The organism is Nocardia sp. CA-107356, assembly GCF_050946365.1.
Taxonomy (GTDB): Bacteria; Actinomycetota; Actinomycetes; order Mycobacteriales; family Mycobacteriaceae; genus Nocardia.
Genome location: NZ_CP191992.1, coordinates 9,689,866 through 9,747,378, shown reverse-complemented (window position 1 = coordinate 9,747,378; position 57,513 = coordinate 9,689,866). Strand labels below are relative to the sequence as shown.

General features: G+C 66.0%; 52 protein-coding genes and 1 tRNA gene (2 of these 53 cut by a window edge). 37 read left to right on the top strand and 16 right to left on the bottom strand.

From position 1 onward, the window contains the following. The 7 genes from ACQP1G_RS43785 to ACQP1G_RS43755 all read left to right on the top strand — a co-directional run. Positions 1-563: the 3' portion of an MCE family protein gene (locus tag ACQP1G_RS43785; protein ID WP_433196265.1), read on the top strand. It extends 472 nt beyond the left edge of the window; the window shows 563 of its 1,035 coding nt (coding positions 473-1,035); its start codon lies beyond the left edge, outside the window; its stop codon occupies positions 561-563. Continuing rightward, on the top strand, positions 560-1,627 hold the full coding sequence (locus ACQP1G_RS43780) for an MCE family protein (protein WP_433196263.1): 1,068 nt from the start codon (positions 560-562) through the stop codon (positions 1,625-1,627). The genes ACQP1G_RS43785 and ACQP1G_RS43780 overlap by 4 nt, the downstream gene beginning before the upstream one ends. Continuing rightward, positions 1,624-2,901, top strand: a complete 1,278-nt coding sequence (locus ACQP1G_RS43775) for an MCE family protein (RefSeq protein ID WP_433196261.1) — start codon at positions 1,624-1,626, stop codon at positions 2,899-2,901. Before ACQP1G_RS43780 ends, ACQP1G_RS43775 begins: the two co-directional genes overlap by 4 nt. Further along, a complete protein-coding gene (locus tag ACQP1G_RS43770) occupies positions 2,898-4,130 on the top strand; it encodes an MCE family protein (protein WP_433196259.1) in 1,233 nt (410 codons plus the stop codon). Before ACQP1G_RS43775 ends, ACQP1G_RS43770 begins: the two co-directional genes overlap by 4 nt. Beyond that, entirely contained in the window at positions 4,127-5,536 is a 1,410-nt protein-coding gene (locus tag ACQP1G_RS43765; protein WP_433196257.1) for an MCE family protein, read from the top strand. Before ACQP1G_RS43770 ends, ACQP1G_RS43765 begins: the two co-directional genes overlap by 4 nt. Before the next feature lie 72 nt (positions 5,537-5,608). Next, positions 5,609-6,373, top strand: a complete 765-nt coding sequence (locus ACQP1G_RS43760) for a hypothetical protein (RefSeq protein ID WP_433196255.1) — start codon at positions 5,609-5,611, stop codon at positions 6,371-6,373. Beyond that, positions 6,370-6,855 (top strand): h domain protein, encoded by a 486-nt coding sequence (locus tag ACQP1G_RS43755; protein ID WP_433196253.1) that lies wholly within the window; start codon positions 6,370-6,372, stop codon positions 6,853-6,855. Before ACQP1G_RS43760 ends, ACQP1G_RS43755 begins: the two co-directional genes overlap by 4 nt. 21 nt (positions 6,856-6,876) lie before the next feature. On the opposite strand, the gene ACQP1G_RS43750 is transcribed toward ACQP1G_RS43755, so the two are convergent. Together ACQP1G_RS43750 and ACQP1G_RS43745 are read right to left on the bottom strand one after the other, a co-directional pair. Further along, complete coding sequence (locus ACQP1G_RS43750; RefSeq protein ID WP_433196251.1) at positions 6,877-8,364, bottom strand: sensor histidine kinase; 1,488 nt, start codon at positions 8,362-8,364, stop codon at positions 6,877-6,879. 8 nt (positions 8,365-8,372) lie between these two features. Continuing rightward, positions 8,373-9,095 carry a response regulator transcription factor gene (locus ACQP1G_RS43745; protein WP_433196249.1) on the bottom strand — a complete coding sequence of 241 codons (723 nt, stop codon included), beginning with the start codon at positions 9,093-9,095 and terminating at the stop codon, positions 8,373-8,375. 599 nt (positions 9,096-9,694) lie between these two features. On the opposite strand from ACQP1G_RS43745, the gene ACQP1G_RS43740 reads away from it, so the two are divergent. Next, positions 9,695-10,663: a LysR family transcriptional regulator gene (locus tag ACQP1G_RS43740; RefSeq protein ID WP_433196247.1), complete on the top strand. Its 969-nt coding sequence runs from the start codon at positions 9,695-9,697 to the stop codon at positions 10,661-10,663. A gap of 115 nt (positions 10,664-10,778) precedes the next feature. Here ACQP1G_RS43740 and ACQP1G_RS43735 read toward each other — a convergent pair whose 3' ends face one another. Next, the gene (locus ACQP1G_RS43735) at positions 10,779-11,237 is read right to left on the bottom strand and encodes a VOC family protein (protein WP_433196245.1); all 459 of its coding nucleotides are present in this window, start codon (positions 11,235-11,237) and stop codon (positions 10,779-10,781) included. An 11-nt stretch (positions 11,238-11,248) separates the two neighbouring features. Then, positions 11,249-11,632 carry a TIGR03618 family F420-dependent PPOX class oxidoreductase gene (locus ACQP1G_RS43730; protein WP_433196243.1) on the bottom strand — a complete coding sequence of 128 codons (384 nt, stop codon included), beginning with the start codon at positions 11,630-11,632 and terminating at the stop codon, positions 11,249-11,251. A gap of 91 nt (positions 11,633-11,723) precedes the next feature. Between ACQP1G_RS43730 and ACQP1G_RS43725 the strand changes: the two genes are divergently transcribed. Then, entirely contained in the window at positions 11,724-12,170 is a 447-nt protein-coding gene (locus ACQP1G_RS43725) for a winged helix-turn-helix transcriptional regulator (protein ID WP_433196241.1), read from the top strand. Positions 12,171-12,311: 141 nt separating this feature from the next. Here ACQP1G_RS43725 and ACQP1G_RS43720 read toward each other — a convergent pair whose 3' ends face one another. Together ACQP1G_RS43720 and ACQP1G_RS43715 are read right to left on the bottom strand one after the other, a co-directional pair. Next, the gene (locus tag ACQP1G_RS43720; RefSeq protein ID WP_433209356.1) at positions 12,312-13,871 is read right to left on the bottom strand and encodes an alpha,alpha-trehalose-phosphate synthase (UDP-forming); all 1,560 of its coding nucleotides are present in this window, start codon (positions 13,869-13,871) and stop codon (positions 12,312-12,314) included. Between the two features lie 87 nt (positions 13,872-13,958). After that, positions 13,959-14,129, bottom strand: coding sequence for a hypothetical protein (locus ACQP1G_RS43715; RefSeq protein WP_169338030.1), 171 nt, complete (start codon positions 14,127-14,129; stop codon positions 13,959-13,961). 187 nt (positions 14,130-14,316) lie between these two features. On the opposite strand from ACQP1G_RS43715, the gene ACQP1G_RS43710 reads away from it, so the two are divergent. The 3 genes from ACQP1G_RS43710 (at position 14,317) to ACQP1G_RS43700 (ending at position 15,722) form a co-directional block, all read left to right on the top strand. After that, positions 14,317-15,150: an alpha/beta fold hydrolase gene (locus tag ACQP1G_RS43710; protein WP_433209353.1), complete on the top strand. Its 834-nt coding sequence runs from the start codon at positions 14,317-14,319 to the stop codon at positions 15,148-15,150. A gap of 129 nt (positions 15,151-15,279) precedes the next feature. Beyond that, entirely contained in the window at positions 15,280-15,522 is a 243-nt protein-coding gene (locus ACQP1G_RS43705) for an MbtH family protein (protein ID WP_011207082.1), read from the top strand. Positions 15,523-15,650: 128 nt separating this feature from the next. Continuing rightward, positions 15,651-15,722, top strand: a tRNA-Thr gene (locus ACQP1G_RS43700). 136 nt (positions 15,723-15,858) lie between these two features. Here ACQP1G_RS43700 and ACQP1G_RS43695 read toward each other — a convergent pair. After that, the gene (locus tag ACQP1G_RS43695; protein WP_433196239.1) at positions 15,859-16,284 is read right to left on the bottom strand and encodes an HIT family protein; all 426 of its coding nucleotides are present in this window, start codon (positions 16,282-16,284) and stop codon (positions 15,859-15,861) included. 107 nt (positions 16,285-16,391) lie between these two features. On the opposite strand from ACQP1G_RS43695, the gene ACQP1G_RS43690 reads away from it, so the two are divergent. Beyond that, on the top strand, positions 16,392-17,453 hold the full coding sequence (locus ACQP1G_RS43690) for an alpha/beta fold hydrolase (protein ID WP_433196237.1): 1,062 nt from the start codon (positions 16,392-16,394) through the stop codon (positions 17,451-17,453). Between the two features lie 39 nt (positions 17,454-17,492). Here ACQP1G_RS43690 and ACQP1G_RS43685 read toward each other — a convergent pair whose 3' ends face one another. Next, positions 17,493-17,867, bottom strand: coding sequence for a PH domain-containing protein (locus tag ACQP1G_RS43685; RefSeq protein WP_433196235.1), 375 nt, complete (start codon positions 17,865-17,867; stop codon positions 17,493-17,495). 249 nt (positions 17,868-18,116) lie between these two features. On the opposite strand from ACQP1G_RS43685, the gene purD reads away from it, so the two are divergent. Next, positions 18,117-19,391, top strand: coding sequence for a phosphoribosylamine--glycine ligase (gene purD / locus ACQP1G_RS43680; RefSeq protein ID WP_433196233.1), 1,275 nt, complete (start codon positions 18,117-18,119; stop codon positions 19,389-19,391). A 483-nt stretch (positions 19,392-19,874) separates the two neighbouring features. Here purD and ACQP1G_RS43675 read toward each other — a convergent pair whose 3' ends face one another. Beyond that, a complete protein-coding gene (locus ACQP1G_RS43675) occupies positions 19,875-20,858 on the bottom strand; it encodes a M23 family metallopeptidase (protein ID WP_433196231.1) in 984 nt (327 codons plus the stop codon). A gap of 138 nt (positions 20,859-20,996) precedes the next feature. On the opposite strand from ACQP1G_RS43675, the gene ACQP1G_RS43670 reads away from it, so the two are divergent. The 5 genes from ACQP1G_RS43670 (at position 20,997) to ACQP1G_RS43650 (ending at position 26,037) form a co-directional block, all read left to right on the top strand. Then, positions 20,997-22,163, top strand: a complete 1,167-nt coding sequence (locus ACQP1G_RS43670; RefSeq protein ID WP_433196229.1) for a pyridoxal phosphate-dependent aminotransferase — start codon at positions 20,997-20,999, stop codon at positions 22,161-22,163. A 144-nt stretch (positions 22,164-22,307) separates the two neighbouring features. Next, the gene (locus ACQP1G_RS43665; RefSeq protein ID WP_433196227.1) at positions 22,308-22,946 is read left to right on the top strand and encodes a TetR/AcrR family transcriptional regulator; all 639 of its coding nucleotides are present in this window, start codon (positions 22,308-22,310) and stop codon (positions 22,944-22,946) included. Positions 22,947-23,029: 83 nt separating this feature from the next. Further along, the gene (gene purB, locus ACQP1G_RS43660; protein ID WP_433196225.1) at positions 23,030-24,451 is read left to right on the top strand and encodes an adenylosuccinate lyase; all 1,422 of its coding nucleotides are present in this window, start codon (positions 23,030-23,032) and stop codon (positions 24,449-24,451) included. 50 nt (positions 24,452-24,501) lie between these two features. Further along, on the top strand, positions 24,502-24,924 hold the full coding sequence (locus tag ACQP1G_RS43655; protein ID WP_433196223.1) for an HIT family protein: 423 nt from the start codon (positions 24,502-24,504) through the stop codon (positions 24,922-24,924). A gap of 156 nt (positions 24,925-25,080) precedes the next feature. Beyond that, positions 25,081-26,037: an alpha/beta hydrolase gene (locus ACQP1G_RS43650; RefSeq protein WP_433196221.1), complete on the top strand. Its 957-nt coding sequence runs from the start codon at positions 25,081-25,083 to the stop codon at positions 26,035-26,037. A 7-nt stretch (positions 26,038-26,044) separates the two neighbouring features. Here the strand turns inward: ACQP1G_RS43650 and ACQP1G_RS43645 are convergent, their stop codons facing one another. After that, entirely contained in the window at positions 26,045-27,502 is a 1,458-nt protein-coding gene (locus ACQP1G_RS43645) for a DUF2330 domain-containing protein (RefSeq protein ID WP_433196219.1), read from the bottom strand. Here ACQP1G_RS43645 and ACQP1G_RS43640 point away from each other — a divergent pair. Beyond that, positions 27,501-29,756, top strand: coding sequence for a S9 family peptidase (locus tag ACQP1G_RS43640; RefSeq protein WP_433196217.1), 2,256 nt, complete (start codon positions 27,501-27,503; stop codon positions 29,754-29,756). The two genes, ACQP1G_RS43645 and ACQP1G_RS43640, sit on opposite strands and share 2 nt — an antisense overlap. A 132-nt stretch (positions 29,757-29,888) precedes the next feature. Continuing rightward, complete coding sequence (locus ACQP1G_RS43635; protein ID WP_433196215.1) at positions 29,889-30,590, top strand: DUF2334 domain-containing protein; 702 nt, start codon at positions 29,889-29,891, stop codon at positions 30,588-30,590. Between the two features lie 123 nt (positions 30,591-30,713). On the opposite strand, the gene ACQP1G_RS43630 is transcribed toward ACQP1G_RS43635, so the two are convergent. Continuing rightward, complete coding sequence (locus tag ACQP1G_RS43630) at positions 30,714-32,132, bottom strand: glutamate decarboxylase (RefSeq protein ID WP_433196213.1); 1,419 nt, start codon at positions 32,130-32,132, stop codon at positions 30,714-30,716. 225 nt (positions 32,133-32,357) lie between these two features. On the opposite strand from ACQP1G_RS43630, the gene ACQP1G_RS43625 reads away from it, so the two are divergent. Together ACQP1G_RS43625 and ACQP1G_RS43620 are read left to right on the top strand one after the other, a co-directional pair. Continuing rightward, a complete protein-coding gene (locus tag ACQP1G_RS43625; RefSeq protein ID WP_433196211.1) occupies positions 32,358-32,540 on the top strand; it encodes a glutaminase in 183 nt (60 codons plus the stop codon). 149 nt (positions 32,541-32,689) lie between these two features. Beyond that, the gene (locus ACQP1G_RS43620; protein ID WP_433196209.1) at positions 32,690-34,060 is read left to right on the top strand and encodes a dipeptidase; all 1,371 of its coding nucleotides are present in this window, start codon (positions 32,690-32,692) and stop codon (positions 34,058-34,060) included. On the opposite strand, the gene ACQP1G_RS43615 is transcribed toward ACQP1G_RS43620, so the two are convergent. Beyond that, complete coding sequence (locus tag ACQP1G_RS43615; RefSeq protein WP_433196207.1) at positions 34,057-34,701, bottom strand: MBL fold metallo-hydrolase; 645 nt, start codon at positions 34,699-34,701, stop codon at positions 34,057-34,059. The two genes, ACQP1G_RS43620 and ACQP1G_RS43615, sit on opposite strands and share 4 nt — an antisense overlap. 95 nt (positions 34,702-34,796) lie before the next feature. Between ACQP1G_RS43615 and purS the strand changes: the two genes are divergently transcribed. Then, the gene (gene purS, locus ACQP1G_RS43610; protein WP_062988386.1) at positions 34,797-35,033 is read left to right on the top strand and encodes a phosphoribosylformylglycinamidine synthase subunit PurS; all 237 of its coding nucleotides are present in this window, start codon (positions 34,797-34,799) and stop codon (positions 35,031-35,033) included. Continuing rightward, entirely contained in the window at positions 35,030-35,707 is a 678-nt protein-coding gene (gene purQ / locus ACQP1G_RS43605) for a phosphoribosylformylglycinamidine synthase subunit PurQ (RefSeq protein ID WP_433196205.1), read from the top strand. The genes purS and purQ overlap by 4 nt, the downstream gene beginning before the upstream one ends. Positions 35,708-35,769: 62 nt before the next feature. Here purQ and ACQP1G_RS43600 read toward each other — a convergent pair whose 3' ends face one another. Further along, on the bottom strand, positions 35,770-36,846 hold the full coding sequence (locus tag ACQP1G_RS43600) for a substrate-binding domain-containing protein (RefSeq protein WP_433196203.1): 1,077 nt from the start codon (positions 36,844-36,846) through the stop codon (positions 35,770-35,772). A 56-nt stretch (positions 36,847-36,902) separates the two neighbouring features. Here ACQP1G_RS43600 and ACQP1G_RS43595 point away from each other — a divergent pair, with 56 nt between their 5' ends. From ACQP1G_RS43595 to ACQP1G_RS43585, 3 genes are all read left to right on the top strand, one after another. Further along, a complete protein-coding gene (locus ACQP1G_RS43595; protein ID WP_433196201.1) occupies positions 36,903-37,328 on the top strand; it encodes a MarR family winged helix-turn-helix transcriptional regulator in 426 nt (141 codons plus the stop codon). A 581-nt stretch (positions 37,329-37,909) separates the two neighbouring features. Next, positions 37,910-39,205 carry a M18 family aminopeptidase gene (locus tag ACQP1G_RS43590; RefSeq protein WP_433196199.1) on the top strand — a complete coding sequence of 432 codons (1,296 nt, stop codon included), beginning with the start codon at positions 37,910-37,912 and terminating at the stop codon, positions 39,203-39,205. Between the two features lie 125 nt (positions 39,206-39,330). Beyond that, positions 39,331-40,266 carry an LLM class F420-dependent oxidoreductase gene (locus ACQP1G_RS43585; RefSeq protein ID WP_433196197.1) on the top strand — a complete coding sequence of 312 codons (936 nt, stop codon included), beginning with the start codon at positions 39,331-39,333 and terminating at the stop codon, positions 40,264-40,266. Between the two features lie 22 nt (positions 40,267-40,288). On the opposite strand, the gene ACQP1G_RS43580 is transcribed toward ACQP1G_RS43585, so the two are convergent. Beyond that, positions 40,289-41,584, bottom strand: coding sequence for a glycosyltransferase 87 family protein (locus ACQP1G_RS43580; protein ID WP_433196195.1), 1,296 nt, complete (start codon positions 41,582-41,584; stop codon positions 40,289-40,291). Between the two features lie 235 nt (positions 41,585-41,819). On the opposite strand from ACQP1G_RS43580, the gene purL reads away from it, so the two are divergent. The 6 genes from purL to ACQP1G_RS43550 all read left to right on the top strand — a co-directional run bounded on the left by purL (position 41,820) and on the right by ACQP1G_RS43550 (position 50,738). After that, positions 41,820-44,114, top strand: coding sequence for a phosphoribosylformylglycinamidine synthase subunit PurL (gene purL, locus ACQP1G_RS43575; protein WP_433196193.1), 2,295 nt, complete (start codon positions 41,820-41,822; stop codon positions 44,112-44,114). Next, complete coding sequence (locus tag ACQP1G_RS43570; RefSeq protein ID WP_433196191.1) at positions 44,111-45,889, top strand: alpha/beta hydrolase; 1,779 nt, start codon at positions 44,111-44,113, stop codon at positions 45,887-45,889. Before purL ends, ACQP1G_RS43570 begins: the two co-directional genes overlap by 4 nt. Positions 45,890-46,062: 173 nt before the next feature. Continuing rightward, positions 46,063-47,814: an alpha/beta hydrolase gene (locus ACQP1G_RS43565; RefSeq protein WP_433196189.1), complete on the top strand. Its 1,752-nt coding sequence runs from the start codon at positions 46,063-46,065 to the stop codon at positions 47,812-47,814. 65 nt (positions 47,815-47,879) lie between these two features. Then, the gene (locus tag ACQP1G_RS43560) at positions 47,880-48,464 is read left to right on the top strand and encodes a lysostaphin resistance A-like protein (protein ID WP_433196187.1); all 585 of its coding nucleotides are present in this window, start codon (positions 47,880-47,882) and stop codon (positions 48,462-48,464) included. A 349-nt stretch (positions 48,465-48,813) separates the two neighbouring features. Beyond that, a complete protein-coding gene (locus ACQP1G_RS43555; RefSeq protein ID WP_433196185.1) occupies positions 48,814-50,292 on the top strand; it encodes a serine hydrolase domain-containing protein in 1,479 nt (492 codons plus the stop codon). Between the two features lie 50 nt (positions 50,293-50,342). Further along, entirely contained in the window at positions 50,343-50,738 is a 396-nt protein-coding gene (locus ACQP1G_RS43550; protein WP_433196183.1) for a sterol carrier family protein, read from the top strand. Positions 50,739-50,818: 80 nt separating this feature from the next. On the opposite strand, the gene ACQP1G_RS43545 is transcribed toward ACQP1G_RS43550, so the two are convergent. Further along, positions 50,819-51,847, bottom strand: coding sequence for an acyl-CoA dehydrogenase family protein (locus ACQP1G_RS43545; RefSeq protein WP_433196181.1), 1,029 nt, complete (start codon positions 51,845-51,847; stop codon positions 50,819-50,821). Positions 51,848-51,914: 67 nt separating this feature from the next. Then, positions 51,915-53,183, bottom strand: coding sequence for an ABC transporter permease (locus ACQP1G_RS43540; RefSeq protein ID WP_433209350.1), 1,269 nt, complete (start codon positions 53,181-53,183; stop codon positions 51,915-51,917). 198 nt (positions 53,184-53,381) lie between these two features. On the opposite strand from ACQP1G_RS43540, the gene purF reads away from it, so the two are divergent. From purF to ACQP1G_RS43525, 3 genes are all read left to right on the top strand, one after another. After that, on the top strand, positions 53,382-54,956 hold the full coding sequence (purF, locus tag ACQP1G_RS43535) for an amidophosphoribosyltransferase (protein ID WP_433209347.1): 1,575 nt from the start codon (positions 53,382-53,384) through the stop codon (positions 54,954-54,956). Between the two features lie 394 nt (positions 54,957-55,350). Beyond that, the gene (locus ACQP1G_RS43530) at positions 55,351-56,907 is read left to right on the top strand and encodes an ABC transporter substrate-binding protein (protein ID WP_433209344.1); all 1,557 of its coding nucleotides are present in this window, start codon (positions 55,351-55,353) and stop codon (positions 56,905-56,907) included. Between the two features lie 119 nt (positions 56,908-57,026). Further along, positions 57,027-57,513: the start of an ABC transporter permease gene (locus tag ACQP1G_RS43525; protein WP_433209341.1), read on the top strand. It continues 524 nt past the right edge of the window; only the first 487 of its 1,011 coding nucleotides appear in the window; its start codon is at positions 57,027-57,029; its stop codon lies off the right edge, out of view.

Here is a 57,513-nt window from a genome sequence, read left to right as displayed (position 1 = left end):
ACGATCTGACCGAGGCGCTGCTCCAGGTTTTCCAAGGGCAGGGCGGCACGCTGGTCGCGTTGCTGAACAGCTCCGGATCGTTCGCGAAGACCCTGGCCGACCGAGATGCGTTGATCGGCAGTGTGATCGAGAATCTGAAGACCGTGCTCACCACGATCGATGAGCGCGATCAGCAGTTCGCCACCACGCTCGACGAATTGCAGCGCCTGGTCAGCGGTTTGGCCGCCGATAAGGATCCGATCGGTGCTGCGCTGCCGCGGATCGCGGGCGCGACCGGGGATCTGACCGATCTACTGCAGCAGGCCCGACCGGACCTCAAGACCACCTTCGAGCAGACCGGTACTCTCGCCGCCACCCTCGACGACGGATCCGACACCATCCAGTGGGTGCTGGATCGGCTGCCCGAGACCTATAAGAAGCTGGTCCGGATCGGTGCGTACGGCTCGTTCCTGAATATGTACATATGCGGTACGAACTTCCTGGTCGACGGTCCGGACGGTAAGCCGATGCACATCACCCTGCCCGGTATGCAGACAACGGGAAGGTGTGCGAAGAACCGATGAACGAAACCCGCTCACGCACTGTCTCTCTCGGCATCATCGGCATTGTCGTCGCGATCGCGATCTCGCTGTCGGCCCTACAGGTCGACCGGTTGCCGTTCATCCGCTCCGGCGCGACCTACACCGCGTATTTCGCCGATGCGGGCGGACTGGTGCCCGGTGACCACGTACAGGTCGCCGGGGTGCGCTCCGGGCGGGTCGAGCAGGTGCGCTTGGACGGTGCCAAGGTCTACGTCCGGTTCACCCTGGACGAATCGATCGTGCTGGGAAATAAGACGAGCGCCGCCATCAAGACGAATACGGTGCTCGGCCGCAAGTCGCTCGAGGTGACACCGTCGGGCAGCGGTTCGACCCGACCCGACGACACGATCCCGCTGGACCGCACCACCTCGCCCTATTCGCTCACCGACGCGCTCGGCGATCTGTCGAATACCGTCAAGGGCCTGGATATGGATCAGGTCAACAAAACCCTCGACGCGCTGTCGACGACCTTCGCCGATACCCCGGCCCCGCTGCGGTCGGCACTCGATGGCGTCACCCAACTCTCGCGCAGCCTGAACGCCCGTGACAAGGCGCTGACCGATCTGCTCGGCCGGGCGCAGAATGTCACCAAAGTGCTGGCCGATCGCAGCAATCAGATCAACGCGCTGTTGGTCGACGGCAATGATCTGCTCGGTGAATTGGATCGGCGGCGCAGTGCGCTCAGCCAGTTGATCGTGTACGTGAACGGGTTGGCCCAACAGCTGAGCGGATTCGTCAACGATAACGAGGCACAGCTGAAACCCACACTGGACAGGCTGAATTCGGTGCTGTCACTGCTGCAGTCGAATAAGGACAACCTCTCCAAGGCGCTCGACGGGCTCGGTCCGTTCGCCGCCGCGCTCGGCGAACAGGTCGGCAGCGGTCCGTACTTCCAGGCGTATGTCTCGAACGCGAGCACGCGGAGTCTGCAAATGCTGGTCGACGCGCTGGTGTGGCCGGAGCATCTGCCGGACTCCTTCCGCGCCTACCTCACCGATCCCGCGCCGCCATCGATCGAGCCGGCGATTCAGGAGCCGCCGCGATGAACGCCCTACGCACTGTCCGTTCCGCGCCGGGCTGGGCGCGGGCGCTCGCCGTCGTCGTCATCGCCGCGCTGGTTGTCGCCGGGGGATGGTCCCTGCTGTCGAGGATCGGAAAGACCTCGGTCACCGCGTATTTCCCGTCCACGAACGGTTTGTACGCCGGTGACGAGGTGCGGGTGCTCGGGGTCAAGGTCGGCCGGATCGACTCGATTGATCCGGGCAAGGACAAGGTTCGGGTCGAGATGACACTGGACCGCGGTATCAAGATTCCCGCGGATGCCAGGGCGGTCATTATTTCGCCGTCGCTGGTGTCGGCGCGATTCATCCAGTTGGCGCCCGCATACACCGGCGGGCCGAAGTTGGGTGACGGCAGCGTGATTCCGATCGAGCACACCGCCGTCCCGGTCGAATGGGATGACATCAAGGCCGAATTGTCCAAGTTGGCGACGACTCTCGGGCCGGTCGGGGATGACAAGCAGGGATCGTTCGGGCGGTTCGTCAACACCGCCGCCGACAATCTCGGCAATGGCAACGGTCAGGCGCTGCGCGATACCTTGCGCGAGCTGTCGCACACCCTGAGTACGTTGTCGGACGGCCGCACCGATCTGTTCGGCACCATCCGCAATCTGCAGCAGTTCGTGGATGTGCTGTCCAAGAGCAACGATCAGATCGTGCAATTCGGCGGGCGGCTGGCCTCGGTATCGTCGGTGCTGGCCAACGTTTCCGATGATCTCGGCGCCGGGCTGGACAATCTGGATGTCGCCGTAGGTGACGTCAAACGGTTCATCGACGAACGCGGCGGTGCGCTGACCGAGGGTGTGCAGCGGCTGGCCGATGTCACCCAGCTCCTCGCGGATAAGCGGCCCCAGCTCGAGCAGGTATTGCATGCCGGGCCATCGGCTCTGGTGAACTTCTATCAGATCTACGACCCGGCGCAGGGCAGTCTCACCGGCGCCGTCGTCGCGCCGAACTTCGCCAATCCGTTCGCCTTCCTCTGCGGCGCAGTCGAGGCGAATGACGCCAATGGATCCGACCAGAGCGCCGCTCTGTGCCGGCAGTACCTGGCGCCGGTGATCCAGCAGCTCATGATGAATTACCCACCGCTGCTGGCCAATCCGGTCTCGAACCAGACTGCATTCCCGCACCAGCTCGTTTACAGTCCGCCGAGTCTGGCCGCGCGCGGGCCGGATGCCTCGAGCGCCCCGGTGGCGGAGTCGAATCCGGTCACCGTGCCGAACGGTATTGCCGGGCTGGCCATTCCGGGAGGAGGGCGATGATGCGACGCCGAGAAATGCGGCTGGCCGGTGCGGTGATCAGCGTGGCCGTCGCACTGGGAGTCAGTGGCTGTCAGTGGGACGGGCTCAACTCGCTGCCCATGCCGGGTGCGGCCGGAAACGATCCGAACGCCTACGAGGTCGAGATCCAGATGCCCAATGTCACCACGCTGACCCGGAATTCGCCGGTCCGCGTCAATGACGTGACGGTGGGGACGGTGTCGAAGATCGAGGTGGAGGGCTGGCACGCGCTGGTCACCGTCTCGCTGAAACACGATGTGAAGCTGCCGGCCAATTCGACCGCCCGGATCGGGCAGACCAGCCTGCTCGGCAGCAACCATGTCGAACTCGCCGCGCCGAAAGATGTTCCGGCGCAAGGTGAGCTGAAGGCTGGCGATGTGATCCCGCTGGACCGGGCCGGTGTCTATCCGACCACCGAGCAGACCCTGTCGTCGCTGTCGGTGGTGCTCAACGGCGGCGGTATCAGCCAGCTCGAAACCATCACCCACGAACTCAACGCCGTGTTCACCGGCCGCCAGGATGCGATCCGGGACCTGTTGCCGCAGCTGACCCAGCTGACCACCACGCTGGACACCCAGACCAAGGACATCATCGACGCGATGGGCGGACTCGACCGGTTCGCCGGCACGCTGGCCCAGCAGAAGGATCGGGTGGCCGCGGCCATCGAGCAGATCCATCCGGCGCTGACCGTGCTCGCCGACCGCCGCGAGAACATCACGCATACCATTACCGCCCTCGGTGATCTGAGTGATGTCGTGCAGCGGATTCTGGCCGAGGGCGGAGACAACCTGAAGGCGAATCTGGCCAATCTGGCCCCGGTACTCGAGACCCTGGCGCGCACCGGGAACAGCCTCGTCGAGGTCACGAAGCTGCTGTTCACCTTCCCGTTCCCGATGAAGAATCTCGACAACGCGGTCAAGGGCGACTACATGAACCTGATCATGACCGTCGATGTCACGGGTAAGCGACTGGATTCGAACTTCCTCACCGGCACCCCGCTCGGCGGTCGGTTCGGTGGGGTCGAGGGCGCACTCGGCGGGCTGGCCGGTACCGCGGAGGGCAATGGCAATCCGGCGACGGCGCCGCTGCAGCCGCCGGCCGCGACCCCGGCACCGACGCCGAGTATCCCTGGGCTGCCGCCGATTCCGGGTCTGCCCGCGATTCCGGGTCTCACCGTTCCGCCCGCCGGGCAGGCAGGTGCGGGCCGATGAAACTGACGCGCTTCGTCCGGATCCAGTTGACCATCTTCTCGGTGCTGACGGTGATCGGACTGCTGGTGATGGGCGGCACCTATGTGGGACTGCCCGCCATGTTCGGCATCGGCCGCTATGAGGTGACGGTCCAGCTGAAGGCCACCGGCGGGCTGTACCCGACGGCCAATGTCGCCTACCGCGGCACGAATGTCGGAAAGGTGCAAGAGGTTCGGCTCACCCCGGCGGGTGTGGACGCGAAGCTGTCCATCGATAGCGATTACAAGATTCCCTCCGACGTCGACGCGTGGGTGCGCAGCGTATCGGCCATCGGCGAACAGTACGTCGATCTGGTTCCGGTCTCGAATCCCAAGGGCGGCAACCTGTCCGACGGCTCCGTTGTCCCGGTGGATCGCACCAGGCTGCCCGAGGACATCGGTACGGTGCTCGATCGCTCCGACCGCCTGCTGGCCAGCATCGCCGATACCAAGCTGCGGCAGGTCATCGACGATGCGTTCAAGGCATTCAACGGTGCCGGGCCGGATCTGCAGAAATTCATCGACTCCGCATCGCTGCTGGTGCAAGAGGCGCAGGCCAGCGCGGAGCCGACCAAGGATCTGCTGGAGAAGATCGGCCCGCTGCTCGACACCCAGAACCAGTCCGATGCCGCCATCCGGTCCTGGACCCATGACCTGGCAACGGTCACCGACCAACTGCGCGCCCATGATCCGGCGCTGCGGAATCTGATCGAGAAGACCCCCGGTGCAGCGCAGCAGGTCAGTTCGCTGTTCCAGGATCTGCGGCCGACGCTGCCGATCCTGCTGTCGAACCTGGTCAGCGTCGGTCAGGTCGCGGTGACCTACCATGCCGGTCTGGAACAGGTCCTGGTGGTCTATCCACCGCTGGCCGCCGCCTTCTTGACCGTCATCCGCGGACCGGTCGAATACGGCGCCGTCGTCGACTTCCACCTGGAACTCAACGATCCGCCCGGCTGCACCACCGGCTTCCTGACGCCGGAGCAGCGTCGGTCACCGGCCCTGCTCGACACCCCGGATACGCCGCCCGGCCTGTACTGCAAGGTGGCGCAGAACGCCAGGGAAGCGGTACGCGGCATCCGCAATACGCCGTGTATGGAGGTGCCCGGCAAGCGCGCGCCGACACCGGAACTCTGCCGTGATCCCAACGGCTATGTACCCGAAGGCAATAACCCGCCGTTCGGCCCGCCGCAGCCGGTGACGCCGTCCGGCGAGCCCACCGGTGACCAGGGCTCGACCCACCCGGCGGCGCACAGTACGACACTCGATCCCGGCAGCGGGACGTTCATGGGACCGGACGGACGCACGTACCGTCAGGGGGATATCGGAAAGGACGGATCTGGCACGATACCGTCGAGTTGGCAGGCGATGCTTCAGGAGCAGCAACTATGAGTGAGCGCAGCGAGCGAATCATGGACACAGCGTGCTTCGCCATGGCGCAGCCGAGCGGAGCGAGGTGGAGCCATGAGTGAATCCAGTGTGGTCAAGGGCCGGATCCGGCGACGTGCGGTGCGTTCGGCGGGTCCGCCGCCGGACACCCTCGAGCTCGAGGCGGAGGACGCCGCGGACTCCACCGAGCGGGTCGAACTGTCCAAGGCGGTCGCGGTCGATGTCACGGTCGAGGCCGCGAAGGCTCAGCCGGTCGCCGACAGCGCGAGCGAGGCCGCGGATTCCGAACCCGTGAACACGCTGGAGATACCCAGCGTGGTCGATACCGTCGATGCCGACCCGAAGCCCGGCACGCCGCGATGGTTGCTGATCGCCGGCGCCGCCGCGGCCGCACTCGTGGCGATCGCGCTGGTCGTGACCACCGGATTCTTCACCTACCAGCTGCACAGCACCGCCGACCGCGATGCGCGGCGCGCGGACTATACGCAAACCGCCAAGCAGGCGATCCTCAACCTCACCACCATCAAGGACGACACCGCCAAGGCCGATATCGATCGCGTCCTCTCGGTGGCCTCCGGTGAACTCAAGGCCGAATACTCCCAGCGCAAGGACGCCTACGCGAGTGTGGTCGAGCAGGCCAAGGTGAAGGCCACCGGTGAGATCATCGAATCCGCCATCGAGAGCGAGGACGGGGATTCGGCGCGCGTGCTGGTCGCCGCCAAACAGACCCTGACCAATGCGGGCATGGCCGATCCGCAGACGCGGTACTACCGATTCCGGGTCACCGTCACCCGCGGCGATAACGGGATCACCGCCTCACAAGTGGAGTTTGTCGCATGAATCGGCGGATGGTTGTGGTGGCCTCGGCAGTCGCCCTCGTCGTAGTGGCGCTGGCGGCGATCTGCGGGGTCACCGGATACAAGTACTGGAACGATCGCAAGAGTGAACAGGCGCGCACCCAGGTCGTGCCCGCCGCCCAGCGCACCGTCGAGGCGATGTTCACCTACAACTTCAAGACGGTGGACGCTGAATTGCCCAAGGCGGCGGACAATCTCACCGGCAACTTCCGCGACGACTACCTGAAGTTGATCAAGGAAGCCATCGCGCCCGGCGCCAAGGAGAAGGAACTCAACGTCCAGGCCACCACCCAGGCCGGCGGCGTCGTCTCCGCCGAATCCGCGCGCGCGGTGGTGCTGCTCTACCTGAATCAGGTGAGTACGGGCAAGGATTCGCCGCAGGCCAATATCAGCACCAGCCGGGTGAAGGTGAGCCTGGACAAGGACGGCGGGCGTTGGCTCGTCTCGGCGGTCACGCCTATCTGATCTGATCGGCGCTCGGCGACTTCAACGGGGCAGATGGACGGTGAAGGTGGTGCCTTCGCCTTCGGCGCTCGCCACGCTCACCGATCCATCGTGCGCGGCGACGAGCGCTTGCACGATGGACAGGCCGAGGCCGGTGCCGCCGCTGGCGCGGGCGCGAGAGGTGTCGGTGCGGTAGAAGCGTTCGAAGACGCGCTCGGCTTCGTCGGGCGGTAGGCCGGGGCCGGTATCGGCGACTTCCAGCAGGACCTCGTCGTCAGCGGGAGTCAGCCGGACCTTGATGGCGGTGCCGGGCGGGGTGTGGGTCAGGGCGTTGTTGAGCAGATTGGTCAGCACCTGGCTGAGTCGCTCCTCATCGCCGACTATCTCCAATGTGCCGGTGCCGGTACAGATTTCCAGCTCGACGCTGCGGCGCGGGCCGTCATCGCCATTGGCGGCGGCGACCGCTCGGGCATTGTGCACGGCATCGCTGGTGACGGCGAGCAGGTCGACCGGACCCAGTTCCAGCGGGCGCTGCGCATCCAGGCGGGCCAGCATCAGCAGATCCTCGACCAGCAGTCCCATGCGCTGGGCCTCGCGTTCGATGCGATCCATGAACAGCGCCGGATCCGTGGTCGCGCCTTGGCGATACAGTTCGGCGAAGCCGCGGATGGTGGTGAGCGGAGTACGTAGTTCGTGGCTGGCGTCGGCGACGAAGCGGCGCATCTTCGATTCGGAGTGCCGCGCTGCCGCCTCGGAGGCTTCCGTCGCGGCAAAGGCCCGTTGGATCTGTGCCAGCATGCCGTTGAGTGATTGCGAGAGCCGGTCCACCTCGGTATTGGTGCCGCGCACCGGAACTCGGCGATGCAGATCACCGGCGGCAATGGCGGCGGCGGTCTTCTCGACCGCGCGCAGCGGACGCAGGCTGCGGCGGATCACGAAATACGCGAGCACCGCAAGCGCGGCGAGTACCGCGGCGCCGACGACCAACTGCAGCATGATCAATCGATTGACGGTGTCGATATTCTCGGTCAGCGGCACCGCGACCGTCGTCGTGGTATCGGATGTCACCGCCGTCATGGTCCGCCATTTGACCGCCGCCTCGTTCTTGGAGCCGACGGTAATCGGTTTGGTGAGAACTTTGCTCCCCGGCGGGTCTGTGGTCGGCCGTGTATCGGGCAGGCGCGGTAGCTCCGGATCGGCTTCCACATTGAACGGTCTGGTCTCGAGGTAGACGCTGCCGTTTCCGCCCGGGGTCGGTTCGATGCGAACGTAGAAGGTGCTGGACGGATGCGACGGATTCGCCGGGGTCGGCGGTCGCGGTCGCGACCAGGCCATGACCGCATCGCGAAGCTGCTGATCGGTGCGATGCAGTAGCGAGTTCTCCAATGCGGAGGTGACCACCATGCCGGAGGCCAACAGCCCGAGCGCGGACAGCAGCACGAGTGCGAGCACCAGGCCCACCCGCAGTGGTATCGCCGACCATGTGCGTGACAGTTTGCGACGGGTTCTATTGATCGAGGACGTGGTCATGTATCGGACTAGCGGCGATTGGGCGCGCGCATCACGTAGCCCACGCCACGCAGGGTGTGGATCAATCGCTGATCGCCGGTATCGACCTTCTTGCGCAGATACGACACGTATGTCTCGACCACACCCACCTCACCGCCGAAGTCGTAGCGCCACACATGATCCAGGATGCGCGGCTTGCTCAGCACCGTGCCGGCATTGACCATGAAATACCGCAGCAGGGTGAATTCGGTCGGGGACAGCGCAACCGGCTCACCCGCCTTCCACACCTCGTGGGTATCGTCGTCGAGTTCGATGTCCTCGAACCGAATTCGCGAACTCTCGCGCTGCGGGGCGGTATGACCGAAGCGGCGCAACACAACCCGCAGTCGGGCCACCACTTCCTCGAGGCTGAACGGTTTGGTGATGTAGTCGTCGGCGCCGAGGGTGAGACCGGCGACCTTGTCCTGTACGTCATCGCGGGCGGTGAGGAAGAGCACCGGTGCGTCGATGCCGTCGGCGCGCAGTCGGCGCAGCAGCCCGAAGCCGTCCATCCCCGGCATCATCACATCGACGATCAACGCCTGCGGTCGGAAACTGCGCGCCTTGTCCAATGCCTGCGCGCCGTCGATGGCCGTATCCACCGCGAACCCCTGATAGCGCAGACTCACCGACAGGAGTTCCACGATCATCGGTTCGTCGTCGACCACCAGCACCCGAGCCTCGGGCGTGTTCTCCGCAGCCGCACCACTCATTGCTTCATAGTCCGGCAATCGACTGGGAACTGTCTGGACCTTTGCTGGGTGATTCCTGTGAGTGGGGGTAGCGCAGCGAGCGGGTCGCCGGTCCGTCTTCGCCAATTGCCCGAGATCGACGTCTACTACAGCGCCTTATCGTAGGGACGTTGCGATATCCCATCTCCGCGGCACCATGCGCGACCTGGCGGGCGCGACAGCGCTCGAGGAGCCTGCGGCGCCCTTCCGGGGTGAGCGGGGCAGTGCGGTGAGTCAGCCAGCCCACCGGACGCTTGGTCCGGTGCTCGACCGACGGCCCGAGCGCGAACGCGACAATCGCCGCGACGGCAAGCCCGGCCGCTTCCAGAAGCGAAACGGCGAATGCAGCACTTGAACCGCGATCAGCGGGAATGCTCCGAAGGCAATCCACATGCCGTATGTACTGACGGCGTAGGCCGATCACAGCCAACCGAAACTGCGCCCCAACTGAACGCGTATGCGACTCACTTGCGACAACCGATGTTTGGGTCTCTGAATCACTACAGCCGCACTATCGAGGGGGTCAACAACCGACTCCCGGCGAGCCACAACGATCAGTTGGGCGCACGTAAGCTGGATCAATGGATACCGAGGCGGTGCGATCGTTCGTCCGCGCGGCCGAGCTCGGACAGCTGCAACACGCGGCCGACGAACTCGGCGTGACGCAACAGGCCGTGTCGAAGCGGATCGCAACCCTCGAGCGCGCACTCGACGTCCGGTTGTTCACCCGTACCGCCCGAGGCGTCGAGCTGACACTCGACGGCCAAGCGTTCCTCCCGCACGCCCGGAACATCATCACGGGTGTCGATCGCGCCATCACCGCGATCAGGCCGGGCTCGCGGGCCCTTCGAATCGACGTTCTCGGCCTGCGATCCGCGCAGGCCGTCATCCTGCACGACTATTGGCGGTCGCATCCCGAAACCGACCTCGACGTGGTGACCCTCAAGGTCAACGACCCGCGCGTGGTGGTCGCCGCCGTCCGAGCAGGTGATATCGACGCCTCGTTCCGCACGGTCACCGACCCGGCCACGCTGCCGCGCGACCTGAAGATGATCCACGCGTTCGACTCCCCGCTGGAACTCATCGTCGGTCCGAGACATCCGCTGGCCTCCGCACGGACACTGACACCACCCCAGCTGCGCAAGTATCGGATCTGGGTGCCGGGTATCGCACCGCTGAGCGAATGGGCAGAGTTCTACGATCAGCTCGCCACCGACTTCGACCTGCGCATCGACGCCGCGGGCCCGAACTTCGGCAACGAGGTACTCCTCGACATCCTTGCGGACTCCGCGGACGTGGCCACCCTCGTAGGCGCGCGCGACCGGTACATCTGGCCGACGAACTACGACCTACGCCGCATCCCGATCGTGAATCCGACGCTCGCGTACCCGCTTTCGCTCATCTTCCCCAGAGCGAATCCACACCCGGGACTGCGGGCAATCATCAACCACTTCGCAAGCCTGACACCGCTCCCTGAAACAGTCTGGCTCCCATCCTGGGCAACGACACCGCGCCGCGGCGACGGCGATATCGAACACACCCGACGCTAACGGTCGCTTCCAGCAGCACGCTGCCGCCATAACTCGCACCCGTAGCCGAATCGACTCGACCGGACGCTGCCGACAACGTCATGGCCAGCAACACCGAACCCCTCATCGCATGTGGTCAGGGTGCTTGATCACTGCCGCCCCCGATCTGCTCGGCAAGCTCCACGATGAGGCCTTCGGGTCCACCGATGTAGCAGAGGCGGTAGATGTCTTCGTAGTCGACGATGTCGCCGACGGTGTCCAGGCCCTTGCCCCGCAGTCGCTCGACAACGCCGTCGAGATCGTCGACGACGTAGGCAATGTGCCGGAACCCCAGTCGGTTCGCCAACGGACCTTGTGTGGCGGCCGGATCGGTCGGCCGGTGGAATTTCGTCAGCTCGAGCCGGCCGCTGCCGTCCGGCGCGTTCACGCTGACCATATCCAGCTGTACGCCATCGAGCCCGATGACCCGGTCCACCCATTCGCCCTCGATCCGCATCGGATTGCTCCGTTCGAAGCCGAGGTCGACGAAGAACGCCGTCACGAGCTCGAGATCGTCGACGACGACGCCGACATGATCGAATCGCACACCCCCCATGCCGAGGCCGCTCATGCCACGCCTACCGTCTGCCGCTCGGGTTCGATGACCGCAACGATGCGCTCTTTGTCTCGCGAGTACGGCTGACCGATGTACTTGGCGGCCAGCTGGTCGATGATCGTCCAGGCCGCATCGCCTTCGAGCCACTCGATCACGCGGCCGCGCACGATGACCGGTTCGAAGGGGTTTTCCGCCGACGTCAAGGACAGTGCCAGCCGGGGGTCGCGGCGGAGGTTGTGCGCTTTGCGCGAGTGCGGGCCGGTGAGGAAGACGATTCGATCGTCGTGGGTGCCGATCCAGAGCGGAACGGTGTGGGGTGATCCGTCGGGCAGGACGGTCGCCAGGTGTGCCAGCGAGGTGCCGTCGAGAGCGCGACGTACGGCGGGGTCGAGCATCGGATGTTCTCCTTCTGGAGTTTCTTCGAGAGACTCCAACACCATAGCGTTCGAGGTTTCTTAAGGGAACCCCAATTGCTAGAGTGGTGTCATGCAGCGCACGGATTTCAGTGAGATGGCCTGCTCGATCGCGCGCACACTCGACGTGATCGGGGAGCCGTGGTCGCCCTTGATCCTGCGCGATATCTGGGTCGGCATTTCTCGGTTCGAGCAGATCCAGGCCGACCTCGGCATATCGCGCAAGGTGTTGACGGAGCGGCTGAACCATCTCCTCGACCGCGGAATCCTCGACCGCCGCCCCTACGACCGGCGACCGCGGTACGAGTACATCCTCACCGACAAGGGAACCGAACTCGTCGATGTGCTGATGGTGATGGTCCGCTGGGGCGATAAATGGCTCGCCGGTCCGGCCGGCCCGCCGGTCCTCTACCGCCATCACGCCTGCGGTCGGATCAGCAGCGTCGACCTGCGATGCGCAGATTGCGGCCAGCCGATGCACGCCGGGGACGTCGATTTGATACCGGGCCCGGGCGCCTGAGGTAGGCCGCGATCACGTCGCTATGACCGTTCGCCGCAGGGGTCGAAGGTGGAGCCGAGTCGGTTGACTTATGCGAGAGGGTGGTCAGCGCGCACTATGAGCGCTGACCACCCTCTCGATCGGATCGAACTGTTGGGGTGTTCACCTGTGTGGTGATCGAGCTTCCGGGTACACGTCGTCGTCGGTGAGCAGTGCGCTGCCCGCGACCTGGTCTTGGGCGAGTGCTTCCAGGAATGCCCGCGCCCAGCGGTCCACATCGTGGGCCAGTACCTGGCGACGCAGGGAGCGCATCCTGCGGCGGCGGGTGTCGCGGTCGTCCTCCAGCGCGGAGATCACGGCGTCCTCGACGCTGTTGAGATCGTGCGGGTTGCACAGGTAGGCCTGGCGCAATTCGGCTGCGGCGCCGGTGAATTCGCTCAGCACCAGGGCGCCGTTGAGGCCGCTGTGACAGGCCACGTACTCCTTGGCGACCAGATTCATACCGTCGCGCAGCGGGGTCACCAGCATCACGTCGGCGGCCACGAAGAAGGCGACGAGTTCGTCGCGGGGGATCGGGCGGTGCAGATAGTGCACGACCGGGTAGCCGACCCTGGCGAATTCGCCATTGATCCGGCCGACCTGACGCTCGATATCGCCGCGCATCTGGATATAGCTGTCCACCCGTTCGCGGCTCGGGGTGGCCAACTGCACCATGACGGTCTCGGCCGGATCCAGTCTGCCGTCCAGCAGCAGTTCCTCGAGCGCGGCGAGGCGGATATCGATGCCCTTGGTGTAGTCCAGACGGTCGACCCCGAGCAGGATGTTCTTCGGATTGCCCAGTTCCGCACGGATTTTCGCGGCCCGCTCGCGGACCGAGCGGCGGCGCGAATGCTCGTCGAGTTCGGCCGAGGCGATGGAAATCGGGAATGCGCCGACCCGGACCGTGCGGAAGCCGACCTGCACGACGCCGAGTTTGGAACGCACGCCGACGGTTCCGCGCGAGGTGGGCTGTCCGGCCAGCCTGCGAGCCAGATAGAGAAAGTTCTGCGCGCCGCCGGGCAGATGGAAGCCGATCAGGTCGGCGCCGAGCAGCCCCTCGATGATCTCGGTTCGCCACGGCATCTGCATGAACAACTCGACCGGCGGGAACGGAATGTGCAGGAAGAACCCGATGGTGAGATCCGGCCGCAGCATCCGAAGCATCTTCGGCACCAACTGCAGCTGATAGTCCTGCACCCAGACGGTGGCGCCCTCGGCGGCGACCTTCGCGGTGGCCTCGGCGAAGCGCCGGTTCACCGTGACGTAGGCGGCCCACCAGGCGCGGTCGTAGACCGGGCGCACGATCACATCGTGGTAGAGCGGCCACAGCGTGCCGTTGGAGAAGCCCTCGTAGTAGTCGGTGACCTCCGACGCGGACAGCGGTACCGGATGCAGTTCCAGGCCGTCCTCGATGATCGGGTCGATATCGACATCCGGCACACCGGCCCAGCCGATCCAGGACCCCTTGTTATTGCGGAGCACCGGCTCCAGCGCGGTGACCAAACCGCCCGGAGAGCGCTTCCACCGGGTGGAGCCGTCGGGCAGTTTCTCGAGGTCGACCGGGAGCCGGTTGGCGACGACGACGAAGCCGGAGCCCGCGCCGCTCTCTTCGGAGGGGACTACCGTGGTGTCGGGTTCGGATGGAATGGCGTGTTCGGATTCGTCGGACGGCTGATCGGTCATCTGGTCCACTCACGCATCCTTTGCGCGTCGCTGTTCCCGCTTGAAGTTATCGGATACTCGACGGCTCCATTGACGTCGTGTCGGTGGCTACTCGCCCCGTGAATTGGGCCCGATGCCGAGCATCGACAGCAGCATCCGGCATTCGTCGGCATCCTCCGCGTAGGCCGCGACAACGCGCTGCGCCTGACGGGCGGTCTCGTCGGCGAGTGGTTCCAGATCGTCGTCCGCGATGTCGTTCGCGCTGCTCTTCGCGGCCATCTCTTGTCCTCCCGGCTAAGTACGCTCGTACGTGCGAATAGTCAATGGTATCCGGATGCGGTGCGAGTATGCCGCACCCGGATAGCGGTGACCTAGGACACGTGCGCGGTCACACCCGTCGCTTGCGCGGTGGGAGCCGGGCCCTACTACTTTGGAAACGCAGTACCAACTCCACGAAAGGGTCGATATGCCGCTGGCCACGGTGAACGGAATTTCGCTCAACTACCAAGTCAAGGGCGACCGGGCCAGAGGCACGGATGTGCGGGGCGCCGGCCCGCTCGTCGTCATGATCATGGGTACCGGGAGTCCGGGCCGGGTCTGGGAGTTGCATCAGGTACCGGCGCTGGTCGATGCCGGATATCGGGTCTGCACCTTCGACAATCGCGGTATCAAGCCGTCCTTCGAGGCGGCCACGGGTATGACCCTCGATCAGCTGGTCGGCGATACCGCCGGACTCATCGAACTGCTCGACGAGGGCCCCGCGCTGGTGGTCGGCACCTCGATGGGCGCACGGGTGGCCCAGGAACTCGCGCTGGCGCGTCCGGAGTTGGTGCGCAAGGCCGTATTCATGGCCGCGCACGGCCGTCTCGACCAATTCCAGAAGACGCTCTCGCTCGGCGAGCACGAACTCGATGCCAGCGGGGTCCAATTGCCCGCGAAGTACGAGGCCGCGATGACCGCGGTGATGAATATGTCGCCCGCGACCATGGCCGACCCGAATGCTGCCCGTGACTGGCTCGACCTGTTCGAATTCACCGGCGGTCCGGTGACTCCGGGTATCCGCGCCCAGCGCCGGATGGACCACGATTTCGACCGGGTGCAGGCCTACCGCGGCATCAAGGTGCCGTGCCTTGCCATCGGATTCGCTGATGATCGGATGATTCCGCCGTATCTGTCCAGGGAGGTTGCCGAGGCCATTCCCGGGGCGCGCTACCTGGAAGTTCCTGATGCGGGGCACTATGGCTATCTCGAGCGTCCAGAAGCCGTGAACAAGATACTGCTCGATTTTTTTGCGGCCTGAGGTAACCGCTTAGGCGTAACGTCTGCCTTGCTAGGGTCGACACAACGCTCGGGGAGCTTCCGGCGCTCGAACAGCGCTGGATGAGCCAAGAGCGATCCCGTACATGCGCCAGTATCCAGTGAGGTGAAATTGAGCACCAATCCCTTCGACGACGAAGACGGCCGCTTCTTCGTTCTGGTCAACGACGAGGAACAGCATTCGCTGTGGCCCGCCTTTGCGGAGGTCCCGGCCGGATGGCGAGTCGTTTTCGGTGAGGACAGCCGCGCCGCGTGCGTCGAGTACGTCGAGAAGAACTGGACCGACATGCGTCCGAAGAGCCTGCGTGACGCGATGGCCGCCGATGACGCGGCCCGGCAGGGCGCCCAGTCCTGACCCGCGGTATCCGATACTGCGCCGGGGCTCCCTGCTGAACCGTCACTGCGTGGCACCGTAAAGCCGGTGTCACGCAGTTGGCGTGCCCGGTTATGATTGGCACGGTTTTGTTGAGTTGGATACCGTCCGCCTCCTTAGCTCAGTGGTAGAGCACTCGCCTTGTAAGCGAAAGGTCGTCAGTTCAATCCTGACAGGGGGCTCCGATACGGGCGCGCCGGTTACGGCGCGCCCGTTCACGTTGTACGGCTCGGCGCTCGCCCCATCGTGGCTCGCCACCCGTCACCCTCCATCACAAACCCGGCCCTTGTCGGCGCGGATGAGGCTGTTCCGACAGGCTCAGTCGGGGACGTTGGCTCCGTAGCCGAGGTCGCGGAGGGTGGCCTTGATCTTGGATTGGGCTTCGTCGAGGGATTCGGGGGTGGGGTTCGGGTTCGCGCCGGAAATGTCGAAGTTGCCCATGGCGAAGGCCGGGAAGACATGGACGTGCAGGTGGGGGACTTCCAGACCGGCGATGAGTAGGCCGGCGCGCGGTGCGTCCCAGGCCTGGCGGACCGCTTGACCGATCTTCTGGGCGACCGTGTTGAGCCGCGCGAAGGTGTCGGCGTCGATGTCCTGCCACTGGTCGATCTCCTTGCGGGGGACCACCAAGGTATGCCCTTGCGTCACCGGGGCAATGGTGAGGAAGGCGACGAATTCGTCGTCCTCCCAGACGAATCGGCCCGGTAGCTGGCCTTCGATGATCGCGCTGAAAACAGAAGCCATGCACCGCAGGCTACGCCGCGGCCGTCGGCGTAGCGGGGTTGACGCCGTCTCAAAACTGTGTCTATAGTACACATATAAGTTTCCGATGGACACAGTTTAGGAACGACATGATCACCATCGCCCTCGCCGCCGCGATCTCCGCCGCCCCCGCGGGTCTGCTCGCCCACCGTCAGCTGCGTCGGCGCGCCAATGCACGAGCGCTGCGGATCGATACCCCGAACGGCATCTCGGAGGCGGGCTTCGTCACCATCGGGGGCATCGAGCAGTGGATCGAAATCCGCGGCGAGGACCTGGCCAACCCGGTGCTATTGGAACTGCACGGTGGTCCCGGCGCGTCGAATACCTACTTCGCCAACCGAACGCGGCCCTGGGAGCGGCATTTCACGATCGTGCGCTGGGATATGCGCGGCGCGGGAAAGACTTTCGGGCGCGGTGCGCAGGGTGAGATGAGCTTCGATCAGCTCGTCGCCGACGCACTCGAGGTCACCCGGTATGCGCGCGAGCGCCTGCGCCAGGACAAGGTAGTGCTATTGGCGAATTCGTTCGGGTCGGTGCTCGGACTTCGCCTGGCGCGCAATCATCCCGAGCTGTACTCGGCCTACGTGGGCGCCGACCAGAACATTACCGGCGGCGAACGTGACGACAACGCCTTCTGCGCCGTCGTGCGGCGTTTGCGGGACGACGGAAAGCATTCTGCTGCAGCGAAACTGGAGGATATGGGACCGGATGCCACCCGGTGGACCGCCGAGCAGTGGGGCCTGCACGCGAAACTGGCGACCAGCTCGGATCCCATGCTCACCCAGGTCCTGAAGAAGCTGATCATGCCGTCGATGTGGTTCTCACCGCAGCATCGGTTGCGTGATCTGAAGGCGGGCGCGGACGGTATGAAGTCCTCCGAGCGGATCGGCGTCGAAACCGTGGACTTCGACGCCTGGCGTGACGGCACGCGATTCGAGTTGCCGTTCTTCATCTTTCAGGGCGAACACGACAGCCTGATGCCCGCGGCCAGGGCACGCCGGTACTTCGACGATATTCAGGCCCCGCACAAGGAGTTCGCGCTGATCCGCGACGCCAACCACTTCGCGGCCTGCTGGCAGCCGGAGCAATTCCTAGAGCTGCTGCTGACCCGCGTGCGTCCGATGGTGACCCGAACAGCGATGTCGGCGTAGGACTTCCGCGGCTCAGTGCGGGCCGACGTGCACGGCAGATCAGGCGACGTAATGCGACAGGATGCTCTGCACTTCATAGATGTCGACCTGGCGGTTGAACCGCTTCTGCACCGGTTCGTGCGAACCGGAGATCCAGATGCAGAGTTCGGCGTCCAGGTCGAAAGTGCCAGCGGTTTCCACCGAAAAGTGGGTGATCGCCCGGTAGGGAATGCTGTGGTAGCTGACCTTGCGGCCGGTCACACCCTGCTTGTCGATCAGGATGAGGCGGCGGTTGGTGAACAGGATCGCGTCGCGGACAAGCAGATACGCGGCATAGACCTGTTCACCGTTGCCCATCAGTTTCGCGTATTCCTCTTGTGCCCTGCCGGGATCGATCCGCCCGGCATTGCCCATCAGTCCATCGATCAGACCCATCGTCAGCACGTCCTTTGCGCGGTGGAGGTCGGCTGTTGCGCCCCCTCCCACCAATGATCCACCCGAGGACCACTGGTAGCCGGGAACGTGACGGCAGATTTCGTGAACACATCGGTAACTTGTCGGGCACGTCCAAATGAGCCAGGTATCCGGCCGCCGGTCCGCCGACAAAGTTTCTCCATTCCAACGATCGGCAAAGTTCCGGGGAGGCGGGGGAGCCACGGTTGGCGACAACCTAAGCTGTTGCCCGTGCGCGTACTCGTCATCGGTTCCGGAGCCCGTGAACATGCCCTCGTCCTGGCCCTGCGCCGGGACCCCGCGGTGACCGCGCTGTTCGCCGCGCCGGGCAATGCCGGGATCGCCCAGCACGCGCAGGTCAGGCCGGTCGATCCCAGTTCGGCCGAGGCGGTTGCCGCCCTGGCCACCGAACTGGACGCGGATCTGGTGGTGATCGGGCCCGAGGTGCCGCTGGTGCTCGGTGTGGCCGACGCGGTGCGGGCCGCAGGTATCGCCTGTTTCGGCCCATCGGCAGCGGCTGCCCGCATCGAGGGCTCGAAGGCCTTCGCCAAGGATGTGATGATCGCCGCCGGGGTCCGCACCGCGCACAGCGAGATCGTGGACAACCCGGCCGAACTCGACGCCGCACTCGATCGTTTCGGCCCCACCTGGGTGGTCAAGGACGACGGGCTCGCCGCGGGCAAGGGTGTGGTGGTCACCGCCGACCGCCATGCGGCCCGCGATCACGGTGCGGAACTGCTCGAGCAAGGCCATCCGGTGCTGTTGGAATCCTTCCTGGACGGCCCGGAGGTTTCGCTGTTCTGCCTGGTCGACGGCGAAACCGTAGTGCCGCTGCTGCCCGCCCAGGACCATAAGCGCGTCGGCGACGGCGACACCGGGCCGAATACCGGTGGCATGGGCGCGTACACGCCGCTGCCGTGGTTGCCCGAGAAGACGGTCACCGCGATCGTCGAGGATGTCGTCGAACCCGTCGCCGCGGAGTTGGTGCGCCGCGACTGCAGCTTCTCGGGACTGCTCTATGCGGGTCTGGCGATCGGCGCGGCCGGACCCGCCGTCGTCGAATTCAATTGCCGCTTCGGCGATCCGGAGACCCAGGCGGTGCTCGCACTGCTGGAAAGCCCGCTCGGCGAATTGCTGAACGCCACCGCCACCGGCACCCTGGCCGAGGTCGCCGCACCGCGTTGGCGGGACGGCTCGGCCGTCACGGTCGTGATCGCCGCCGAGAACTACCCGGGTCGGCCCCGCGTCGGTGATGTGATCACCGGAGCGGGCGAGGGGACCGTCGACGACACCTCCGCGGTGCTGCACGCGGGCACCGCACTGCGCGAGGACGGCGCCCTGGTCTCCGCAGGTGGTCGCGTGCTGAGCATCGTCGGTACCGGCGCGGATCTGACCGAGGCCCGCGCCAACGCCTACGACCGGATCGCCTCGATCAAGTTGCCCGGCAGTCACTTCCGCACCGACATCGGCCTAGCAGCCGTAGAAGACCGAATCAGCATCGGTTGATTGGCCGCGCCTTCGGCGCGGCGGGTGCTCTGTTGTTGGCAGCGCCTTCGGCGCTGCGGGTTCGCGGCCCCCTTGGTCTCGCGTCCGAGCCGTCGAGACTCGCGCCTGCGGCGCATTGCTTCGACGACTCGGACGCGAGACGGGCCGCGAACGGGTCGCTCGTAAGACTCGCTCCGTGGTGGTCGCCGAGGTGCGGATCGTCAATACCCGCCCAGCCGTCGGGACTCGGGACCTCGTCGTGTGCGCTTCGAGGGCTCGGGTGCGAGACGGGCCGCGGACGGGTGGCTTGTAAGACTCGCTTCGTTGAGGTTGGCGTGGTGTGGATCGTCGGTACCCGGCTCAGCCGTCGGGACTCGAAGCCTCGTCACATGCGCTTCGACGACTCTGGCGCGAGGCGGGCCGCGAACGGGTTGCTCGTAAGACAGAGGGTTCCGCAGTGGTCGTGTCGCGTTGTCTGTCTCGATCCAGTCGACGTTTCCGAGCTCAGCTGAATGTGAGGCCGTGTACCGCCAACCATTGCTGTGGGTCCACATGTTGTCCGTTGACGATGACCTCGAAATGTAGGTGCGGACCTGTGGAATCTCCGCGGTTGCCCATGCGGGCGATCTGCATACCCGCTGGCACGCGCTCGCCGACGGATACGAAGAAGTCGTACATATGGCCGTAGACGGTGATGCTGCCGTCGTCGTGTCGGATGCGCACCCAGAGTCCGAAACCCTGCGCGGGGCCCGCGTCGATGACGGTGCCACTGGCGACGGCGTAGATCGGGGTGCCGATGGGGCCCGCGATATCGATGCCGTTGTGGAAGGTGCCCCAGCGCGAACCGAATCCGGAGGTGAAGATGCCGCGCGTGGGCAGCACCATGCCGGTGAGGCCCGGCAGCACCGAACCGGTGGTGACCGGCGCGCCGCCCGCCATCCACGGCTGGTATTCCCCGGAGACCGCCGCGGCGGCCTCGGCCTTGGCGCGGTCCAGGGTGGCGCGGGCGGCGGCCGCGACTACCTCCTGCTCGCGGATGCGTTCGCCATTGGCGATGGCGTTCAGATAGCGCTTCACCGACGGCGGTGTGGACTGCATCTGCTGCGGATAGGCGAAGGCGACCCGCTGCGCCGCATCCGGGCCGGGTGTGCGATCGGTGACGCCCCACGCGAACGGGGAATCCGCCGCGGCGAAGATGGCGGCGGCGGTGACACCCGCGATCAGGATCCGGTGCTTGCGCAATAGTGCGCGATAGTCCGGCTCGGGCCGTCGCGCCCACAGTGCGCGCAGGTCGGGTGGCGGTTGTCGGCGGAGCCAGCTCAGGCCGTCTCTGCAGTCACCGAGTACCGCGCGCCCCCGTCCCGGCAGCGCGCGTAGTTCGCAATCGCGCCGATCCCGCAGCTCGGCACGCCAATCGGGCGGAATGACACCGATGCCACCCACCCCGGGGATTCGGTCCAGCCGCGCGCGGCGCGCCTTGTCGAGCATTAGCGCCGACCATAACCCGCGCATCGTGGCGAACACGTGACGAACCGCGCGGCCGGTCGCATTTGTGCTCCGGTCGAGTACGACAAAAGCCGAGTATCGGCGAACCGGCGAGGTAGGGGACGGTCTACCGTACGTCGGGTGTCCAGAGAATCTCGCCGGTCGACCATTCCACCTTTCTACGTGATGGATGTCTGGAAAGCCGCCGCGGAACGGGCCAGGACGCACGGCGACGTGCTGGTGCTGGCGGCCGGGCAGCCGTCGACGCCAGCACCCGCTCCGGTCCTGCGGGCGACGAAGATGGCGATCGAATCCGAATTGCTCGGTTACACAGAGACTTTCGGCATTCTGTCGCTGCGCGAGGCGATCGCCGAACACCACCGCGATACCTACGGATATGACGTCGAACCCGACGATGTGGTGGTGACGACCGGATCCTCCGGCGCGTTCACCCTCATCTTCCTGGCCGCATTCGACGCCGGGGATACGGTGGTGGTGGCCCGTCCGGGATATCCGGCCTACCGGAACAGCCTGGCCGCGCTCGGCTGCCGCGTCATCGAACTCGATTGCGGTGCCGAAACCCGATTCCAGCCCACCGTGGCCGTGCTCGACGCGCTCCCGGAGCCGCCGGCGGGTCTGATCGTGGCCAGCCCGGCCAATCCGACCGGCACCATGATCGATCCGGATGAGCTCGCCGCGCTGGCCCGCTGGTGTGATGCGCACGGCACCCTGCTGATCTCCGACGAGATCTATCACGGCATCACCTATCAGGGCGTCAGCGTGGGGCGGACCTCATCGGCCTGGGAGACCTCGCGGGCATCGGTGGTCATCGGATCGGTCTCCAAATACTTCTCGATGACCGGCTGGCGGCTCGGCTGGATGCTGGCGCCGAGGGATCTGCGGCCCGCGCTGCAACGGCTCGCGTCCAATATGACCGTATGTCCGCCCGCGGTCTCGCAATACGCGGCGCTGCACGCGTTCGGCGCCGAGGCCAAGGAAGAACTCGACGGACATGTCCGGCGCTATGCCGTGAATCGGCAACTGCTGCTCGATGGTCTGCCGAAACTCGGCATCACCGATCTGGCTCCGGCCGACGGCGCCTTCTACGCCTACGCCGATATCGGCCATCTCACCGATGATTCACGCACGTGGTGTGCCGAGGTGCTCAACCACACCGGCGTCGCGCTGGCTCCCGGCGTCGATTTCGACACCGTGGCCGGACACCGGACCGTGCGTTTCTCCTTCGCCGGTGCCACCGCGGATATCGAAGCGGCGCTCGTTCGGTTGGGTCACTATCTGCGTGGTTGATCGTGCTGTCCGCCAACGAGTTTGCATAGTTCGTCACCTAGCAGGCGCTGATGCGGTAGAACAAACGATGCTGGGTTTTCACTCTCTGGTTTCCTCTCTCTGATTTCTCACGGATGAACTGATGATGACTGGCACGATGGCACGGTGATAACCGCGACGACCCCGAAAGGCGAACGGCGTCGCCAGGCTCTGGTAGCGGCCGCCGCAGAGTTGCTACTCGAAGGCGGATTCGATGCGGTGCGGCATCGCTCGGTCGCGACGCGCGCCGACCTTCCGCTGGCGTCGACCACCTATTACTTCGAATCGCTCGATGATCTGATCGCGCGAGCGGTCGAGTTCAGCGGCAATACGGAATTGGATGCGATGCGCCGCCGGGTCGGCGAGGTGAGCCACCGCCGTCGCGGCGCCGAGGCGACCGTCGATCTGGTGCTGGACCTGCTGGTCGGGGCGGACGGTCACGACGAGGGCGCACGCGGACAGCTGATCGCGCGCTACGAGCGTTCGGTGGCCTCGGCGCGGCATCCGGAACTGCGGGAAGTTCAGTTCCGACTAAGGGCGCAGCTCGACGAATTGCTCGCCGATGTGCTGCGCCGCTCCGATCGAGCGGTCCGGTCCGAGCAGTTGCGCAGGATGGTCGCGGTGGTCGACGGGGCCGTGGTCGCGGCGCTGAGCGAAATGGACCCGGAGCCAAGGCGAATGGCGCGCGGCGCGTTGCTCGAGGTCATCGATATCGTCGCGCCCGCGACGCCGCAGCAGGTCGACAGGTTCCGGACACTAGACTGACAAGACGTGAGACAGCGCAGCGAGCGAACCGAAGGCACAGCGCCCAGGCGTACGACGGAGCCGAGCGTCAGCGAGGCGCAGTCGTGAGCCTCGTCCCCAACGTCCTTGCCACTCGATACGCCAGCCCCGAGTTGGTGCATCTCTGGTCGCCCGAGAACAAGATCGTGCTCGAACGGCGGCTGTGGCTGGAGGTGTTGCGGGCGCAGTCCGAACTCGGCATCGAGTTGTCCGCTGGTGTCATCGATGATTACGAGCGCGTCATCGATCAGGTGGATCTCGCATCGATCGCCGAGCGCGAGCGGGTCACCCGCCACGATGTGAAGGCGCGCATCGAGGAATTCAATGCGCTCGCCGGGCATGAGCATGTGCACAAGGGCATGACCAGCCGCGACCTCACCGAGAACGTGGAGCAGCTGCAGATCCGGCTCTCGCTCGAGCATGTGCACGCGCACGGTGTCGCGGTCGCGGCCCGGTTGGCGCAGCGGGCCGCCGAGTACCAGACGCTGGTGATGGCCGGCCGTTCGCACAATGTCGCCGCGCAGGCCACCACACTCGGCAAGCGGTTCGCCTCCGCCGCCGACGAATTGCTGATCGCGTTGACCCGACTGCGTGAACTCATCGACCGCTACCCGCTGCGCGGTATCAAGGGCCCGATGGGCACCGCACAGGACATGCTCGACCTGCTCGGCGGCGATCCGGCCAAGTTGGCGACGCTGGAGCAGCAGGTCGCGCGGCATCTCGGTTTCGCGAATGTGCTGACCAGTGTTGGCCAGGTGTATCCGCGCTCGCTCGACCACGACGTTCTGTCGGCGCTCGTGCAGCTCGGCGCGGGTCCGTCGTCGTTCGCGCACACCATCCGCCTGATGGCGGGCCATGAGCTGGTCACCGAGGGCTTCCAGCCCGGCCAGGTCGGCAGCTCGGCGATGCCGCACAAGATGAACACCCGCTCCTGCGAGCGCGTCAACGGTCTGCAGGTGGTGTTGCGCGGTTACGCCTCGATGGCCGCCGAATTGGCTGGCGCGCAATGGAATGAGGGTGACGTCTTCTGCTCGGTCGTGCGCCGGGTCGCACTGCCGGACGCCTTCTTCGCCATCGACGGCATGATGGAAACCTTCCTCACCGTGCTGGCCGAATTCGGCGCCTACCCCGCCGTCGTCTCCCGCGAACTCGACCGCTACCTCCCCTTCCTCGCCACCACCCGCATGCTGATCGCCGCCGTGCGCGCGGGTGTCGGCCGCGAAACCGCACACGAGGTCATCAAGGAACACGCGGTGGCCGTCGCCCTCGCCATGCGTGAACAGGGCCGCGAACCCGACCTGTTGGACCGCCTCGCCGCCGACTCTCGCTTCCCCTTGGACCGCGCCGCATTGGACGCCGCCCTCGCCGATAGGTCCGCCTTCATCGGCGCCGCCGAAGCGCAGGTCTCCGACGTCGTGGCCGCGGTGCACAAGCTCGTCGACCAGTACCCCGACGCCGCCCGCTACACCCCGTCTCCGATCCTCTAGCGGGGGCGCGGGGCTTGGTCGAGGGTCACTGACCCGCGATAGTTGTTGCCGTGAATCCGTACACGATCTTTGCCGACATCATTGCTCGGCGGGCGGAGGCCAGCAGGGTGTTCGAGGACGATGATGTGGTGGCGTTTATGGATATTCGGCCGATGACGCCCGGGCATGTGCTGGTCGTGCCGAAGGTCGCGGCGCGGAGTCTGGCGGAGTTGGATCCGGCGGTCGGGGGGAAGTTGTTCCAGGTCGGGCAGAAGTTGGCAGGGGCGTTGCGGGCCAGCGAGGTGGGGTGTGATGGAGTTAACTTCTTCTTGGCCGACGGGGTGACCGCCGGTCAGGAAATATTCCATGTGCACCTGCATGTCATTCCGCGGACGCCGGGTGACGGGTTCGGATTACGTGGGCGGCCGACCAGTCCGCGCCGCGCGGATCTGGACTATCTGGCGAGTTCGATCCGTGGCGCACTCGATCGCTGAGCTGTCGCGGGGAGTGCTGTGACTGCCGATGCTGGCGTGAAAGTTGGTACGTATCGGACAGTTTGCCGTGGAACGTCGGAATTTCGAATCTCTTCTCCAGCGTCGCGGGGTGAGTTACCTTGGTGGCCATTGTCATGCGTTGATGGAGGTCGGGACGTGCGGCGAACGAAGATAGCTGTTGCGGTGCTGGCCTTTGCGATTGCCATGGTGGGTCCGTTGCTCGTCGAGCCCGCGACGGCGTCGGCCGCGCAGATCGATCGGATCGATGAGCTGAGTCCGACGCGCTCGGCGATCTTCGTCGAATCGCCATCGATGGGACGGATCATCCAAGTCCAGGTCCTGCACCCGGCGGCGGGCGGTGCGCGACCGTCCTACTACCTGCTGGACGGTCTCGATCCCGGTGTGAACCAGAGCACCTGGACCAATGCCACCGACGCCGAGGGATTCTTCTCGAACAAGAACGTCAATGTTGTGCTGCCCGTCGGCGGCCAAGCCAGCTACTACACCGACTGGCAGCAGGACGATCCCACATTCGGCCGCTACAAGTGGGAGACGTTCCTGACCCAGGAACTGCCGCCGATCATCGACGCGCACTACGGCAATGGGGTCAACGCCATCGGCGGACTGTCCATGGGCGGCAATGCCGCCTTCATCCTCGCCGTCCGCCATCCGGAGCTGTACCGGGCGGTCGCGGGTTACAGCTCCTGCCCGGACACCACCCTCGCCATGGGTGCGGTGATGTTCTCCATCGCCAATCGCGGCGGCGATCCGGTGAATATGTGGGGTGGTCCGGGCAGCCCCGCCTGGGCCGAACACGATGCGGCTTTGCTCGCGGATCGCCTGCGCGGCAAGACCATCTACCTCTCCACCGGCACCGGCATCCCGGGCCCGCACGAGGGCGAGGTGAAACCCCAACTGGCCGAGAATATCGTCCTCGGCGGCCCTGTCGAGGTCGGCGTCAACTCCTGCGTCATCGCCTTCGAGCAGCGCCTGCGCGCTATGAATATTCCGGCCCACATCGATTACAGCCCAACCGGAACCCACTCCTGGTCCTACTGGCAGGACACCTTGCACGCCTCCTGGCCGGCCATCGGCCTCGCCATCGGAGCCTGACGACGACTCAGGCCCGCAGCACGCGGACGATGGCGAACACCACGACGATCGCGGCCAGGAACACCGCGCCGAGGATCACGACGCCCGCGGGCAGGCCGAACAGTTCGACGTCTTCGGATCGGTGGGTGGTCTGGTAGACCTGCGCATCGGTGGCGTCGGCCGCGAAGGCGAAGTCGGAGCGGATATCCGCGGGCCGATCGATCGAAACCCGCAGTTCGGTCAGGTAGTTACGGCCGCTCGCCGCCAGTTGCGCGAGCTCGGGATCGGTTGCGCGGACCCGGCCCGCGAAATCGACGCGCACGGTCTGGGCGGTGGCATCGGGGTCGGTGCGCCGCAGTCGATGTTCGCCGAGCGCGTAGAGATGTACGTACTGCGCCTGTTGCGCGGCGCTCGACATGCGCATCGGGTAGACGAATCGGTCCGAATCGAAGCTCAGACGCACCGGATCCATCGCACCGTCGAGCGCTCGGGCGCTGGTGAGGCGCATCGCGACGAACGACCAACCCTCGCGCAGATACGGCTCGAGGGTGCTGATCACCTCCGGACGCATCTCATAGCCGTTATCGCTCAGCCACTTTCGAATGCCGTCCAGGTCACCGCCGGACAGGGTGGTCGCCTCCAGTGGACCGAGTTGGACGCGATCGAGGACGGTGGGGCCGCCGCCGGATGCGCTCATCGCGCTCTCGCCGGCGCTGTCACCGGATAACGAGGGGAACCACCGACGCTCGGTGACGATCCGGGGTGCGGTCAGATTCCGCAGTTCGGCGAAGGTCGCCGCATCCCCGCCCGCGACGGTGGCCGGTTTCGGTGTCGGCACGATCAGCGCCGCCTGGTCGGTGCCGGATTTCAGGGCAAGTCGCATGAGCACCGTCTCTCGATGCCCGTCCCAGCTCACCAGTGCCGTCTCCTCGCGCACCGAGGCCGGGTGACCCGGCGGATTGGCCACCCCGCCGCAGGCGCATGCGGAAGCCGGTGCGAGCGCGCCGATTCCGGCCGTGGCGAAAAGCATCCCCGCGACGGCCAGCAGACGAACTGCGAGTGAGGCGCGCATGGCCGCGAGCCTACTGGGATTCGCGGCCGTACATCCGCATGTCAGGCACAGCGCGCCGGACTCGGTGCCCAACGCGGATAGTCGCTGTACCCGGCCGCGTCGCGCCCGTACAGCAGCTCCCACCTCGGGTGGCCAGCGGGAATATCCGGAATCGGGGGTCGACCGGGTGATCCGGATCCAGTAGATGTTCGCCGCCGGCTCGGGCAGTGACACCGTGCCCAGCTGCTGCCGTGCACCCTTGACACCGACGGCACCCCGAACGCCACCGCCACTGCATTCCTGGTCGATAAACTCGCGCAGGAGCGCAGGCGCATCGGCCGGACAGTCGAGGATAGGCACCCGGCCGGTGCAGTACTCGACGAGACCATCCGCGCGGCGGGCGGAGACGGTCCGGAACAGTAGGGTGGACCGCATGGCTCTCGAGAGTGGAACCGGAACGATCACCGGCCCCGGCAATGGATCGGCGGTGGTGACGGCCCCGATCGCCAAGACGGTGCCCATCGAGCGGGTACATCACGGCGACGTCTTCATCGACGAGTACGAATGGCTCCGCGATAAGGACAGTCCGGAGGTCATCGCCTACCTGGAGGGCGAGAACGCCTACACCGAAGCGCAGACCCGGCACCTCGGCGGACTGCGCGACAAGATCTTCGACGAGATCAAGGCGCGCACCCAGGAGACCGACCTGTCGGTGCCGACCCGGATGGGCGAGTACTGGTACTACTCGCGCAGCTTCGAGGGCAAACAGTACGGCGTGCACTGCCGCTGTCCCATCGTTGCCCCGGCGGGAGCGACGGGCGCGGAGCAGGCAGCTCACGTAACCACGGAGCGCCCCGCGAGCGCCACAATAGATACAGCCGAGGGGATCGACGCCTGGACCCCGCCGCGACTCGAGGTCGATACCGAGATCCCCGGCGAGCAGGTGCTGCTCGACAGCAACGAGCTCGCCGATGGCCACGACTTCTTCGCACTCGGCGCCTTCTCCATCAGCCACGACGGCAATCTGCTGGCGTACTCCGTCGACACCAGCGGTGACGAGCGCTACCTGCTGCGATTCAAGGATCTGCGCACCGGCGAGGTGCTCGCCGACCAGATCGCCGGTACCGCGCCCGGCGCGACCTGGTCGCTGGACGGCACGCACGTCTTCTATCAGACCGTCGACGAATCCTGGCGGCCCGATACCGTCTGGCGGCACCGGCTCGGCACGCCGGAGACGGACGACGTCAAGGTCTTCCACGAGCCCGACGAGCGCTACTGGGTGAGCATCGGCGCGACCCGCTCGGAGAAGTACCTGATGATCTGGGTCGGCTCCAAGATCACCACCGAGGGTCTGGTGCTCGAATCCGATAATCCGGAAGGGGAATTCCGGGTCATCCTGCCGCGGCGCGAGGGCGTCGAGTATTCCGCCGAACATGCGGTGGTCGGCGGCGAGGACCGTTTCCTGATCCTGCACAACGACATCGTGGACGGGGTGAAGGCGGAGAACTTCGTGCTCGCCGAGGCCCCGGTATCGGATCCGTCGAATATGACGCTGCTGATCGGACACCGCGACGATGTGCGGCTCGAGGATATCGACCCGTTCGCCAGCCATCTGGTGCTGAGCTATCGGCGCGAAGCCCTGACCCGCGTCGCCATTTGGCCGCTGACCGATTCCGGCTACGGCGAACGGCGCGAACTCGAATTCGAGCTGGAGCTCTTCGCGGTCGGTTCCGGCGCGAACCCGGAGTGGGAGCAGCCGACGCTGCGGATCGGCCTCACCTCGTTCATCACGCCGATGCAGGTCTTCGACTATGTGCCAGCGACCGGTGAGCTGCTGCTGCGCAAAGAGCAGCCGGTGCTCGGTGGGTACGACGCGAACGACTATGAGCAGCACCGGGATTGGGCGGTCGCCGCGGATGGCACCCGGATCCCGATCTCACTGGTGCGCAAGAAGAACCTCCCCGAGGGGCCGAAACCGCTACTGCTGTACGGATATGGCTCCTATGAAGCCAGTATGGATCCGTCGTTCTCGACGTCGCGGCTGTCGCTGCTCGATCGTGGCATGGTCTTCGCGGTCGCGCATGTGCGCGGTGGCGGGGAAATGGGACGGCTCTGGTACGAGCACGGCAAGACGCTCACCAAGAAGAACACCTTCACCGATTTCGTCTCCTGCGCAAGGCATCTCATCGATACCGGCGCCACCTCGCCGGACCGGCTGGTCGCCGACGGCGGCAGTGCGGGCGGCCTGCTGATGGGCGCGGTGGCGAACCTGGCGCCCGAACTGTTCAAGGGCATCCTCGCCAATGTGCCCTTCGTCGACCCGCTCACCTCGATCCTCGACCCATCGCTGCCGCTCACCGTCATCGAATGGGACGAGTGGGGTAACCCACTGGCGGACAAGGACGTCTACGACTACATGAAGTCCTACGCCCCCTACGAGAACGTCGAGGCCAAGGACTACCCCGCGATCCTGGCGATCACCAGCATCAACGACACCCGTGTCCTCTATGTCGAACCCGCCAAGTGGGTCGCCAAGCTCCGCGCCACCAAGACCGGCGACGCTCCGTTGCTGCTCAAGACCGAAATGAGTGCGGGCCACGGCGGCGTCAGCGGCCGCTACGAGAAATGGAAAGAAGTCGCCTTCGAATACGCCTGGGTCCTCGACATGCTAGGCCTCGCAGCGGCCTAGTACGGGTGTGCGCGGCCGGTACGCCGGCCGCACACCCGGGGGGTGACAGCGCGGTGGGGGTGTGACGGAGTGTTCGTCGGCGGGTCATCCGCCCTGCACGTCGAGTACATCTGCGGCTGACACCGTGGATTCATGAACGCTGAGCTGATCGTGTCGATCTCCGGGATCCGGGACACCACGCGGGACGCGGCAATCGAATTCGCGGCCGAGATGGATCGCCGCGACGTGCGCCTCTCGCTGCTGGTGGCGCCCCGGCTCAAGAGCGGGTACCGGCTGCTCGAGGATGCGGCGACGCAGTCCTGGCTGCGCGGTCGTCGGGCTCGCGGTGATGCGATCGTGCTGCACGGCTACGACCAGGCGGCGACCAAGCGCCGCAGGGCCGAATTCTCGACCCTGCCGCGGCATGAGGCCCGGCTGCGGCTCACCGCCGCGGATCGGGTGCTGGAACAGGTGGAACTGCGCACCCGGCTCTTCGCGGCCCCGCGCTGGGATGCCTCCGATGGCGCGATCGAGGCACTGCCCGAGGTCGGCTTCCGGCTCGCGCTCGGTCTGACATCGATCCTCGATCTCGAACGGAATGTCGCGCAGAAGGCGCGTGTCTACGGCATCGGCGAGGGTTTCCGCGCCGAGCCGTGGTGGTGTCGCGCGCTGGTGCTCGGCGCGGCCAGGACCGCGCGCCGCGGTGGCGTGCTGCGTCTGGCGGTTTCCGCCGCACAACTCGGCCGCTCCGGTCCGCGTCAGGCCGTGCTCGACGCGGTCGATCTCGCGTTGTTCCACGGCGCGGCCAGCGAGGTATACCGCTGGGAGCCGTTCACCGCCGCCAGGGCGGCTTGAACGGCACAAGCCGTGTAGGGGGTGTGGTCGGCACCGCCGCACGAGAGGCGCCGCCGCCCGCAATTGGCGTGACCGGGCGGCGGCGCGCAGCCTGTTACGGGCGTCTGCGGAGTGGTCGCGATGTCACGACTTCGCCTGTGTCGCAGCGCCTTTGGTCGCTCGCTCGGTTGGCACGACCGCGGTCGCGCTGTGCGTGAACCCGCCTGCCTCGGCGCGGGTCAGTGAGGTGGACAGCGGATGCTTCGCCAATTGTTCGATGCTGCGGACAATATCGGCGAGCAGCAGATCCGCCATATCGTGGGTGAATCCGTGACGGATCACCGCGCGCATGACGGTCTCGTTCTCGCGGTCGGCGGACAGCGGATATGCGGCGATCAACCAGCCGCGGGTGCGGAGCCGATCGGAGAGGTCGTAGAGGTTGAAACCGGGTTCGCCATGCAGCCGCCACGACACCGCGGTGATGCCGTTGTGCGGATTGCCACCGTGGATCATCTCGAACGGCCCCAGCCTCCTCAGACCATCGGACAGATATTGGGCGACGTGGTAGATCGCCGACTGCAGACGGGTGTAGCCGGTGCGGCCCAGGCGGATGAAGTCGTAGTACTGCGCGATCACCTGCCCGCCGGGGCGGGAGAAGTTGAGGTTGAAGGTGGGCATGCTGCCGCCGAGGTAGTCCACATTGAAGATCAGTTCCTCGGGCAGATCGCTGGCCTCGCGCCAGATCGCCCAGCCGGAGCCGAGCGGGGCGAGGCCGGTCTTGTGGCCGGAGGCATTGATCGACTTGACCCGCGGCAACCGGAAATCCCAGATCAGATCCGGTGCGGTGAACGGTGCGAGGAAGCCGCCGCTTGCGGCGTCGACGTGGATCGGAATGTCCAGGCCGCTGACCGCCTGCAGTTGGTCGAGGGCCTTGCTGATTCCCGCGACATCCTCGAACAGTCCGGTGAAGGTCTGGCCGAAGGTCGGCACCACCATGATGGTGTGGTCGTCGCAGTGCGCGACCGCGTCGTCCGGATGCATGGTGAGCCGATCGCCGCGCAGCGGGATCTGGCGGATCTCCACATCGAAGTAGCGGGCGAATTTCTCCCAGCACACCTGCACCGGACCGCAGACGAAGTTCGGCGTGCCGGTACCGCCGCGCTTGCGCCAGCGGAACTTCGCGGCCAGGCCGCCGAGCATCGCGGCCTCACTGGATCCGGTGGTGGAGGTGCCGAGCGTGGCCGACGGATCGGGGGAGTGCCACAGATCGGCCACCATCCGCACACAGCGTCGCTCCAACTCCGCTGTCTGTGGGTACTCGTCCTTGTCGACGATGTTCTTGTCGATGGATTCGGCCATCAGCAGGAGTACTTTGCTGTCGACCCAGGTGGTGCAGAAGGTCGCCAGGTTCATCCGGGATACGCCGTCGAGCATGAGTTCGTCGTGCACGATCTCATAGGCGACGTCGGGAATCAGCTCGTGAGCCGGGAATCCGCGTTTGGGTGCGGTCCGGTCCAATGCTGGCATCGCGAATAGGTCTTCGGATTCCTGGTTAGCTGCCATCTCGCCTCCAGCGCACTCGCAGCAATTGTTTGCCAAGACCGGATACCAGTTCCCTGGAGATTGAAACTGGCTGTGTCGCTTACACACTCATTGAGACTGTATGGATGCTAGCTGTTTTACAATTCAACATATGGACTATCAGCATGTCACAGAGCAAGCGGTGTTCGCTGCGGATTCCCACATCGGCGACGGCAAGGTCGCCATGCTCGGCACGCCATCGCGCCGATGACCACATGCGGCACCTACGACGCGGCCGGTGAGTTCGCGGATCGGATCGGTTTGCCGTGCAAGAGTGGTGTCGGCGGCGGCTCGGGCGTGGTTGCCGAGGAGAGCTTCGCCCGCACGAGCGGCTTCTCGGTGTTCCGGCCGCACCAACTATCGACTAATCGAGCAGGTCGGACCGGTTGATCGGGCAGGGTCTGGCACCGGCTTGACTGGTGATCGGCGACGGGGTGTCGTGGCGGTCGAATTCGGCCATCGAGACCTATCGGGTGGGCCCGTATCCGAAGCAAGTGCAGGATATGAAGTTCGACAATACGACCAAGTGAGGCGCTGGCATGACTTCCGACGATCCCCGTACCGCCGACCTGCGCGCGCGGGTGGCCGCGCTGATGCCGCAGGCGAAAACTGATCTCGCCCAGCTGGTTTCGTTCAAGTCGGTGGCCGATCCGCGGCAGTTTCCGGCCGAGGAATGCGACCGGACCGCGCAGTGGGTGGCCGACGTGTTCGCCGCGGCCGGTCTGACCAGGGTGGGCCTGCACGAAACACCCGACGGCAGTAAGGCCGTCATCGCCTCCCGCCCCGCACCCGACGGTGCGCCGACGGTACTGCTGTATTGCCACTACGACGTGCAGCCGCCATTGGACGACGACGCCTGGCGCACTCCGGCCTGGGAGCTGACCGAGAAGGACGGTCGCTGGTACGGGCGCGGTAGTGCGGACTGCAAGGGCAATATCGTCATGCACCTGACCGCACTGCGGGCGCTCGGCGCGGACCTGCCGCTGGGGGTGACGCTGGTCGCCGAGGGCTCCGAGGAACAGGGCACCGGCGGACTCGAACGATTCGTCGAGGCCAATCCGGATCTGTTGCGTGCCGACGCGATTCTGGTCTGCGACAGCGGGAATTTCGCCGTCGGAGTGCCGACCTTCACAGAGACGTTGCGCGGCAATGTGAATGTCGTCGTCACCGTCGAAACCCTTGCCGGGCCGATGCACTCCGGCATGTTCGGTGGTCCGGCCCCCGATGCGCTCGCCGCGCTCATCCATCTACTCGCCTCGCTGCGCGACGAACACGGCAACACCACGGTCGCCGGTCTGCGCAATGATCAGCGCTGGCCGGGTGTGCAGTACTCGGAGAACCAATTCCGTGCCGACGCCGGCGTGCTCGGCGGCGTCGAACTCACCGGTGACGGCACTGTCGCCGATATGCTCTGGGCGCGTCCGGCTTTGACGGTGCTCGGTATCGATGCGCCGAAGGTGGTCGGCTCGTCGGCGGCCGTTCAGCCCTCGGCGCGGGCTCGGCTGAGCCTGCGCATTCCGCCGGGTACCGATCCGGACCAGGCGCTGAAACTGCTGATGGCGCATCTGCGGGCGCATACGCCGTGGCGGGCCGAGCTCACCATCGAGACCGAGTCGACCGGCGCGCCGTTCCAGTCGGCCAGCGGCGGTCCGGCGCGTACTGCGATGGATGCCGCGCTCACCGCGTCATATGGCCGGGCGACGACCACGCAGGGGCAGGGCGGATCGATCCCGCTGTGCAATGTCTTCGCCGACACCTATCCGGATGCGGAGATCATGCTGCTCGGCGTCGAGGAACCGAAATGCCTGATCCACGCCCCCAATGAGAGCGTGGACCCGACCGAGATCGAACACATAGCCCTGGCCGAGGCGCTGTTCCTGACCACCTACGCCGAGCAGCGGCCGGTTTAGAGGTCTCGCTGGTCCTCGGGTGCGATGACGGTGAATTCTGTTCCAGCGGGACCCATTTCGGCGAGGCGGCCGAAGTAGATGCCCTGCGCCTCGGGTTGGAGGATGCCGAAGTGGATCGGAAAGGCCGTGCGCGGGCCGACCGCGCGGAGATAGTCCACGGCCTCGCTGATTCGCATCCACGGTGCGGACGCCGGGATGGCCAGTACGCCGACCGGCACCGGCGGCACCCACAGTGAGTCGCCGGGGTGCACGAGTTGCGCCGGATCGTCCGGGGTGCCGAGCTGGAAAACGGTGTTATCGATCACCGGGATCTCCGGGTGGATCACCGCATGCCTGCCGCCGCCTCCGGTGATCTGGAGGTCGCCGAGGGCAATCACATTGCCCGCGTGCACCGGTTCCCACGATTCGTCGCGCAGCTGCGCGGTCTGTGGATCGCTGAACAAGCGCGCGTTCGGGTTGTTGTCGAGCAGCGCTTGGATCCGGTTCGGATCGATATGGTCGGGATGCTGGTGGGTGACCGCGATGGCGTCCAGGCCGGTGATGCCTTCGAAGCCGTGCGAGAAAGTACCCGGATCGAACAGCACCTTCTTGCCGTGCAACTCGACGAGGATGCAGGAGTGGCCGAAGTGGGCTATGCGCATGGGGCCATGCTATTTGACGCGACCCCGACCGTCGCTCGGACAAGCTGGACAACTACGCTGCTCAGGTAACCCCAACACCACCTGAGGAGCAACGCGTGGCACGAGTCGTGGTCGAGGTGATGCCGAAGGCCGAGATCCTGGATCCGCAGGGTCAGGCCATCGCCGGTGCGCTCCCGCGCCTGGGATTCGCCGGAGTGTCGGATGTGCGGCAGGGCAAGCGATTCGAACTCGATGTCGACGACAGTGTCAGCGACGCTGAGCTCGAACAGATCGCCGAGGCGCTGCTCGCCAACACCGTGATCGAGGACTGGAAGGTCGTGCGGGTCTCATGACTGCGCGCATCGGGGTCATTACGTTTCCTGGCACGCTCGACGATGTCGACGCCGCCCGTGCGGTCGAGCTGGCGGGCGCCGAGGCGGTCAGCCTGTGGCATGCCGATGCCGATCTCAAGCAGGTCGACGCGGTGGTCGTGCCCGGCGGCTTCTCCTACGGTGACTACCTGCGCGCCGGTGCCATCGCCCGGTTCGCGCCGGTGATGGGCGAGGTCGTCAAGGCCGCGAGGCAGGGCCTGCCGGTGCTCGGTATCTGCAACGGATTCCAGGTGCTGTGCGAGGCCGGTCTGCTGCCCGGCGCGCTGACTCGCAACGAGGGGCTGCACTTCATCTGCCGTGACGAATGGCTGCGCGTCGAATCCGCGAATACCGCGTGGACCTCGCGCTTCGAGCCCGGCGCCCAGATCCTCATCCCGATCAAGAACGCCGAGGGTCGCTACCAGGCCTCCGAGCAGGTGCTCGACGAGCTCGAGGGCGAGGGCCGGGTGGTATTCCGCTACGCGGGTGACAATCCGAACGGCTCGCAGCGCAATATCGCGGGCATCGCCTCCGCCGATGGGCGGATCGTCGGTCTGATGCCGCATCCGGAGCATGCCACCGAACCACTGACCGGTCCGAGCGATGACGGCCTCGGTTTGTTCCTGTCGGTACTGGACACCCTGGTCGCTGTGTAGTTGGCGGGTGCCTGCGGCACGAACGGGTCGCTCGTAGGACTCGTTCCGTCATGGTCGCCGTATCAGGTGATCTGGGCGATGATGTCGAAATCGACGCCGTCGGCGAGCGCGATGTAGCCGTGCTGCTGGGCCTGGTTTCCCAGGAATCCTCGTGTGCCGCCGGGTGTTTCGAGCAGTGCGCCCTGATCGAGCGCCGCGTGCACCTCGGGTACGCGTAGTGATCCGACCGTCTCGCCGATGGCGCGCAGCGTGTGGATCGCCTCGTAGCTCATATTGCTGAAGCTGGTCAGGGCGGGCGCGAAGTCGCCGTGTAGTCGGCGGTAGCGGGCCAGTCGGTCGCGTCCGTCTTCGGTGCGTGGGTCCACGAAGAAGCTCGATGCCACAAAGAAGTTGTGATTCGCGTCGGGACCGCCCGCCAGCAACACGTTCTCGTCGGCGGCCGGGCTGATCCGCAGCAGGGTGTCGGCGCGCCCGGTCGCGGCGAACTGCCTATTGAAGCGCGAGACGTCCGCGCCGACCATCAGGATGATGACGGCGTCGGCTTGCGCCAGCGCGGGATGTCGCAGGAATTCGCCGAAATCGGGCGCGCCCAGTGGTACGAATCGCTCCAACACAATGGCGCTCGGATCGGCCAGGCTGCGGCGCACCGCCTTGGCCGATTCGCGCGGCCAGATGTAGTCGGTGCCGATGATCGCCCAGCGGCGCACGCCGTATTCGCGTTCCAGCCAGTGCACCGCGGGCAGGGTCTGGCCCGCCGGATGTTCCCCGAGCATCAGCACACCCGGACGCTCATTCGTGAGGCCCTCGTGCCCGGTCGCGAACAGATACGGCACCCGGCTGGCATTGGCGCGCGCCACCGCCAAGCGCACCGCGGAGGTGTGCCAGCCGGTGATCGCATGCACCATTCCGGTGGCGAGCAGCGCCGCAACCTCGTCGGCGACTTCGTATGGATTCCGGCCGCCATCGATATTCGTAGTACGAATTTCGCGGCCGAGAAATCCTGCGCCAGCGTTGATTTCGTCGACGGCCAGGGAAATCGCCGCATCGCATGATGCGGCGACGATCCCGCCCGGTCCCTGCATCGGGACTATGTTCAGGATCTCGATCGTGCCGTCTGGGCCCTCGCCGAACGCTGACATTCGGTACTCTTCTTCTCGTTCGAGCGAATTCATGGCAGGCGGGAAATCAAGAAATAATGACGACCATTGTAAGCGGATATTCCACGCTGCATGGTGCGCTGCGTGCCGCGGAACGGCGTTGGCTGGATCGCCTCGACGCCGCCCTGTGTGCCAGGCAACTCACGGCCGATCAGTGGTCGATGCTGTCGAATCTGTCCGCCGAATTCGGGGTCACCATGAGTGAGCTCGCGGCCAGGTCGCAGCTACCGCCGTCGTCGGCGACCAGGCATGCCGACGCCCTCGCCGAACGCGGCCTGATCTTCCGAGTCGCCGCCGAAGGCGACCGCCGCCGCATTCTGATCGGCCTGAGTCGGCTCGGTTCGGATCTGGTCGATTCGGTACGTGCCGAGGAGGTACACGCCGAGCAGCAGTTGCGCACGCGTATCGGCGCGCGCCGTTATGCCGAACTGATGCGTTTACTGGAACTTGTTTCTTCCGAGTAGTTCTCGGAGTAAGGCCAGCCTAATCATCGGATGAATAATCCGGCGAAACGTGCTGGACGCCCGGTTCGGTATGTGTGGGTGAGTTGTTTCGATTAAGTTCGGAATTAGTTCGAGACCGGCGACCGGGAGCGATGCTGCCCCAATATTCGACCATAGGGTGACGTATGGCGAGACGAGTCGTACGCCACCGCGACGATGATTCGGCGAGGAGGTCGCGGTCGTCATCGAGGCCTGCCGTTGCGATGTCTCGGGCGTGTTCTCGATGGGGGAGCGGCCCGCCGTAGCACACCGCCCTGCTGATCAACGACCGCGGCGAGATCGTGCGCCGCTACCGCAAGACCGCGCCCACGGCCGCCGCGGAACCGTGTTATCCGGGCGATGCGACCTATGTCCGCAACGGCCCCAAGGGAATTCAGCTCTCGCCGATCATCGGCGACGGCGGCGACTGCACGGAGCTTGAAGTGCTCGGAACTCGTTGTGCGGTCACAGCGTCTGCGCAGCGGAGTGGCAGCTCGATAGCTGATCGCGAATCGAGTCGATCGGTTCCGGGTTCGTCTGGACGTCTGCCTAGGATCGCAGACATGCCCGTTTCCACTACCGCTGCCACGGCCGCCGGATTGTGTGCCTTCATCGACGACTCCCCCTCGCCCTTCCATGTCTGTCGGACGGTCGCCCAGGAGTTGGATGCCAACGGCTTCACCCGGCTCGCGGAGTCGGCGCCGTGGCCCTCGGACGGGCCGAGCCGACATTACGTCGTGCGCGGCGGCTCGCTGGTCGCCTGGGCGACGGCCGATTCGTCGGGCGGCACGCCGTTCCGGGTGGTCGGCGCGCATACCGACAGCCCGAACCTGCGGGTGAAGCAGCATCCGGATCTGGCATCGGTCGGCTGGCAGTTGGTCGGGCTCGAGCCCTACGGCGGCGCCTGGCTGAACTCGTGGCTGGACCGCGAACTCGGCATCTCGGGTCGGCTGAGTGTGCGCGACGGAAATGCGGTGCGCGACAGGCTGGTTCGCATCGATGAACCGATCCTGCGGGTGCCGCAGCTCGCGATCCATCTCTCCGAAGACCGCCGCGGCGTCACCCTGGACCCGCAGCGCCACGTCAACGCGATCTGGGGTATCGGCGCGCAGCCGCGCTCCTTCCTCGATTTCGTCGCCGAATATGCGGAGGTCGACCCCGCCCAGGTGCTCGGCTGGGAGCTGATGACCCATGACCTGGCGCCGAGCCGGTTGGTCGGACGTGACCGTGATCTGGTGAGCGCGCCACGCCTGGACAATCAGGGCACCTGCTACGCGGGACTGCGCGCCTTCCTCGCGGCGATCGCGGAACCCGGCGCGGCCATTGCGGTGCTGGCGATGTTCGACCACGAGGAGGTCGGCAGCCAATCCGATCGGGGCGCGCAGTCCGATCTGCTGCCGACGGTGCTGGAGCGCATCGTGCTCTCGCGTGGCGGCGGCCGCGCCGAATACCTGGCCGCCCTGGCCGGATCCGTCTGTGCCTCCGGCGATATGGCGCATGCCACGCACCCCAACTATCCGGACCGGCACGAGCCAGCGCACCGCATCGAGGTCAACGGCGGCCCGGTGCTCAAGGTCAACCAGAACCTGCGCTACGCCACCGACGCGGCAGGTGCCGGCGCATTCGCCTTGGCCTGCGCACAGGCGAAGGTGCCCTTGCAACGCTACGTACACCGCGCCGATCTGCCGTGCGGTTCGACGATCGGCCCGATGACCGCGGCTCGCACCGGTATGCCGACCGTCGATGTCGGCGCACCCCAGCTGGCGATGCACTCGGCACGGGAAATTATGGGCGCAGCGGATGTCCCGGCCTACGCCGCCGCTCTCGCCGCATTCCTGACCCCTGCACCGATCGGCTGAGTCCCCGCGCAATCCGGGCGTGTGGCTCCTCGCGGACTGTCGAAGTGCGTCGAATGCTGGTCGGGAGTGTGTCGAGCCGCCATTCGACTCACCTCGATGGTGGGGCTGATCGGTAGCATGGCGGGATGTTGCTCAGGGTGTTCACCGAACCGCAGCAGGGGGCCTCGTATGACGATCTGCTCCGGGTAGCGCGGCGCAGCGAAGAGTGTGGGTTCGATGCGTTCTTTCGGTCTGATCACTATCTGGTGATGGGGGAACGCGATGGGTTGCCCGGGCCGACCGATTCGTGGATCACGCTGGCGGGGCTGGCTCGGGAGACCAGTCGGATCCGCCTCGGCACGCTGGTGAGTTCGGCGACCTTTCGCAACCCGGGAGTGCTGGCCATCACTGTCGCCCAGGTAGACCAGATGAGTGGCGGCCGGGTCGAATTGGGTTTGGGCGCAGGGTGGTTCGAGGCCGAGCATCGGGCCTACGGCATCGAGTTCCCGGATACGGTCGGCCGGTTCGACTTGCTCGAGGAACAGTTGGAGCTGATCACCGGACTGTGGGATACACCGGTGGGCGAGCGCTACGACTTCTCCGGCAAGCACTATCGCATCACGGATTCACCGGCACTGCCCAAGCCGGTGCAGACGCCGCATCCGCCGGTCATTGTCGGGGGTGCGGGTAAGCGGCGCACGCCCATGCTGGCGGCGAAGTACGCCGCCGAATTCAATGCGGGTTTCAAGACCTTGGACGAAACGGCAGAGCAGTTCGATCGCGTCCGCAATACCTGCGCCGCGGTTGGGCGTGACCCCGCGACACTCGATCTGTCTGTGGCGCATGCGGTCGTCGTCGGCAGGAACGATGCCGAGGTGAGTCGCCGCCTCGAGATCTTCGACGCGGCCGACGTCGAGGAGATCCGGGCCCATGCGCTCGTCGGCACACCGGCCGAAGTGGTCGATAAACTCGGCCGATACGCGGCCATCGGCGCGGACCGGGCCTACCTGCAGATCCTCGACCTGGCCGACCTCGACCACCTCGATCTGATCGCAGCAGAAGTCCTGCCCCACACCAGCTGACCCGCCGCTGCAGGTGCCGTTCCTAGGCGTCGGCCAGCTCCGGGGTGTCCGCGGTGGTCGGGTGGTACTTCGCGACCGCGATGACGAAGACCGCGAGTGTCGCCAATACGTAACTGCTGCCGATGATCTGCTGCCACCAGGCCCAGCCGAGTTCCAGATCCTTCGAATGCGGCAGCAGCCATTGCGGGCCGATCAGGAACAGCAGGGTGAATGCGGCCACAGCGCCGATGTACCACCGATTGCGGGTGCCGCGGGCGATCGCGTCGGCGGCGACCAGCAGGCCGGGGGCGATCCACACCCAGTGATGCGACCAGGAGACCGGCGAGACCAGTAACACCGCGGCCGCGTTCACCATCAGCGCGGCGACCTGCTGGCCGGAGCGGATCAGCCGGTGCATCCACACCGCCGCGAGGGCAATCGCGATCAGCGACATCGTGATCCAGATCAGCGTCGCCAGCGAATCGGAGACGCCGAGGCGGAAGGCCATACCCTTGATCGACTGATTGCCCGCGAAGTAGGGCGGGCCGATGCGGCCGGTATCGGCCAGCGTGTGGAACCAATATTCGGCCGAATCGCTGGGGAACAGCAGGAATCCGAGTCCGACCGCCACGATCGCGGAGACGATCAGCGTGCCCGCGGCCTTCCAATCCCGGCGCAGCAGGAAGTAGAGCAGGTATCCGGCCGGGATCAGCTTCACCGACACCGCGATCCCGATCAGCATGCCGCGCGGCCAGATCGGCCTGCGGACAAGGCAATCCATGGTGATCGCGGCCATCAGCACCAGGTTGATCTGTCCGAAGTTGAAGGTCTGCCGAGTCGGCTCGAACATCTGCGCCACCGCGACCGCGCCGATGACCAGCGCCAGCATGGTCCGTCGCTCGAGGGTCGGGCGCAGCCGCGCGAACACCAGCCACAGCGCGATCCCGAGGCTGAGCACCGAGGTGGCGGTCACCAACACCTCGGCCAGTGGCAGCGGCATCAGTGCGAGCGGTGCGAAGAACAGGGCGGCCAGCGGGGGATAGGTGAACGGCAGTCCGATCCCCTCGACCGGGGGCATCGGTCCGTACAGCTCGCCGTCGTCCAGCCAGACACGCGCACCGTTGCGGTAGACCTGGAGATCGATGTACCCGTTCCACCAGTGCACCACCAGCGAGACGGTGACCGAGATGATGAACAGGCCCAAGGCGATCAGCAGCCAGCGTGTCTGTTGGTTCGACATCGAGAATCGCGGCGAGGCGTCCGAGCCGGATTCGAGCCGGGTGTTCCGCGTGGTGACGGGCTGCTCGGCCGGATCCGCAACCCCCGATCGATCGTTCACCGCCAAAGCGTAGCGGTTGCGAAGTCGCGCAACATGTGCCGACCCGAGGCATTCGCGCCGATACACACCATGTTCTGCGTCACAGTCCGCACCTGGCGAATTCGGCTCGGGCGCGTGGAAAACCCGGCGATCCGGGCGAGGGGTCGATGCGACCGGCTGCCCACCGAGGGCCACAGCTAAACTTCAGGGCGAATCCCCAGCTTCGCGTTCCGGCCCGAAAGGACCCTGGTACTCCGTGACTCCGCAGGTCGACACCGTTAGCGCAGCCGCAGCGACTCCCGATGCTCCACAGCCGTACAAGGAGCTCGGTCTCAAGGACGACGAGTACGCGCGGATCAAGGAAATACTCGGCCGCCGGCCGACCGACGCCGAACTGGCCATGTACTCGGTGATGTGGAGCGAGCACTGCTCGTACAAGTCCTCGAAGGTGCATTTGCGCTACTTCGGCGAGACCACCACCGAGGAGATGAAATCCTCGATGCTCGCCGGCATCGGTGAGAACGCGGGTGTCGTCGATGTCGGCGACGGCTGGGCGGTCACCTTCAAGGTGGAGAGCCACAATCACCCCTCCTACGTGGAGCCGTATCAGGGCGCGGCCACCGGCGTCGGCGGCATCGTGCGCGACATCATGGCCATGGGCGCACGGCCCATCGCGGTGATGGATCAGCTGCGCTTCGGTGCGGCGGACGCGCCCGATACCCGCCGCGTCGTCGACGGCGTGGTGCGCGGTGTCGGCGGCTACGGGAATTCGCTCGGGCTGCCGAATGTGGGCGGCGAGACCGTTTTCGACGCCTCCTATCAGGGCAACCCGTTGGTCAACGCGCTGTGCGCGGGCGTGATGCGGGTCGAGGATCTGCATCTGGCCTTCGCCTCCGGCGCGGGCAACAAGATCATCCTGTTCGGTGCGCGCACCGGCCTCGACGGCATCGGCGGTGTCTCGGTGCTGGCCTCGGACACCTTCTCCGGTGACGAATCCGGTACCGGCCGCAAGAAGCTGCCCAGCGTCCAGGTCGGCGACCCGTTCGCCGAGAAGGTACTCATCGAGTGTTGTCTCGAGCTGTACGCGGCCAAGCTGGTGGTCGGCATCCAGGACCTCGGCGGTGCCGGATTGTCCTGCGCCACTTCCGAGCTCGCGGCCGCTGGCGACGGCGGCATGCATATCGATCTGACCAGGGTGCCGCTGCGCGCCAAGGGGATGACCCCGGCCGAAGTGCTCTCCAGCGAATCGCAGGAGCGCATGTGCGCGGTCGTCACGCCGGAGAACGTGGACGCGTTCATGGCCGTCTGCCACAAGTGGGATGTGCTGGCCACGGTCATCGGTGAGGTCACCGAGGGCGACCGGCTGGTGATCAGCTGGCACGGCGAGACCGTGGTCGACGTGCCGCCGCGCACCGTCGCACATCAGGGCCCGGTATACGAGCGTCCGGTCCAGCGCCCGGACTTCCAGGACGCGTTGATCGCCGACACCCCGGACACCCTGCCCCGGCCGAAGACGCCGGAGGAACTGCGCGCCACCCTGCTGCAGATGGTCGCCAGCCCGCAGCTGTGCAGCCGCAGGTGGATCACCGAACAGTACGACCGATACGTCCGCGGCAACACCGTGCTCGCCGAACACGCCGATGCCGGTGTCATCCGGATCGACGAGGAGACCGGCCGCGGTATCGCGCTCGCCACCGACGCCTCGGGCCGCTACACCAAGCTCGACCCCTACACCGGCGCACAGCTCGCGCTCGCCGAGGCCCACCGCAATGTGGCCACCACCGGCGCCACGCCGAAGGCCGTCACCAACTGCCTCAACTTCGGCTCGCCCGAGGACCCCGGCGTGATGTGGCAGTTCCAGCAGGCCGTGCGCGGTCTCGCGGACGGCTGTGTGGCTCTTGGCATTCCGGTCACCGGCGGCAATGTCAGCTTCTACAACCAGACCGGTCAGGACGCCATCCTGCCGACCCCGGTGGTCGGCGTGCTCGGCGTCATCGACGATGTGCACCGGCGCATCCCGACCGGCCTCGGCCTGGAGCCGGGCGAAACGCTGATCCTGCTCGGCGAGACCGCCGATGAATTCGGCGGTTCGATCTGGTCGCAGGTCGCCCACGATCACCTCGGCGGCGTGCCGCCCAAGGTCGACTTCCCCCGTGAGCAGTTGCTCGCCGAGGTGCTGACCTCGGGTTCGCGCGACGGCATGATCAGTGCGGCGCACGACCTTTCGGAGGGCGGCCTGATCCAGACCGTGGTCGAGGCCGCGCTGGCCGGCGAAACCGGTTGCCGCATCCTGCTTCCCGAGGGTTCGGATCCGTTCGTGCAGCTGTTCTCCGAATCGGCGGGCCGGGTACTGGTCGCGGTGCCCCGTTCGGAGGAGACTCGCTTCACCAAGATGTGCACCGCGCGCGCATTGCCGTGGGTGCGTATCGGTGTCGTTGATCAGGGCTCGGATTCCGTTGAGGTGCAGGGGCAGTTCTCGATTGCCCTCGACGAACTGCGCGCTGCGCACGAGGGCACGCTGCCCAAGCTGTTCGGGGCCAGTGCCATTTGACCGCGCCGGAGGCTGGTGAGGTCTCGGCAGCCCTACGCGACGGCGTCGGCAGAATTGTCGGCGCCGTCGAGCGTTTTTTCCATCCGAATTATGTCGGCCTCATCGTGGCCACGGTGTTCTTCGGCTGGTCGCTGACCCCCTCGCTGCTGCCACGGGATTGGCTGTTCGAGGGGCTGGTCAGCGGGATCAACGCGGCCATCGGCTACGGCGTCGGCTGTCTGGTCGAGTGGGCGTACCGCAAGTGGCTGCGCAAGCCGTTGCGTCGCAAGGTTGCTCAGCTGCCCGCGTCGGTCACGCGACTGTGGGCGAAGCGGCCGAAATGGCTGCCGGGTGCGGTCAAGACCACGATCGTGCTGGCCTGTCTCGCCGTCGCGGTCTTTCTGCTCGTCGAATCGGCGCGCTGGCAGCGTGAAATCACCGCGCTGATGAATATGGAGCCGATCACGACCTCTGGCTTCCTGCGCACCGGTGCATTGAGCACGCTGGTCGGTGCGATCGCCATCGCGGTGTTCCGGGCACTGCGCTGGCTCGTGCGTTCCATCGCGTTCGAGCTGATCCGGCGAGCCCACTTTCCGCGCCAGCTGGCCGTCCCGGCCGGAGTCCTCGTCGTGGTCGTCGCGGCAGTGCTGCTGTTCAACGGCGTACTGACCAAAGTCTTCTTCGACGTGGCGAATTCGGCCTTCAGCGTGCGCAACGGCCACACCTCGCCGAATGCCGTGCAGCCGCAACTGCCGGAGCGTTCCGGCAGTCCGAACTCGCTGGCGGCCTGGGACACCCTCGGCTCCGAGGGCCGGTGGTTCGTCTCCTTCGTGCCGACCGCCGCGGATATCAGTCGGGTCACCGGAAAGCCGGCGCGCGATCCGATTCGGGTCTACGCCGGATTGGAGTCGGCCGACGGCCCGCAGGCGCAGGCCGAATTGGTTGCGGCGGAGTTGGAGCGCACCGGCGCGTTCGAGCGCAAGGTGCTGGTGGTCGTGACGACGACGGGCACCGGCTGGGTCGATTCGAGCAGTGCCGAATCCATCGAGCTGATGTACGGCGGCGATACCGCGATCGCCGCGACCCAGTATTCCTATCTGCCCAGTGTGCTGTCGTTCCTGTCGGATAAGGACAAGGCCACCCAGATGGGCAAGCTGGTCTTCGACAAGGTTTACGAACACTGGTCGGCGCGGCCGGAAGGGGCGCGCCCGAAGTTGCTCGTCTATGGCGAGAGCCTGGGCTCACAGGGCTCCGAGGGCGCGTTCACCGGTCTGGCCGATATCCGGTCGCGCACCGATGGCGTGCTGTGGGTCGGCCCGCCGAATTCCAACCGGCTGTGGAGCGAAGTCACCGCTCGGCGCGATCCCGGCTCACCGGAGATACTGCCGACCTACGCTGACGGACTGGTGGTGCGTTTCGCCGATAGTCGCGGCGACCTGTGGAAACCTGGGGACACCTGGCTGCCGCCGCGCATCGCCTACCTGCAGCACGCCTCCGATCCGGTGGTGTGGTGGTCGCCGGATCTGCTGTTCTCCGAACCGGATTGGTTGCGCGAATCGCGCGGTCCCGATGTGTCGTCGCGGATGGCGTGGTATCCGATCGTCACGTTCTGGCAGGTCGCCGCGGATCTGCCCAATGCCCAGCGGGTCAGCGACGGACATGGGCACAACTATGGCGATCTGGTGCTCGACGCCTGGGCCGCGATCGCGCAGCCACCGGATTGGTCGGCCGATACGGTGGACCGGATCCGGGATTATCTGGCGATCTCGTCGGCCCGCGAACATCAGCTGAAATAGCGCCCCCGCCTGCCGTTTCGCCGGTGTGCGCAACCACGTCGCGCTGATCAACCCCCGCGATGGCTGCGCACACCCCGCATACTGTTCGGGTGATGATCGCTACGGACCCGTTGACGCCGCCCGTGCCCGATCCGTGCACCACCGATTCGGGCATCGCGCCGTCACGCTGACCGATGCTCGAAACCGCCAGCGCCTTGATGAAGCTGCGTGCGCGCGGCGTCGTAGTGGTGCGGCGTGCCGAGGACATTATCGATCTCAACTACGCCGGGCTGGTCTTCGCGACGATTTTCTTCGCACTCTCGGTGACGCCGTCGCTGGTACCGCGCGACTGGTTGTTCCAGGGCCTGATCAGCGGCATCAATGCCGCGCTCGGCTACGGCCTCGGCTGTGTGCTGGAGTGGCTGTTCGGCCTGTGGGTCCGGCCGCGGCTGGCCGAGCTGCTGCGCGACCGGATTTCGCCGCCGCCGACCTGGGTGCGCTACGCGGTGAAATCCGCCATCCTGTTCACCGCCGCCGTCACCGCGGCCTTCATGCTGGTGCAGTCGGCCCGCTGGCAGCGCGAGATCACCGCGCTGATGGGCATGGAGGGCACCACCACCCCGGCCTACCTGCGCACCGGATTGCTCAGCATCGCGGTGGGTGCCGGGGTGGTCGCGGCCTATCGGACGCTGCGCGAGATCATCCGGTTCCTGGCCCGCCAGCTCAACCGCTGGGTTCGGGTGCCGCGTGAGCTGGCGCCATCGGCCGGATTCCTGGTCCTGGTGATCCTGACCGTCACGCTGTTCAACGGTGTGGCCTCGCGCGCCTTTTTCGCGGTGGCGAACTCCGCGTTCAGCGTGCAGAACGATCACACCTCGCCGAATGCGGTCCAGCCGATACAGCCCGAGCGGTCGGGCAGCCCGGCGTCGCTGGCGAAATGGGATTCGCTCGGCTTCGAGGGTCGCTGGTTCGTCTCGCACGGTCCCTCCGCCGCCAGGATCACCTCGACCACCGGTAAGCCCGCGCGCGAGCCGATTCGGGCCTATGTGGGTCTGGAGTCGGCGCAGAGCGGTGCGGCCAGGGCCGAACTGGCGGTCTCGGAACTGGAGCGCACGGGTGCGTTCGACCGGAAGGTGCTGGTGGTGGTCACCACCACCGGTACCGGCTGGGTGAATTCCATGGCGGCCGGTGCCATCGAGTACATGTACGGCGGCGATACCGCCACCGTGGCCTCGCAGTATTCGTATCTGCCCAGTGTGCTGTCGTTTCTCGCGGACCGCGGTAAGGCAATGGATGCGGGTAAGCAGCTGTTCGACGCGGTGTACGAGCATTGGTCGGCGCGGCCGGAGGGTGCGCGTCCGAAGTTGTTCGTCTATGGCGAGAGTCTCGGTTCGCAGGGTTCGGAGGCGGCTTTCGACGGACTCGCCGATCTGCGCTCGAAGGTCGACGGTGCGCTGTGGGTCGGGCCGCCGAATTCGAATCGACTGTGGGAGCAGTTCGTTTCGCGCCGTGATCCGGGTTCGCGCGAGGTGCAACCGGTCTACGCCGACGGCTTGGTGGTCCGATTCGCCTCCGATAGTGCCGATCTCGCACGGCCGTCGACCGAATGGCGCGCACCGCGCATCGCCTACTTGCAACACGCCTCCGACCCGATCGTTTGGTGGTCATCGGATCTGATCTTCTCCCAACCGGATTGGCTGTCCGAGCCGCGCGGTTCCGACGTCTCATCCCAGATGCGCTGGTGGCCGTTCGTCACCTTCTGGCAGGTGACCTGCGATCTGTCCAACGCACAGGGTGTCACCGACGGGCACGGGCATCGGTACGGCAGTCTGGTGCTCGACGGCTGGATCGCCGTCGCCGCACCGCCGGATTGGACCGTGGAGCAGTCCGACAGGATCCGGGCGCAGCTCGAGGCCGCCGAGGATTACGAGCGCGAGATCAAATGACGCCATTCGGTCGAATCGCGAAAACCATTGTTGCCATAGGTGTTCCATTGGCGTGGAGCAATTGGGTGTTGCCACGTCTGAACCTGGGGCTACGCGGCCGCACGGCCGCCAATGCCGGATTCGCGACCGGCTACGCACTGGTATTCCGTGGCCGACCGAACTGGCTGTCCGCGCGGGGCCTCGGCTACGGACTCGCCTCGGCGAGTATGGTCGCCGCCGGTTACGGTGCGGCCGTTGCCATTCCAGCGGTTCGCGATCGTCTCGGCACGTTCGACGGCCGCGCCCCGGACGTCCCGTTCGGCGAGTGGGTCATCGTACATATCCCGATCGGCACGGTTTACAGCGAGGAACTCATCTTCCGCGCAACGCTGGACCCTTTGCTGGACAACACTTTCGGACCACGCAGCGGATCGCTGATCGGGGCCGCGACGTTCGGCCTCTGGCATATCCATCCGGCGCGCGCCGCGGGCGACAGCGTCCCCGCCTCGATCGCCGCAACCGCGGCCGGCGGTCTCGTCTTCGGCCTACTGCGTCGACGCACCGAAAGCGCCTCGGCGCCAGCCCTACTGCACTGTGCCGTGAACGCCGGTGGTGCGCTCGCACTGCACATTGTCGCCCGGCTCATGCCGGCTCGATCCTGGAGCAACTGACCGACTCGGTTCGTGTCGCGCTGGCGATCGCATCGAATGTAATCGGCCACACGCGGCGACTGGCGGTGCCGTCGCGCCCGCATCGCGGCTCGGCTCCGCCGTCGGCCTGATCGCATATCACCGAACCGGCCTCGAAATCGGCAGCACTCCCAATGCCGGTCGTGCTGTGCGTAGCAAAACCCCTGGTAGGCAAACGAACTCGGTGATCAGCTCGCATCGTACTCCGGCCCGGCTCGAGGCGGCCTGCTGAGCGGTACGCAGCGCGCACTTGCGTACGTCGAACGCGGATGCGTACAGTGTTCGCATATTAGAACGATGTGCGCATGGAACGCTGGCGAAGGAGAAACACATGTCGAAGAACGTGAGCTGGAACGTTGAAGGTGACTGGAAGGTCAACGGGGACTGGGGAACAACCGATTCGACGGGGCGCCGCTTCCCCGTCGCGCAGTGGCAGGCTCGACTGGACGCGCTGCGGATCGCGCACCGGGTACCGGGAGCCACCTTGGCGGTGCTGGTCGACGGTGAGCTCTACGAACTGGCCAGCGGGGTCCTGCACCGGGGTACCGGTGTCGAGGCGACGACCGACTCGGTGTTCCTGTCGGGGTCGATTGCCAAGGTGTACACCGCGACGCTGATCATGCAGTTGGTGGACGAGGGCAAGCTCGATCTGGACGCGCCGATCGTGGATGTGCTCGCGGAATTCGCCACTCCGGATGTGGCTGCCACCTCGCGGATCACCGCGCGACAGCTGCTCAGTCATACCGGCGGTGTGACAAACGATTTCAACTACGACGCCGGGCGCGGAGACGACTGCTTGGCCCGATATGTCGCGGCCGCAAGGAACGTGGCGTTGGACTGCGCACCGGGGACGGCCGTCTCCTACGGTGGCCTCGGGTACATGGTGCTCGGCCGGGTTGTCGAGGTGCTGACCGGGAAGACCTGGGATGAGGCGGTGGCGGAGCGGATCGCCGTGCCGCTCGGGCTCGACCATCTGATGACGCTGCCCGAGCAGGCGCTGCGGTTTCGGGTGGCGATGAGCCATCTCGGCGAAGACGGGCCGTATCCCGATCCGGCTCCGGCTTGGGATCTCATGCCCCGCGCGGTCGGGCCTGCTGGGCGGGTCATCACCACCGCCGGAGATATGGTTCGCTTCGCGCGAATGCACCTCGACGGCGGCGTCACGGCGGACGGGACTCGGGTGCTCCGCGCCGCGAGCGCCGCGCTGATGCAGCGTCGGGTGGTCGATGTTCCCGATAAGTGGACCGTTTCCGCTGATGGCTGGGGACTGGGGTGGACTTTGTACGACTGGAACGGTGTCGGCGGCTACGGTCACGACGGTGCTGCCATCGGCCAGTACGCCTACCTGCGAGTCGTCCCGAGCGAGGGGGTCGCCATCGCGCTGATGACCAATGGCGGCGGCGCCCGGCAGCTGTATGCCGATCTGTTCCGGGAGCTGCTCGGCGAGTTGGCCGGTATCCGGATGCCCGAGGCCTTCGGTCCGGCGCCGCCGCCGATCGTGGCCGATCTCACGCCGTTCCTCGGCACCTACCGGCGCGAAGGCGTCGTCATCACGGTGAGCCGCGACGACGACGGCAACGCACACCTGCGCTACGAATTCGTCGACGATATGAAGGACATGTCCCCGCCGCTGGACATGGGGCTGACACCGGTAACCGATACGGTCTGGGCCGCCTCGGGCGCGGGCCCGTCCTTCAGCGAGGACTACATGCCGGTCGTCTTCGCCACCCTGAACGGTATCGAGTACGTCTACATCGGCATGCGTGCCGCTCCCAAGCAGATCGGAGCGGGTGGCGTTTCGGCCGACTGACTTCAGGGGCTTGATCCGGCCTGTCGGGGTCCGGCAGTAATCTCGGCAGCGTGGCGGGACGAGCAGCGGTGGATCCGGCGGAACTGTGGGCGGCGGTCGCCGCGGTCAGCACCTGGTTGCGCGACGATTCGGCACCCGCCCCGGCCAGGCCGGAACTCGCCGCCGCGGTCCGCACCACCGCCCGCACCCTCGCCGCCGCCGCACCCGGCCATTCGGTCGAGGTCCGCGTCCCACCGTTCGTGGCGGTGCAGTGCATCGAGGGCCCGCGCCACACCAGGGGCACACCGCCGAATGTGGTGGAAACGGACCCGCGCACTTGGCTCCTACTCGCCACCGGCCTGCTCGACTTCGACACCGCAGTGGCGGACGGCGCGGTCAACGCGTCCGGCAGCCGCGCCGGTGAAGTCGCACATTGGCTGCCGATCGCGCGCGCCACCGCGGACTGACGATCGGTGACCGCGCCCGCTGCGCACGGTGGCTTCCAGGAAGAACGGCCCGAATCCGACGGTGCGAGCGCGAGCGTTGGCTAGCCGCGGCCGAGTCGGGCCGCCACGCGTTCGGGCCGGGTGAGCCGATCCAGCAGTGCGGTTTTGATGGCCGGGCGGGAACCGAAGACCAGCGTGAACGTCGCCTCGCGCAGTGAGCGTTCGGCGAGGTTGCCGCGCGTGACCGCCGCGCTGCCGGTGGCCGTGACCAACGCGGTCGCCGCGCGCACCGCGAGTTCGGAGGCGCGGGCGCGGGCCAGGTAGACATCCGACTGTCCGGTGAGTGCATCGTCGAGTTCGGTTCGGATGCGGGCGGATTCGGCCGCCAGCGCGGTGGTGTCGATGCCGAGGCGTGCGAGTTCGCCGAGACAGCGCCGCACGATACCGAGTGCGAGTGCACCGTTGCGCCACGCGGCCAGGATGAAGGTGGCGTGGAAGTTGCGCAGCGGAATCCGGTTCTCCACAGCGGAATCGGGAACCAGCACACCGTCGAAGGTGAGCGATACGGTCTTGCTCGCATCGGCGGCGATGAGCGGGAGCGCTGTGGCGTACAACGCTGGTCCCGGTTCCGCGGGCACCAGCACACTGATCAACGAACCCTCGTCGTCGGCATCGCGCGCCATCACGCCGAGGATGTCCACCAGGCCCCACCCGGTGACGAAGGGTGCGGTGCCGTCGAGCAGATACCCGCCCTCGACGCGTCGTGCGATCAATCCCGGCTTATCGTTCGCGCCGGCGTAGCTCACGCCGGAGCGGACCCGCCCGCACCGCAAATCCTCTGTAAGTCGTTCCCGCAGTTCGAGATTCGGTGAGGTGGCAACCCGTCGTGCGACCCCGAGGTGCTGCGCCCAGACGAAGGTGGTCGCCAGGCATCCGGCCACCAGGATCTCTCCGGCCTCGGTGAAGGTCCCGATATCCATATCGTCGGCCATGGTCGCGCCGTAGAAGCCGGATTCGGCCAGCGCGTCGAAATGCGTGCGCGGAATCTCCCCGTTGCGGTCGACGGCGTCGGCTTGTGGGGCGAATAGCTCATCGGCCAGATATTGCGCGCGTTCGATCCACGAATTCACAACACCATCTTGGTGCATCCCGCGGACCGCGTCGCACCGTCCACCGCGAGGCTCGGCCCAACCCGGCTCAGCCGCGTGCCGGATCGCGCCGATGCAGGCCCTTGTAGTCGTAGTACCGCGTGATGAAGATGCCGAGCACCAGACCGATCGCCAGCCCGAGCACGGCCATCCACACACCGCGGGCCAGCCCCGCCTGGAAGTTCGCGTCGAAGTAGATGATGGCGCGCACCCCGACGAAGACCTGGTGCATCGGCTCGAATTTCGCCAACCAGCCGAGATATTTGGGCGTCGCCTCGATCGGCACCGTGCCGCCGGAGGAGGGCAGCCCGAGGATGATGAACAGGATCAGATTGATCAGCAGACCTGCCGAGCCGGCCGCCGCCAGCACGGACAGCCCGGTGATCCCGACCGCGATGATGGCGAGCGCGCTGTAGAGGAACAGCGTGAGCGGATGGTCGATCGGCATATCGAGCAGCTTCGCCACACCGAGGAATACGCCCGCGACGATATTCGCGGTAATCACCATGACACCCCACTTGATCAGCAGCGTGTTGAAACGCGAGATCGGGGTGGTGGGGAAATGCACATACCACGGCCCATATTCGGTGGGTACGAAACCGAGCGCGGCATCGATCATGGTGTGGATGGTCATCGAACCGACCAGCCCGGCGAGCAGGAGCAGCAGCGCGTAGAAGAACGCGGTCAGACCCTGCCCGGTGCCCGAGGGCAGCGGACGGAACGGCGCGATGATGATCTGTACCGGATCCGCGAGCGCCACCCGGGTCGCACCGGTCAACTCGGGCGCGGGCGCGCCGCCGGGCGGCGGTGTCAGCTGCGCGTGGACCTGTTCGGTCAGCTGCTTGCCCACCTGCTCGTTCACCTGGGCCAGCGCCCTGGTGCCGATTGTCGTGACGATCTCGGTGACGAACGCGCCACTGCGCGGATTGGTCTGCAGCGTGAGCGTCGGGCGCTGGATATCACCGGGCAGCACGCTGCCGACGCCGAGAATGCCGAGGCGTTTACTGAAATCGCTTGGGATCAGGATGGTTCCGTACACCGCACCGGACTGCATCTTCAGTTGGGCCTCGTTGATGCCGAGCACCTGCAGATCGACCTTGTCCGCCGGGATGCCCTGCCGCAGCGCGTCGGTGATCTGGTTACCGAAGTTCACCTGCTGCTCTCGGCCCGGTGCGCCGATGGTGTCACCGACATCCTGATTCACCAGTGCGATCGGAAAGTCGTGCAGGTTCTTCTCCGGATCGACGACATAATCCAGATACATCGTGCCGAGCAGCGCCATGAACAGTGTCAGCACCGCGATCGGGGCGAGCCACATGCGCGCGGTCAACCGCCTGTCCGACGCACCGGTCCCCCTACCGTCCGTAGTCGTCACGGCTGGCACGGTAGCACCGTGCCAGCCGTGACGGCAGCGTCGCTCGGCGATTGCTGCGCGGACGCGGTGGCGGTGATCGCCGCGTGGGATTCACCCGTAGAATGGCCATTGCCCCCAGCCCGCCCGAACAGGGAGCAAACGGTGACCAACGCCGAATTGCCGGTCGAAACTACCCCCGATCAGGTCGAGAACGAACCACGCGAAGAGTGTGGTGTGTTCGGAGTCTGGGCGCCGAGCGAGGATGTGGCCAAGCTCACGTACTACGGCTTGTATGCGCTGCAACACCGCGGCCAGGAAGCGGCGGGCATCGCCGTCTCCGACGGCTCGCAAATTCTGGTCTTCAAGGATCTCGGTCTGGTCAGTCAGGTCTTCGACGAGCAGACCCTGGCCGCGATGCCGGGTCATATCGCCATCGGTCACTGCCGCTACTCCACCACCGGCTCCACCACCTGGGAGAACGCGCAGCCGATCTTCCGCACCACCTCGGTCGGTTCCGGACTTGCGTTGGGCCACAACGGAAATCTGGTGAATACCGCCGAATTGAGCGCCCGCGCACGGGAACTCGGACTGATCGGCACCCCTGCGGTCTCCGGAGGTCGTCCCGCGCCGATCACCGCCACCTCGGACTCCGATGTGATGACCGCACTGCTGGCACACGCCGCCGCGGATTCGAGCATCGAGCAGGCGGCGATGAAGCTGCTGCCGACGCTGAAGGGCGCGTTCTGTCTGACCTTCATGGACGAGCACACCCTCTACGCCGCGCGGGATCCGCACGGTGTTCGGCCACTGTGTCTGGGTCGGCTCGACCGTGGCTGGGTCGTTGCCAGTGAGACCGCCGCGCTGGATATCGTCGGTGCGGCCTTCGTCCGGGAGATCGAGCCGGGCGAACTGCTGGCGATCGATGCCGACGGTGTGCGGTCCATGCGCTTCGCCAATCCCGAACCCAAGGGCTGCGTCTTCGAATTCGTCTACCTGGCCCGTCCCGACAGCACCATCTCCGGTCGCTCGGTGCACGCCACCCGCGTAGAGATCGGCCGTCGCCTGGCCAAGGAGCATCCGGTCGAGGCGGATCTGGTGATTCCGGTGCCGGAGTCGGGTACGCCCGCCGCGGTCGGCTATGCCCAGGGCTCGGGTGTGCCGTACGGCCAGGGCCTTATGAAGAACGCCTATGTCGGGCGCACGTTCATTCAGCCGAGTCAGACCATCCGCCAGCTCGGCATCCGGCTCAAGCTGAATCCGCTGCGCGAGGTCATCCGTGGTAAGCGCCTCATCGTGGTGGACGACTCGATCGTGCGCGGCAATACCCAGCGCGCGTTGATCCGGATGCTGCGAGAGGCGGGCGCGCTCGAGATCCACGTGCGGATCGCCTCGCCGCCGGTGAAGTGGCCGTGCTTCTACGGCATCGACTTCGCCTCACGCGCGGAGCTGATCGCCAATGGCGCGGGAGCCGATGACAGTTACGAGGACATGGTGGAGGCGGTGCGCCGCTCCATCGGCGCGGACACCCTCGGCTACATCTCCACCGAGGGCATGATCGCCGCCACCGAGCAGCCGCGCTCGCGGCTGTGCAGCGCCTGTTTCGACGGTGACTACCCGATTCCGCTGCCGACCGAGGCGGCTATCGGCAAGAACGTGCTCGAGGGCATGCTCACCGGACAGTCCGAGGCGATGCTCTTGAGTGAGAACGCGAATGCGAGCGCGTTGAGCCGTCCCTGATATCAGGACAATCCACGAACCCCTCGGCAGCAGCCGGGGGGTTCGATCTTGTTCCGGGCGCGTGATCGACCATATTTGTCCGCCGGTGTGCCATGGCCTCCTCGAGACGCCTTCGCACCGATTTCGGCGTGAACCTGGTCATTCGTCCGGTGATCCGGCCTTACCTGCGCACCATGCGCAACACCCGGTGACACCTTCGTGATTTTTTCTTTGAAAACGCAACATCCCAGAAATGGATCGTGGGTACGGTGCCGACATATCGGAAGTTCACCGTGCCCTCCGCGGACCTGTGATCCAGGACACGCGGCGTGGCGCGCTCGAGAAGTGGGGCCTGATGTTGGTTTCAAAGAAGCCTGGGCGAAGGTTGCGGACGCGGCGAATCGCGGCCGTCGGGATGGCGGCGCTGGCCGTGTCCGCGATCGCGGGATGCGGTTCCGGGCGCACCGGCGGGGGTGGTGACGGGGCCGGTTTGGTGGCGGGCACCACGGACAAGATCTTCTCGCTCGATCCCGCGGCCGCGTACGACAACGGTTCGCTGCTGGTCGAAACGCAGATCTATTCGTATCTGCTGAACTTCGCGCCCGGTGATGCCACACCGAAGCCGGACGCCGCGGAGAAGTGTGACTTCAGTTCGCCGACGGTGTACACCTGCAAGCTGAAGTCGGGACTGAAGTTCGCCAATGGGAACCCGTTGACCGCCAAGAGCGTCAAGTTCTCCTTCGATCGCATGCTGGGCATCAACGACCCGAACGGTCCCGCCTCGCTACTGGGCAATCTCGAGAAGACCGAAATCGCCGACGATCTGACTGTGAACTTCACGTTGAAGGTCGCCAACGATCAGACCTTCCCCGCGATCCTGCCGACCCAGGCCGGTCCGATCGTGGACGAGAAGGTCTTCCCGGCCGACAAGGTGCTGCCGGATGAGGAAGTAGTGAAGGCCAAGGGCTACTCGGGCCCGTACACGATCGCCAGCTACGACAAGAACAAGCTGGTCGAGTACAAGGCGTTCCCGGACTACAAGGGCATCCTCGGCACACCGAAAACCTCGCAGGTCTCCACCAAGTACTACGCGACCTCCGACAATATGAAGCTCGATCTGCAGAGCGGCGCGCTCGATGTCGCGTACCGATCCTTCACGCCGACCGATATCGAATCGCTGCGCAAAGACAGCAAGGTCACGGTGGCGGATGGGCCCGGCGGCGAGCTGCGCTACATCGTCTTCAATATGAACACCATGCCGGGCGGTACCCCGGAGCAGAAGTTGGCGGTGCGCAAGGCCATCGCGTCATCGATCGACCGACCCGCGCTGGCCGAGGGCGTCTACAAGAACACCTATCAGCCCGCGTACGGCTTTGTGCCGCAAGGTATGCCGGGTGCGGCCGAGCCGCTGAAGGACCTCTACGGGGCCAAGCCCAATAAGGATGCAGCGGCGAAGTTCCTCTCCGGTGCGGGCGTCGCGGCACCGGTGGAGCTGAACCTGCAGTACAACCCCGATCACTACGGTTCGAGCAGCTCCGAGGAGTATGCGGCGATCAAATCGCAGCTGGAGTCGACCGGACTGTTCAAGGTGAATCTGCAATCCACCGAATGGGTTACCTACCAGAAGGAACGGGCCCGCGACGGTTACCCGCTCTATCACTTCGGCTGGTTCCCGGACTACCCGGACGCCGATGACTACCTGACCCCGTTCTTCGGGCCCAACAACTTCCTGCAGTCGCACTTCGAGGAGCCGAAGATCAACTCGCAGCTCACCGCGGAGACGACCGAGCAGGACAAGACCAAGCGCATCAAGGTGATCGAGGACGTGCAGAAGGATCTCGCGCAGAACTACCTGCCGACCCTGCCGCTGCTGTCCGGTAAGCAGATCGCGGTGTCGAATCCGAGCGTCAAGGGGGTGTCGGACACACTCGACGCGTCGTTCAAGTTCCGATACACGGTGCTGAGCAAGTGACATCCGGCGAAGCCGGGCCCGAATCTATTACCACTGCTGAAAAGCAGGTGCCGGATCGGGCCCGGCGCTTCGGGCTGCCGTGGGGCGGGAAATCGAGTGGGGATTCCCGACAGCTGGCGTTGTTGCGGTATTTGGTGATTCGACTGTTCTTGATCCTGCCGACAGCGTGGATCCTGGTCACCGTCGTGTTCTTCCTGATGCGGGTGATCGGCGATCCGATCAGCGCCGCGATGGGCGGACGGATGACCCAGGAACAGATCGAAGTGCGCAAGGAAGCAGCCGGTCTGAACCGGCCGATCCTGACCCAGTACTGGGAGTACATCTCCGGGCTGATGCACGGGGACTTCGGTCACTCTCAGGACAATCGGCAGATCAGCGAGGTGGTGACAACCTACGGCGCGGCAACTCTGGAACTGGTGTTCTGGGCGCTGCTCGTCGCCTTCGCGGTCGGCGTGCCGCTCGGCAGATACGCTGCGACACACCGTGATTCGGCGGCCGACGCCGGGCTGCGGCTCTTCGCCGTCCTGGCCTACGCGGCGCCGGTCTTCTTCGTCGGTCTGCTGTTGAAGCTGATCTTCGCGGTGAAGCTGGAGTGGCTACCGGTCG

Bases quoted from the DNA above. Each gene is read 5' to 3' on its own strand.
- ACQP1G_RS43720 (WP_433209356.1), bottom strand. From the start codon at position 13,871: ATGACCGATCAGCCGTCCGACGAATCCGAACACGCCATTCCATCCGAA.
- ACQP1G_RS43685 (WP_433196235.1), bottom strand. From the start codon at position 17,867: ATGGGTCTGATCGATGGACTGATGGGCAATGCCGGGCGGATCGATCCC.
- ACQP1G_RS43765 (WP_433196257.1), top strand. From the start codon at position 4,127: ATGAAACTGACGCGCTTCGTCCGGATCCAGTTGACCATCTTCTCGGTG.
- ACQP1G_RS43690 (WP_433196237.1), top strand. From the start codon at position 16,392: ATGATCACCATCGCCCTCGCCGCCGCGATCTCCGCCGCCCCCGCGGGT.
- ACQP1G_RS43710 (WP_433209353.1), top strand. From the start codon at position 14,317: ATGCCGCTGGCCACGGTGAACGGAATTTCGCTCAACTACCAAGTCAAG.
- ACQP1G_RS43540 (WP_433209350.1), bottom strand. From the start codon at position 53,183: ATGTGGCTCGCCCCGATCGCGGTGCTGACACTGTTCATGGCGCTGCTC.
- ACQP1G_RS43735 (WP_433196245.1), bottom strand. From the start codon at position 11,237: ATGGGGGGTGTGCGATTCGATCATGTCGGCGTCGTCGTCGACGATCTC.
- ACQP1G_RS43640 (WP_433196217.1), top strand. From the start codon at position 27,501: ATGGCTCTCGAGAGTGGAACCGGAACGATCACCGGCCCCGGCAATGGA.
- ACQP1G_RS43750 (WP_433196251.1), bottom strand. From the start codon at position 8,364: ATGACCACGTCCTCGATCAATAGAACCCGTCGCAAACTGTCACGCACA.
- ACQP1G_RS43555 (WP_433196185.1), top strand. From the start codon at position 48,814: ATGTCGAAGAACGTGAGCTGGAACGTTGAAGGTGACTGGAAGGTCAAC.
- ACQP1G_RS43725 (WP_433196241.1), top strand. From the start codon at position 11,724: ATGCAGCGCACGGATTTCAGTGAGATGGCCTGCTCGATCGCGCGCACA.
- ACQP1G_RS43635 (WP_433196215.1), top strand. From the start codon at position 29,889: ATGAACGCTGAGCTGATCGTGTCGATCTCCGGGATCCGGGACACCACG.
- ACQP1G_RS43755 (WP_433196253.1), top strand. From the start codon at position 6,370: ATGAATCGGCGGATGGTTGTGGTGGCCTCGGCAGTCGCCCTCGTCGTA.
- ACQP1G_RS43695 (WP_433196239.1), bottom strand. From the start codon at position 16,284: ATGGCTTCTGTTTTCAGCGCGATCATCGAAGGCCAGCTACCGGGCCGA.
- ACQP1G_RS43780 (WP_433196263.1), top strand. From the start codon at position 560: ATGAACGAAACCCGCTCACGCACTGTCTCTCTCGGCATCATCGGCATT.
- ACQP1G_RS43740 (WP_433196247.1), top strand. From the start codon at position 9,695: ATGGATACCGAGGCGGTGCGATCGTTCGTCCGCGCGGCCGAGCTCGGA.
- ACQP1G_RS43715 (WP_169338030.1), bottom strand. From the start codon at position 14,129: ATGGCCGCGAAGAGCAGCGCGAACGACATCGCGGACGACGATCTGGAA.
- ACQP1G_RS43565 (WP_433196189.1), top strand. From the start codon at position 46,063: ATGCTCGAAACCGCCAGCGCCTTGATGAAGCTGCGTGCGCGCGGCGTC.
- purQ (WP_433196205.1), top strand. From the start codon at position 35,030: ATGACTGCGCGCATCGGGGTCATTACGTTTCCTGGCACGCTCGACGAT.
- ACQP1G_RS43745 (WP_433196249.1), bottom strand. From the start codon at position 9,095: ATGAGTGGTGCGGCTGCGGAGAACACGCCCGAGGCTCGGGTGCTGGTG.
- ACQP1G_RS43730 (WP_433196243.1), bottom strand. From the start codon at position 11,632: ATGCTCGACCCCGCCGTACGTCGCGCTCTCGACGGCACCTCGCTGGCA.
- ACQP1G_RS43620 (WP_433196209.1), top strand. From the start codon at position 32,690: ATGACTTCCGACGATCCCCGTACCGCCGACCTGCGCGCGCGGGTGGCC.
- ACQP1G_RS43600 (WP_433196203.1), bottom strand. From the start codon at position 36,846: ATGTCAGCGTTCGGCGAGGGCCCAGACGGCACGATCGAGATCCTGAAC.
- ACQP1G_RS43615 (WP_433196207.1), bottom strand. From the start codon at position 34,701: ATGCGCATAGCCCACTTCGGCCACTCCTGCATCCTCGTCGAGTTGCAC.
- ACQP1G_RS43625 (WP_433196211.1), top strand. From the start codon at position 32,358: ATGACCACATGCGGCACCTACGACGCGGCCGGTGAGTTCGCGGATCGG.
- ACQP1G_RS43530 (WP_433209344.1), top strand. From the start codon at position 55,351: ATGGCGGCGCTGGCCGTGTCCGCGATCGCGGGATGCGGTTCCGGGCGC.
- ACQP1G_RS43630 (WP_433196213.1), bottom strand. From the start codon at position 32,132: ATGGCAGCTAACCAGGAATCCGAAGACCTATTCGCGATGCCAGCATTG.
- ACQP1G_RS43770 (WP_433196259.1), top strand. From the start codon at position 2,898: ATGATGCGACGCCGAGAAATGCGGCTGGCCGGTGCGGTGATCAGCGTG.
- ACQP1G_RS43645 (WP_433196219.1), bottom strand. From the start codon at position 27,502: ATGCGGTCCACCCTACTGTTCCGGACCGTCTCCGCCCGCCGCGCGGAT.
- ACQP1G_RS43675 (WP_433196231.1), bottom strand. From the start codon at position 20,858: ATGCTCGACAAGGCGCGCCGCGCGCGGCTGGACCGAATCCCCGGGGTG.
- ACQP1G_RS43590 (WP_433196199.1), top strand. From the start codon at position 37,910: ATGCCCGTTTCCACTACCGCTGCCACGGCCGCCGGATTGTGTGCCTTC.
- ACQP1G_RS43595 (WP_433196201.1), top strand. From the start codon at position 36,903: ATGACGACCATTGTAAGCGGATATTCCACGCTGCATGGTGCGCTGCGT.
- ACQP1G_RS43585 (WP_433196197.1), top strand. From the start codon at position 39,331: ATGTTGCTCAGGGTGTTCACCGAACCGCAGCAGGGGGCCTCGTATGAC.
- ACQP1G_RS43760 (WP_433196255.1), top strand. From the start codon at position 5,609: ATGAGTGAATCCAGTGTGGTCAAGGGCCGGATCCGGCGACGTGCGGTG.
- ACQP1G_RS43775 (WP_433196261.1), top strand. From the start codon at position 1,624: ATGAACGCCCTACGCACTGTCCGTTCCGCGCCGGGCTGGGCGCGGGCG.